Source organism: Stenomitos rutilans, from assembly GCF_059505485.1.
The window spans coordinates 1-56,222 of the sequence record NZ_JCACKR010000073.1 but is presented as its reverse complement, the minus strand read 5'-3'; the positions used below and the strand labels follow the sequence as shown (position 1 = coordinate 56,222).

The 56,222-nt window shown below is 51.6% G+C and carries 57 protein-coding genes and 1 riboswitch (1 of these 58 running past the window's edge); of the genes, 33 read left to right on the top strand and 24 right to left on the bottom strand.

Annotation, left to right across the window (positions count from 1 at the left end):
* Both AC5JLP_RS13525 and AC5JLP_RS13520 read left to right on the top strand, forming a co-directional pair.
* Positions 1-1,344 carry the 3' portion of a serine/threonine protein kinase gene (locus AC5JLP_RS13525; RefSeq protein WP_496068439.1) on the top strand. 360 nt of this gene lie to the left of the window's left edge, so only the last 1,344 of its 1,704 coding nucleotides appear in the window; its start codon lies beyond the left edge, outside the window; it ends in the stop codon at positions 1,342-1,344.
* 12 nt (positions 1,345-1,356) lie between these two features.
* On the top strand, positions 1,357-1,593 hold the full coding sequence (locus tag AC5JLP_RS13520) for a hypothetical protein (protein WP_496068438.1): 237 nt from the start codon (positions 1,357-1,359) through the stop codon (positions 1,591-1,593).
* A gap of 83 nt (positions 1,594-1,676) precedes the next feature.
* Here the strand turns inward: AC5JLP_RS13520 and AC5JLP_RS13515 are convergent, their stop codons facing one another.
* The 4 genes from AC5JLP_RS13515 to pdhA form a co-directional block, all read right to left on the bottom strand.
* Positions 1,677-2,219: a YybH family protein gene (locus AC5JLP_RS13515; RefSeq protein WP_496068437.1), complete on the bottom strand. Its 543-nt coding sequence runs from the start codon at positions 2,217-2,219 to the stop codon at positions 1,677-1,679.
* 66 nt (positions 2,220-2,285) lie between these two features.
* On the bottom strand, positions 2,286-3,263 hold the full coding sequence (gene mdh / locus AC5JLP_RS13510) for a malate dehydrogenase (RefSeq protein ID WP_496068436.1): 978 nt from the start codon (positions 3,261-3,263) through the stop codon (positions 2,286-2,288).
* A gap of 137 nt (positions 3,264-3,400) precedes the next feature.
* Positions 3,401-3,616 carry an NAD(P)H-quinone oxidoreductase subunit O gene (locus AC5JLP_RS13505; protein ID WP_496068435.1) on the bottom strand — a complete coding sequence of 72 codons (216 nt, stop codon included), beginning with the start codon at positions 3,614-3,616 and terminating at the stop codon, positions 3,401-3,403.
* A 256-nt stretch (positions 3,617-3,872) separates the two neighbouring features.
* Positions 3,873-4,907 (bottom strand): pyruvate dehydrogenase (acetyl-transferring) E1 component subunit alpha, encoded by a 1,035-nt coding sequence (gene pdhA / locus AC5JLP_RS13500; protein ID WP_496068434.1) that lies wholly within the window; start codon positions 4,905-4,907, stop codon positions 3,873-3,875.
* Between the two features lie 283 nt (positions 4,908-5,190).
* Between pdhA and AC5JLP_RS13495 the strand changes: the two genes are divergently transcribed.
* Both AC5JLP_RS13495 and AC5JLP_RS13490 read left to right on the top strand, forming a co-directional pair.
* Complete coding sequence (locus AC5JLP_RS13495; protein ID WP_496068433.1) at positions 5,191-7,524, top strand: IMS domain-containing protein; 2,334 nt, start codon at positions 5,191-5,193, stop codon at positions 7,522-7,524.
* A 194-nt stretch (positions 7,525-7,718) separates the two neighbouring features.
* A complete protein-coding gene (locus AC5JLP_RS13490; protein ID WP_496068432.1) occupies positions 7,719-8,750 on the top strand; it encodes an AEC family transporter in 1,032 nt (343 codons plus the stop codon).
* Between the two features lie 186 nt (positions 8,751-8,936).
* Here the strand turns inward: AC5JLP_RS13490 and glyA are convergent, their stop codons facing one another.
* On the bottom strand, positions 8,937-10,220 hold the full coding sequence (glyA, locus tag AC5JLP_RS13485) for a serine hydroxymethyltransferase (protein WP_496068431.1): 1,284 nt from the start codon (positions 10,218-10,220) through the stop codon (positions 8,937-8,939).
* Positions 10,221-10,516: 296 nt separating this feature from the next.
* Between glyA and AC5JLP_RS13480 the strand changes: the two genes are divergently transcribed.
* From AC5JLP_RS13480 to AC5JLP_RS13470, 3 genes are all read left to right on the top strand, one after another.
* Positions 10,517-10,714: a hypothetical protein gene (locus AC5JLP_RS13480; RefSeq protein WP_496068430.1), complete on the top strand. Its 198-nt coding sequence runs from the start codon at positions 10,517-10,519 to the stop codon at positions 10,712-10,714.
* A 162-nt stretch (positions 10,715-10,876) separates the two neighbouring features.
* Entirely contained in the window at positions 10,877-11,596 is a 720-nt protein-coding gene (gene pyrF / locus AC5JLP_RS13475; RefSeq protein WP_496068454.1) for an orotidine-5'-phosphate decarboxylase, read from the top strand.
* Between the two features lie 69 nt (positions 11,597-11,665).
* Positions 11,666-12,280: a hypothetical protein gene (locus AC5JLP_RS13470; protein ID WP_496068429.1), complete on the top strand. Its 615-nt coding sequence runs from the start codon at positions 11,666-11,668 to the stop codon at positions 12,278-12,280.
* A gap of 190 nt (positions 12,281-12,470) precedes the next feature.
* Here AC5JLP_RS13470 and AC5JLP_RS13465 read toward each other — a convergent pair whose 3' ends face one another.
* Entirely contained in the window at positions 12,471-13,460 is a 990-nt protein-coding gene (locus AC5JLP_RS13465; protein WP_496068428.1) for a DUF2259 domain-containing protein, read from the bottom strand.
* Positions 13,461-13,719: 259 nt separating this feature from the next.
* On the opposite strand from AC5JLP_RS13465, the gene AC5JLP_RS13460 reads away from it, so the two are divergent.
* Complete coding sequence (locus AC5JLP_RS13460) at positions 13,720-14,445, top strand: phosphoribosyltransferase (protein ID WP_496068427.1); 726 nt, start codon at positions 13,720-13,722, stop codon at positions 14,443-14,445.
* Between the two features lie 198 nt (positions 14,446-14,643).
* Positions 14,644-15,345, top strand: coding sequence for a uracil-DNA glycosylase (locus AC5JLP_RS13455; RefSeq protein WP_496068426.1), 702 nt, complete (start codon positions 14,644-14,646; stop codon positions 15,343-15,345).
* 20 nt (positions 15,346-15,365) lie between these two features.
* On the opposite strand, the gene AC5JLP_RS13450 is transcribed toward AC5JLP_RS13455, so the two are convergent.
* The 3 genes from AC5JLP_RS13450 to AC5JLP_RS13440 all read right to left on the bottom strand — a co-directional run bounded on the left by AC5JLP_RS13450 (position 15,366) and on the right by AC5JLP_RS13440 (position 19,030).
* Entirely contained in the window at positions 15,366-17,285 is a 1,920-nt protein-coding gene (locus AC5JLP_RS13450) for a GTPase family protein (RefSeq protein WP_496068425.1), read from the bottom strand.
* 573 nt (positions 17,286-17,858) lie between these two features.
* Positions 17,859-18,875 (bottom strand): alpha/beta hydrolase, encoded by a 1,017-nt coding sequence (locus AC5JLP_RS13445; protein WP_496068424.1) that lies wholly within the window; start codon positions 18,873-18,875, stop codon positions 17,859-17,861.
* The gene (locus AC5JLP_RS13440; RefSeq protein WP_496068423.1) at positions 18,851-19,030 is read right to left on the bottom strand and encodes a hypothetical protein; all 180 of its coding nucleotides are present in this window, start codon (positions 19,028-19,030) and stop codon (positions 18,851-18,853) included. Before AC5JLP_RS13440 ends, AC5JLP_RS13445 begins: the two co-directional genes overlap by 25 nt.
* 69 nt (positions 19,031-19,099) lie before the next feature.
* Positions 19,100-19,199, top strand: a riboswitch (Glutamine riboswitch).
* 30 nt (positions 19,200-19,229) lie between these two features.
* Here AC5JLP_RS13440 and gifA point away from each other — a divergent pair.
* Entirely contained in the window at positions 19,230-19,721 is a 492-nt protein-coding gene (gene gifA / locus AC5JLP_RS13435) for a glutamine synthetase inactivation factor IF7A (protein ID WP_496068422.1), read from the top strand.
* A gap of 186 nt (positions 19,722-19,907) precedes the next feature.
* Here gifA and AC5JLP_RS13430 read toward each other — a convergent pair whose 3' ends face one another.
* The gene (locus tag AC5JLP_RS13430) at positions 19,908-20,216 is read right to left on the bottom strand and encodes a hypothetical protein (protein WP_496068421.1); all 309 of its coding nucleotides are present in this window, start codon (positions 20,214-20,216) and stop codon (positions 19,908-19,910) included.
* 43 nt (positions 20,217-20,259) lie between these two features.
* Between AC5JLP_RS13430 and AC5JLP_RS13425 the strand changes: the two genes are divergently transcribed.
* The gene (locus AC5JLP_RS13425) at positions 20,260-20,781 is read left to right on the top strand and encodes a tetratricopeptide repeat protein (RefSeq protein ID WP_496068420.1); all 522 of its coding nucleotides are present in this window, start codon (positions 20,260-20,262) and stop codon (positions 20,779-20,781) included.
* Positions 20,782-20,796: 15 nt separating this feature from the next.
* Here the strand turns inward: AC5JLP_RS13425 and AC5JLP_RS13420 are convergent, their stop codons facing one another.
* Positions 20,797-21,567 (bottom strand): SGNH/GDSL hydrolase family protein, encoded by a 771-nt coding sequence (locus AC5JLP_RS13420; protein WP_496068419.1) that lies wholly within the window; start codon positions 21,565-21,567, stop codon positions 20,797-20,799.
* Between the two features lie 175 nt (positions 21,568-21,742).
* Positions 21,743-21,952 carry a hypothetical protein gene (locus AC5JLP_RS13415; RefSeq protein WP_496068418.1) on the bottom strand — a complete coding sequence of 70 codons (210 nt, stop codon included), beginning with the start codon at positions 21,950-21,952 and terminating at the stop codon, positions 21,743-21,745.
* 220 nt (positions 21,953-22,172) lie between these two features.
* Between AC5JLP_RS13415 and AC5JLP_RS13410 the strand changes: the two genes are divergently transcribed.
* On the top strand, positions 22,173-22,529 hold the full coding sequence (locus tag AC5JLP_RS13410) for a SnoaL-like domain-containing protein (RefSeq protein ID WP_496068417.1): 357 nt from the start codon (positions 22,173-22,175) through the stop codon (positions 22,527-22,529).
* An 84-nt stretch (positions 22,530-22,613) separates the two neighbouring features.
* On the opposite strand, the gene mutL is transcribed toward AC5JLP_RS13410, so the two are convergent.
* The 4 genes from mutL to AC5JLP_RS13390 all read right to left on the bottom strand — a co-directional run bounded on the left by mutL (position 22,614) and on the right by AC5JLP_RS13390 (position 27,775).
* Positions 22,614-24,479, bottom strand: coding sequence for a DNA mismatch repair endonuclease MutL (gene mutL / locus AC5JLP_RS13405; protein ID WP_496068416.1), 1,866 nt, complete (start codon positions 24,477-24,479; stop codon positions 22,614-22,616).
* A gap of 168 nt (positions 24,480-24,647) precedes the next feature.
* On the bottom strand, positions 24,648-25,673 hold the full coding sequence (locus tag AC5JLP_RS13400; RefSeq protein WP_496068415.1) for a WD40 repeat domain-containing protein: 1,026 nt from the start codon (positions 25,671-25,673) through the stop codon (positions 24,648-24,650).
* 53 nt (positions 25,674-25,726) lie between these two features.
* Positions 25,727-26,965: an MlaD family protein gene (locus AC5JLP_RS13395; protein WP_496068414.1), complete on the bottom strand. Its 1,239-nt coding sequence runs from the start codon at positions 26,963-26,965 to the stop codon at positions 25,727-25,729.
* A gap of 27 nt (positions 26,966-26,992) precedes the next feature.
* Entirely contained in the window at positions 26,993-27,775 is a 783-nt protein-coding gene (locus AC5JLP_RS13390) for an ABC transporter ATP-binding protein (RefSeq protein WP_496068413.1), read from the bottom strand.
* 604 nt (positions 27,776-28,379) lie between these two features.
* On the opposite strand from AC5JLP_RS13390, the gene AC5JLP_RS13385 reads away from it, so the two are divergent.
* The 3 genes from AC5JLP_RS13385 to AC5JLP_RS13375 all read left to right on the top strand — a co-directional run bounded on the left by AC5JLP_RS13385 (position 28,380) and on the right by AC5JLP_RS13375 (position 31,455).
* Positions 28,380-29,717, top strand: a complete 1,338-nt coding sequence (locus AC5JLP_RS13385) for an Nramp family divalent metal transporter (protein WP_496068412.1) — start codon at positions 28,380-28,382, stop codon at positions 29,715-29,717.
* A 151-nt stretch (positions 29,718-29,868) separates the two neighbouring features.
* The gene (locus AC5JLP_RS13380; protein WP_496068411.1) at positions 29,869-30,447 is read left to right on the top strand and encodes a Uma2 family endonuclease; all 579 of its coding nucleotides are present in this window, start codon (positions 29,869-29,871) and stop codon (positions 30,445-30,447) included.
* A 135-nt stretch (positions 30,448-30,582) separates the two neighbouring features.
* Positions 30,583-31,455, top strand: a complete 873-nt coding sequence (locus tag AC5JLP_RS13375; RefSeq protein WP_496068410.1) for a 6-carboxytetrahydropterin synthase — start codon at positions 30,583-30,585, stop codon at positions 31,453-31,455.
* 197 nt (positions 31,456-31,652) lie between these two features.
* On the opposite strand, the gene AC5JLP_RS13370 is transcribed toward AC5JLP_RS13375, so the two are convergent.
* Positions 31,653-32,858 carry an FtsW/RodA/SpoVE family cell cycle protein gene (locus AC5JLP_RS13370; RefSeq protein WP_496068409.1) on the bottom strand — a complete coding sequence of 402 codons (1,206 nt, stop codon included), beginning with the start codon at positions 32,856-32,858 and terminating at the stop codon, positions 31,653-31,655.
* A 242-nt stretch (positions 32,859-33,100) separates the two neighbouring features.
* On the opposite strand from AC5JLP_RS13370, the gene AC5JLP_RS13365 reads away from it, so the two are divergent.
* The 8 genes from AC5JLP_RS13365 to AC5JLP_RS13330 all read left to right on the top strand — a co-directional run bounded on the left by AC5JLP_RS13365 (position 33,101) and on the right by AC5JLP_RS13330 (position 40,618).
* Positions 33,101-33,427 carry a DUF6825 family protein gene (locus AC5JLP_RS13365; protein WP_496068408.1) on the top strand — a complete coding sequence of 109 codons (327 nt, stop codon included), beginning with the start codon at positions 33,101-33,103 and terminating at the stop codon, positions 33,425-33,427.
* 78 nt (positions 33,428-33,505) lie between these two features.
* Positions 33,506-35,563 carry an ABC1 kinase family protein gene (locus AC5JLP_RS13360; protein ID WP_496068407.1) on the top strand — a complete coding sequence of 686 codons (2,058 nt, stop codon included), beginning with the start codon at positions 33,506-33,508 and terminating at the stop codon, positions 35,561-35,563.
* Positions 35,564-35,616: 53 nt separating this feature from the next.
* The gene (locus tag AC5JLP_RS13355; protein ID WP_496068406.1) at positions 35,617-36,360 is read left to right on the top strand and encodes a PP2C family protein-serine/threonine phosphatase; all 744 of its coding nucleotides are present in this window, start codon (positions 35,617-35,619) and stop codon (positions 36,358-36,360) included.
* A gap of 337 nt (positions 36,361-36,697) precedes the next feature.
* Positions 36,698-38,245: an MFS transporter gene (locus tag AC5JLP_RS13350; protein WP_496068405.1), complete on the top strand. Its 1,548-nt coding sequence runs from the start codon at positions 36,698-36,700 to the stop codon at positions 38,243-38,245.
* Positions 38,232-39,218, top strand: coding sequence for a GTP 3',8-cyclase MoaA (gene moaA / locus AC5JLP_RS13345; RefSeq protein ID WP_496068404.1), 987 nt, complete (start codon positions 38,232-38,234; stop codon positions 39,216-39,218). Before AC5JLP_RS13350 ends, moaA begins: the two co-directional genes overlap by 14 nt.
* 62 nt (positions 39,219-39,280) lie before the next feature.
* Entirely contained in the window at positions 39,281-39,454 is a 174-nt protein-coding gene (locus tag AC5JLP_RS13340; protein ID WP_496068453.1) for a DUF6888 family protein, read from the top strand.
* Positions 39,451-39,666, top strand: a complete 216-nt coding sequence (locus tag AC5JLP_RS13335; RefSeq protein ID WP_496068403.1) for a DUF6887 family protein — start codon at positions 39,451-39,453, stop codon at positions 39,664-39,666. Before AC5JLP_RS13340 ends, AC5JLP_RS13335 begins: the two co-directional genes overlap by 4 nt.
* A 112-nt stretch (positions 39,667-39,778) precedes the next feature.
* Entirely contained in the window at positions 39,779-40,618 is an 840-nt protein-coding gene (locus AC5JLP_RS13330; protein ID WP_496068402.1) for an AlbA family DNA-binding domain-containing protein, read from the top strand.
* 188 nt (positions 40,619-40,806) lie between these two features.
* Here the strand turns inward: AC5JLP_RS13330 and AC5JLP_RS13325 are convergent, their stop codons facing one another.
* Entirely contained in the window at positions 40,807-41,064 is a 258-nt protein-coding gene (locus AC5JLP_RS13325) for a CRR7 family NDH-1 assembly protein (protein ID WP_496068401.1), read from the bottom strand.
* A gap of 172 nt (positions 41,065-41,236) precedes the next feature.
* Here AC5JLP_RS13325 and AC5JLP_RS13320 point away from each other — a divergent pair, with 172 nt between their 5' ends.
* Positions 41,237-42,238, top strand: coding sequence for a YegS/Rv2252/BmrU family lipid kinase (locus AC5JLP_RS13320; RefSeq protein WP_496068400.1), 1,002 nt, complete (start codon positions 41,237-41,239; stop codon positions 42,236-42,238).
* On the opposite strand, the gene AC5JLP_RS13315 is transcribed toward AC5JLP_RS13320, so the two are convergent.
* The gene (locus tag AC5JLP_RS13315) at positions 42,230-43,672 is read right to left on the bottom strand and encodes an MFS transporter (protein ID WP_496068399.1); all 1,443 of its coding nucleotides are present in this window, start codon (positions 43,670-43,672) and stop codon (positions 42,230-42,232) included. The two genes, AC5JLP_RS13320 and AC5JLP_RS13315, sit on opposite strands and share 9 nt — an antisense overlap.
* Before the next feature lie 78 nt (positions 43,673-43,750).
* On the opposite strand from AC5JLP_RS13315, the gene AC5JLP_RS13310 reads away from it, so the two are divergent.
* Together AC5JLP_RS13310 and AC5JLP_RS13305 are read left to right on the top strand one after the other, a co-directional pair.
* Positions 43,751-44,278 (top strand): phosphoribosyltransferase, encoded by a 528-nt coding sequence (locus AC5JLP_RS13310; RefSeq protein ID WP_496068398.1) that lies wholly within the window; start codon positions 43,751-43,753, stop codon positions 44,276-44,278.
* 637 nt (positions 44,279-44,915) lie between these two features.
* The gene (locus AC5JLP_RS13305; RefSeq protein ID WP_496068397.1) at positions 44,916-45,356 is read left to right on the top strand and encodes a cyclic di-GMP-binding domain-containing protein, MshE-related; all 441 of its coding nucleotides are present in this window, start codon (positions 44,916-44,918) and stop codon (positions 45,354-45,356) included.
* Here AC5JLP_RS13305 and AC5JLP_RS13300 read toward each other — a convergent pair.
* Positions 45,353-46,348 carry an AEC family transporter gene (locus tag AC5JLP_RS13300; protein ID WP_496068396.1) on the bottom strand — a complete coding sequence of 332 codons (996 nt, stop codon included), beginning with the start codon at positions 46,346-46,348 and terminating at the stop codon, positions 45,353-45,355. The two genes, AC5JLP_RS13305 and AC5JLP_RS13300, sit on opposite strands and share 4 nt — an antisense overlap.
* 100 nt (positions 46,349-46,448) lie before the next feature.
* On the opposite strand from AC5JLP_RS13300, the gene AC5JLP_RS13295 reads away from it, so the two are divergent.
* The 3 genes from AC5JLP_RS13295 (at position 46,449) to AC5JLP_RS13285 (ending at position 49,553) form a co-directional block, all read left to right on the top strand.
* A complete protein-coding gene (locus AC5JLP_RS13295; RefSeq protein WP_496068395.1) occupies positions 46,449-47,330 on the top strand; it encodes a M15 family metallopeptidase in 882 nt (293 codons plus the stop codon).
* A 137-nt stretch (positions 47,331-47,467) separates the two neighbouring features.
* The gene (locus tag AC5JLP_RS13290; protein WP_496068394.1) at positions 47,468-48,595 is read left to right on the top strand and encodes a dipeptidase; all 1,128 of its coding nucleotides are present in this window, start codon (positions 47,468-47,470) and stop codon (positions 48,593-48,595) included.
* A gap of 268 nt (positions 48,596-48,863) precedes the next feature.
* The gene (locus tag AC5JLP_RS13285; RefSeq protein ID WP_496068393.1) at positions 48,864-49,553 is read left to right on the top strand and encodes an ATP-dependent Zn protease; all 690 of its coding nucleotides are present in this window, start codon (positions 48,864-48,866) and stop codon (positions 49,551-49,553) included.
* Positions 49,554-49,721: 168 nt separating this feature from the next.
* Here the strand turns inward: AC5JLP_RS13285 and AC5JLP_RS13280 are convergent, their stop codons facing one another.
* A complete protein-coding gene (locus tag AC5JLP_RS13280; protein WP_496068392.1) occupies positions 49,722-50,618 on the bottom strand; it encodes an alpha/beta fold hydrolase in 897 nt (298 codons plus the stop codon).
* A gap of 71 nt (positions 50,619-50,689) precedes the next feature.
* On the opposite strand from AC5JLP_RS13280, the gene AC5JLP_RS13275 reads away from it, so the two are divergent.
* Positions 50,690-52,183, top strand: coding sequence for a CIA30 family protein (locus AC5JLP_RS13275; RefSeq protein WP_496068391.1), 1,494 nt, complete (start codon positions 50,690-50,692; stop codon positions 52,181-52,183).
* A gap of 156 nt (positions 52,184-52,339) precedes the next feature.
* On the opposite strand, the gene AC5JLP_RS13270 is transcribed toward AC5JLP_RS13275, so the two are convergent.
* Together AC5JLP_RS13270 and AC5JLP_RS13265 are read right to left on the bottom strand one after the other, a co-directional pair.
* Complete coding sequence (locus AC5JLP_RS13270) at positions 52,340-52,459, bottom strand: photosystem II protein Y (protein ID WP_496068390.1); 120 nt, start codon at positions 52,457-52,459, stop codon at positions 52,340-52,342.
* Positions 52,460-52,534: 75 nt separating this feature from the next.
* Positions 52,535-53,089 (bottom strand): gamma carbonic anhydrase family protein, encoded by a 555-nt coding sequence (locus tag AC5JLP_RS13265; protein WP_496068389.1) that lies wholly within the window; start codon positions 53,087-53,089, stop codon positions 52,535-52,537.
* Between the two features lie 110 nt (positions 53,090-53,199).
* Here AC5JLP_RS13265 and AC5JLP_RS13260 point away from each other — a divergent pair, with 110 nt between their 5' ends.
* Positions 53,200-53,709: a TIGR02652 family protein gene (locus tag AC5JLP_RS13260; RefSeq protein WP_496068388.1), complete on the top strand. Its 510-nt coding sequence runs from the start codon at positions 53,200-53,202 to the stop codon at positions 53,707-53,709.
* A gap of 37 nt (positions 53,710-53,746) precedes the next feature.
* Here AC5JLP_RS13260 and AC5JLP_RS13255 read toward each other — a convergent pair whose 3' ends face one another.
* Positions 53,747-54,556, bottom strand: coding sequence for a creatininase family protein (locus AC5JLP_RS13255; RefSeq protein ID WP_496068387.1), 810 nt, complete (start codon positions 54,554-54,556; stop codon positions 53,747-53,749).
* A 266-nt stretch (positions 54,557-54,822) separates the two neighbouring features.
* Here AC5JLP_RS13255 and AC5JLP_RS13250 point away from each other — a divergent pair, with 266 nt between their 5' ends.
* Together AC5JLP_RS13250 and AC5JLP_RS13245 are read left to right on the top strand one after the other, a co-directional pair.
* Positions 54,823-55,278 carry a ribonuclease III domain-containing protein gene (locus AC5JLP_RS13250; RefSeq protein WP_496068386.1) on the top strand — a complete coding sequence of 152 codons (456 nt, stop codon included), beginning with the start codon at positions 54,823-54,825 and terminating at the stop codon, positions 55,276-55,278.
* A gap of 284 nt (positions 55,279-55,562) precedes the next feature.
* The coding region (locus AC5JLP_RS13245; RefSeq protein WP_496068385.1) for an SH3 domain-containing protein at positions 55,563-56,222 on the top strand (660 nt) is incomplete at its 3' end.

Genomic DNA, 56,222 nt, shown 5'->3' with positions numbered 1-56,222 from the left:
GCCCGTCAAATCGGCAATGCACTCAAAGTGGTGCACCAAAACGGTCTGCTGCATCGGGATATTAAGCCGCAAAACATCATCTTGCGCCAGGGCACCCAGGAAGTTGTGCTGATTGATTTCGGCATTGCCCGCGAATTTACCCCTGGTTCTACGCAAACCCATACCAGCTTGATTTCGGCTGGCTATGCCCCGATCGAGCAATATCTTTCCGAAGAAAAGCGTACCCCTGCGACAGATGTCTATGGACTGGCGGCAACGCTGTATGCCCTTTTGACCGCACGTGTGCCGACTGCATCGATTTTGCGCGATCGTCAACCAATGCCCGATCCGCGTGAATTGCGTCCAGAACTCAGTGCGGCGACCAATCAAGCGATTATTCGCGGCATGGCTGTTGATGTCCATTATCGACCTGCCAGTATGGACGAATGGTTGGCTCTGCTGCCTGTCCCTTCTGCAACGGGTTCTGCACCCATCCCACCGCTTTTTCAGCCAACGATCGAACAGCCAACGGTTGAACCCTCTCGAACGGCGGCAACGCTGGCTGTAGGACGACGATCGGTTGGAGACCCCTCATCTGCAAAAGCGGCACGATCGCCCAGCGCCACGATCGCCAGTCGTGCTCGTCCTGACCTTGCGCCACCAACCCCCCGTAGAACGCGTCGAACGTTGCCCATTTTGTTGGGTTTGATGCTGTTGACGATGCTTGGTACCGCGTCGATCGCCATTTTCTACAAACCACAACCGACTAATCAAGCGGCTTTGGAGCCATCGACACCCTCACCATCGGTATCGCCATCCAGCATCAGTTCACCCAAACCACAGCCTCCCAAACCGTCACCGCAACCAAGTGAGACACCCAAGGTTGAGCGATCGCCATCCCCGTCTCCATCACCATCGGTAGAATCAGAAGCGAAGGAGGATCAGCCTACAACTGAAATCCCTGCCATTCCGGGCTTTCCGGTCGGCACCTCAGAACGCGAAATTGAAGCGGCGCTGGGTAAACCGACCCAAACCAATAAGGGCGCATGGGGTGATACCCGCACCGCTTTGTATGATGTCGTGCCGAATGCGGTGACACTGGCCTATCTGTACGATCGCGCCTCTGGCAACGTCCGCCAAACCGAAGCCTCGTTTGCGCAATCGGTAGATACCCTCCAAATGAAAGTCGCCCTCAATAATATGACGGGTGGGCAGGCAAATGATTTGCTCGATAAATTGGAAGCGGTGAAACAAGGAAAAATAAACGAATACTCCTTCTCAAAGGGTGGTTTGAAAGGTGTGATTCAGCGGAACAGCAGCGATCGCATTTACATCGGCGTGTGGGATGCAGGTCTGCATAATTAAAACGTGAAGATCATGAGCGAAATGCCTTTTGAAACACAAGAACCTGAAGATGGGCTTTTGTCCGAGTATCACTTTGATTACCAAAAAGCGAAGCCCAACCGTTTTGCAGCGCGCAGCGAAACTAAGCCATTGACAGTCGTGGTGTTAGATGATGTTGCTCAAATGTTTACAACACCAGAAGCGGTTAATAAAGTACTGAGAGCATTAATTGAATCAATGCCATATAAAGCGCATAACGATTCTACTTAAATCATTCTGACCAAAAAGAGTATTGCTATTAGTAGAGCGGACTGTAACGTCTGGCAAATAGGATGGTGAGGCTCCTTAATCTCTCACTTCACCTCGATCATGGCATTGCTTGTCGCCGCTGTTTCTAAAAGTTGTCCTTTAATGCGTGCAAATTTGACCGTTTCTTGAGACGTTGATACAAACGTTCCTGGTTGTCCTTTGAGCGTTGCTTCTTCTCTTAAGGTGTAGGTTGCGGTTGCCGTTTGACCATTTGGCGCAACCTGAATCTTGAGGTTTGTGTAGTTACCACTGCGACGTTCTGTTGTCGCAAAGCCTTGCTGAAGGTACTGCCGATACTGCTCACGTGACAAGCTAAGCTGCTGGGCACCTGCCCCTAATTGAACGGTGATCTTAATCGTGATGTTGGGAGCCATATACTTCAAGATGCCATCCACATCTTTTCGATTTGCAGCGGCTTCCATCGCGTTCAAAATTTTGCGAATGTCGCTTTCACGAATGCGAGAGCCTGAAAATTCCTTGATAAAAGCAGGCACCTGATGTGCGGTGGCAGGCGTAAACAAAGCATCAGGAACGATCGCTCCTGGCAGCATCAAAAGCACAAGACTGGCACGGTAGACTCGATTCATGGAAAGGCTTGATAGTTAGTGAATTTAGAAGCCAGAACAAAGCTGATAGCTGATGGCTGATAGCTGTTACTGATGATTGGATGCTAGCAGTGCCGTTACGCGATCGCTCGTTTGCCTCACCGCTTCTGCCGACTCGTGTAGGGCTGAAAGTTCCGCATCGGTTAAGTCGAGTTCTAGCACGCTCTCAATGCCTTTACAGCTTAGGCGGCAGGGTACACCAACAAACACATCGCGCAACCCATACTGACCTTCCAGATAGGTGGTGACAGGCAGAATGCGGCACTTGTTGAGCAAAATGGATTCCACCATGACGCAGGTGGATGATGCAGGCGCATAAAAGGCACTTGCTGTTTTCATTAAGTCCACAATTTCAGCTCCACCTTTGCGGGTGCGATCAATCAGCCGCTCCAACGTTTCCGCAGGCATCAGTTCGGTAATAGGGATGCCATTCACGGTAGTGTAGCGGGGCAAGGGCACCATCAAATCGCCATGACTGCCCAAAACCGTTGCGTGAATGTCACTGGTCGAAACTCCCAACTCCATCGCTACAAAGGTTTGAAACCGCGCCGAGTCCAGTACACCCGCCATCCCCATCACTTGATGAATGGGCAGGCCACTCGCTTTCCAGGTGATGTGGGTCATCTGGTCGAGGGGATTCGTGACCACGATAAAGATTGTATTGGGCGAATGAACGATCGCCTGCTTGGTGACTTCTAACACAATCTTGCCGTTCGTCAGCATCAGGTCATCGCGGCTCATGCCTGGTTTGCGCGGCAGCCCAGCCGTAATCACGACCACATCAGAGTTGGCTGTATCAGCATAATCGTTCGTGCCAAGAATTTGGCGATCGTGCCGCTCAATGCCCCGTGCCTGCATGAGATCCAGCGCCAGCCCCTGCGGACGACCTTCAATGACATCCAATAGCACCACATCCGCAATCTTTTTCTCAGCCAGCCGTTGTGCCAGAGCGCTACCCACGTTACCAGAGCCAACAACGGTAACGCGGGGAGGAGAGCAGGCGATCGCAGAAGGGGTTAAAACCATGAGAGGAGTGAGGGGTAAGGAGTGAGGTGAGTTAGAGGTCACGTGCTAGAAAGAAGCATTTCTGGCAGCGTTCCCTCATCGTAGGACGACTTACCCATTATGAAAGGCTTTGTTACTTACCCCTCACCCCTCTCCCCTCACTCAAATGACTCAAGCTGATCCTGCCGGAGCCAAATATTTGGCGTTGGGGTAATGCCAAACTTCACCAAAGCGTAATCACCGCTCAGGTCAACAACTTCCCCTTTTGTCTCAAAGATGTAAGCGGAAAAGCGAGGATCGCTAGCCTGCGCTTCTAGGCTATTCTCTAGCTTGTCTTTAACCGCTTTCACAAAGTCACCGCGTTTGATTGGCATACCCTTACCGTTCAATAATTCACGTCTTTCAGCATTGTACGGCGGAAGCAGAACGGGCGATCGCACTTCCAGTGAATCCTGCAGCTACTAGCAGCATCGCCAGTCAACAACGCCCTGATTACTGGAGTAAAGGCTTGGAAAGCAGGGGACAGAATTGGCTAATCTGCTTCAGCTCGCGCAAAACCTGCTGCTGAAAGCCCTCTGGTGCATCATCTGCTTGCATCTGAAATCACATAGAGATATGGGACTAAATCACCTATTCGTCTTCAGCAAACACGTACTTGTACAGGTCGTTGGGGTTGGGTTCAGGGCTTTCGAGCGCAAACTGCACCGCTTCTTCAACAAGGGTCTGAATTTTTTTCTCGATCGCCTTTAGCTCTTCCTGGCTTGCCAGATTGTGTTCCAGCAAGTGCGCGGCAAATTTCTTGATGGGGTCACGGGCAAACCAGGCTTCTTTTTCAGCCTTCGATCGCAATTCATCCGGATCGGCTAACGAGTGACCCCGGAAACGGTAGGTCAGGCATTCAATCAGCGTGGGACCTTCACCTGCACGGGCACGCGCCACAGCTTCTTGCGCCACAGCACGCACGGCTAGCACATCCATCCCATCTACTTCGTACCCTGGCATCCCAAAAACGCTAGCTTTCTTGTAGATTTCAGGCTGGGAGGTGGCCCGTTCATGCGCCATGCCGATCGCCCACTTATTATTCTCTACGACGTAAAGAATCGGCAGTTTCCACAGTGCTGCCATATTCAGGCATTCAAAAAACTGACCGTTATTTGTAGTGCCATCGCCAAAAAATGCGGCTGTTACTTGATCAGACGACGCATCACCCATCGCTTCCCGCCGATACTTAGATTGAAATGCTGCGCCCGTCGCTACAGGAATGCCTTCACCAATGAACGCGTAGCCTCCCAGCAGCCGATGTTCTGCCGAGAACAGATGCATAGAGCCGCCGCGACCTCTGCTACAGCCCGTTTCTTTACCAAACAGTTCTGCCATCACGTTACGAGCAGGCACCCCCGCGCTCAGGGCATGCACATGATCTCGATAGGTGCTGCACACGTAGTCTTCGCCCGGTCGCATGGCTTGAATTACGCCCGTTGAAACCGCTTCTTGCCCGTTGTAAAGGTGGACAAAGCCAAACATCTTGCCGCGATAGTACATTTCAGCGCATTTGTCTTCAAAAAAGCGCCCCAGCACCATGTCTTCGTAGAGCCGCAGCCCTTCTGCTTTGGTGACGGTTGCGGTTGCAGCTTGAAATGTTGGGAAGACTCTTTCTTGAACCATTGACTTAATCCTGGCTGGAGATTCTCTATATTCGCTCGAATCGGTTACGTTTTCTAGAACTGAGTTTGAAAAGCGGCTTTCTGGAACTAAACTCTCTAGAGCTTATAGACTGGAACTAAACTCTCTAGAGCTTATAGAATTAATGTTACTTCCAGGATTTTTTTGCTTATCCTGAGATAAACTGCCAGTCTGGCATCTACGAGTTATGATGATGGCACCTTTTGGATTGGCGTTACCCGCTACCATAGCTTAACCTTATTGCTTACTGCTAGGAAAGTACACCGTGCGTATTCCGCTCGACTACTACCGGATTTTGGGTTTGCCGATTCAGGCAACCGCTGAACAGTTGCGACAGGCACACCGCGATCGCACGTTGCAATTGCCTCGCCGGGAGTACTCTGATGCGGCGATCGCATCACGCAAAAAGCTGCTCGACGAAGCGTTTACAAGGCTTTCTGATGGAGAACAGCGCCAGCTTTACGATACGGGGTTTCTAGCCAGAGCGTATGAGCTAGAGCCTGAAAATGGAGCGGTGATCGACCCCGCTAGCGGGCCACTAGCCGCGATCGAGGGTGGGGGGGATGCTCATACACCCAGTATTGAGATTCAAGACGATCAGTTTGTGGGGGCGTTGCTCGTCCTGCAAGATTTGGGCGAGTACGAACTCGTGTTGCGTCTGGGACGCCCCTTCTTGACAGGTGGGAGTGCCAGTCTGAAGCAGGGGCAGTTTGGCGATCCCAGTATTGTTTTTTCAGATATTGTGTTGACGGTTGCTCTTGCCTGTATGGAGTTGGGGCGAGAGCAATGGCAGCAGCGGCAGTACGAAAATGCATCGGAAGCGCTGGAGACTGGTCAGCAGTTGCTGTTGCGAGAAGGGCTGTTTGCCGAAGTGCGTGGCGAAATTCAAGCCGACCTTTACAAACTGCGCCCATACCGAGTGCTAGAGCTGTTGGCCCTGCCCGAAGATCAGGTCACTCTACGCCATCAGGGATTGCAACTCTTGCAAGACATGCTGCAAGAGCGAGACGGCATTGATGGCGCTGGGGATGACCAGTCTGGGTTAAATATTGATGACTTTTTGCGCTTCATTCAGCAGCTACGTGGGTACCTGACGGTGGCAGAGCAGCAAGTGCTGTTTGAGCAGGAAGCACAGCGCCCGTCGCCTGTAGCAACATACTTGGCGGTTTATGCCTTGCTCGCGCGTGGGTTCGCCGAACGGCAACCTTCACTCATCCGGCGGGCAAAGCTGATGCTCACGCGCTTGAGTAGTCGCCAGGACGTGCATTTAGAGCAGTCTGTTTGTGCCCTGCTTTTGGGACAGACGGAGGATGCGAGTCGTGCGCTGGAACGCAGTCAGGATTATGGGCCGATCGCCTTTATCCGTGAACATTCTCAGGGAGCGCCCGATTTGCTGCCGGGGCTATGCCTCTATGGCGAACGTTGGCTACAAGATGAGGTGTTTCCTCACTTCCGCGATCTAATGCAGCAGCAAGCCTCGTTGAAGGACTATTTTGCAGATCCGCAAGTGCAGTCTTACCTGGAAGAACTGCCAGAGGAAGCGGGGACCCAGACGGCATGGACATCACCGTGGCAAGCATCGGCTGGAGCGACTGACTCGTCGATCGCTGCCAATCGTCAGATAGTCAATCGGTCAGCGCCTGAGCCCGTGGCCGCAGGGGTGAATGGGCGATCACGTGCAGGCGTTCAGGAAGTCGGTGGAGCATCTGAGGGCAGTCGCGTTTCGGCGGAGCGATCGCTGGAGCAAGACACAAGCCATGAATATTTGATTAACACAGCACGCGCTCACATTGCGGCTCGCATGGGGACGGCAACGATTCCAGACGATCGACCGCCTACGGAGAGTGTGATGCCGATCGCTGAGCGTGTGCCGCAAGCAGCAGGTGCTCGTACAGCCACGGCAAAGCGACCAATAGGCGATCGTCCTCGTGGTGCTAACCGTACTCCCAGCAATGGCGATGGCCGTGGTCATGCCGCTGCTCGCCGCCGGGGCGATCGTCCACCTGCTCCTAAAGCGTTGGCAGCTTTATTGCCTTGGCTTTTGCCACTGGGTGTTATTGCCGGGATTGTGACGCTGGGCTTTATCGCTGGGTCTCTGTGGCGACGAGTATCAACGCCTGTCGTACAAGAAGAACAACTCAATTTGCGGCTCGATCGTCCTCTGATTGCCCCGCCGACTCCTACTGTGGCACCTAGCATTGCAGCGGTGGCAACGGGTGCTCTTACAACAGCAACAGCAGAAACAGTCATTCAAACCTGGCTTTCTGCCAAAGCCGATGCAATGGGTCCCGATCATAAAGTGGAACCCCTGGCAAAAATTCTGGTTGGGCCTAAGCTGGCTGAATGGGAAGGGGCTGCTGCCGATGCCAAACGCAAAAACGAATACCTGAAGTACGAACATACGGTTAAGGTCAACTCTGTCGATCCCGGTGCGACGAATCCTGATCAAGCGATCGTTCTGGCAGATGTCACAGAAGCGACCGAAGCTTATGAAGCCGATCAGCGAACGAGTGCTGATACCAGCAACCTGCGTGTTGAGTACAGGTTGGTGCGAAAAGATGGCATCTGGCACATTCAGAACTGGAAGCTTTTGCCATAGAGCCTTGTACAATAGGACTTACGCATTTGCCCCCAAACTCCCAATGCTGGGGGCTTTAATTGGCTCGGTTCCCCCAGCATTGGGGGCCAGGGGGCGAAAGATGATCGCTTTTGCGTAAGTCCTATACAAGTTGTGCGGTGTTGAAAAGCTGTTAACAACATCTTTGGCAGTCGTTCCCAAAGCCATAGGTATTGATGATGGCTAGTACTCTGTTTGATGCTTACTTGCCGCTGGTCTTATGGACTGGTTTAGGGCTGATCGCCTTTCGTTTTATGCCACAAGCCTTTCCTCGCTTGCTGGGTCGATCGCTCTATTGGGTCGGCGTGCCCTGGCAGATTTTGGCATTAGCGCGGCAAACGGATTATGCCCAAAATATTGGATTGGCTCCAACGGTGACGATCGCGGCGCTGGGCTTGGGGTTAGTGCTCGGTTGGTGCAGTCTACAACTCTACCAGCGCTGGCTACGAGCCACAGCAACAGAGCCTTCAGTGCCGTTGACCGCTGAAGCAACATCCCTCAATAAAGCGGTCGCAGCAATCACGTCTATATCAAAAGAGCCATCTCAAGCTGAACTCAACCGTGCGCAACGGGGCAGTTTTATTCTGGCGGCAACCATCGGCAACACTGGGTTTGTAGGCTTAGGATTGGTACCCGCGCTGATTAGCCAACCGTACCTGGGCTGGGCTGTATTCTACAGCGTGACGCATAACATTATTGGCACCTATGGAATTGGAGTGTTTCTTGCTAGCTACTACGGGCGATCGCAGCAGCAAAACCACTGGTGGGTGCAACTGCGTGATGTGCTAACCGTACCATCGCTGTGGGCGTTTGTGATTGGGTCTCTCACCCGATCGATCGCGCTGCCTGACATTGCAGAACAAGGTCTCCATGCCTCTCGCTGGTTTGTAATTCCCGGAGCGTTTCTGCTGATGGGGATGCGCCTGAGTCAACTTCACGGCTGGAAAAGCATTCAACCAGCTCTACTGCCCACGTTGGTCAAAATGCTGGTGTTGCCCCTTGCCGTTGGTATTGGTACGACACTGCTCGGACTTTCTGGCGATGCACGTTTAGCACTCGTACTAATGTCTGGGATGCCTAGCGCCTTTGCAGGGTTAATTCTGGCTGAGGAATACGAGCTAGACCGAGAGTTGATTGCTAGCAGTATTGCGCTTACCACGATCGCTCTGCTGTTTACCATTCCACTCTGGCTGTGGATCTTCCGCTAAGGCACAGGGATGGAGATAACGGCAAAAATTTGCCGCAGAGGCGCAGAGAACGCGGAGAATGACCTCTGTTGCCTCTGCGTCTCGGCGATCGCATCAGTCTCATGGTGTTAATTTAATGCATGATCCTCAGTCACGAAACCAGGAGCCAGTCATTCATTGCTGCTGACTCCTGACTTCTGTATTCTCCTATACCAACGCTGGCACCGGGATGCTCAGATGGGGATAGAGCGGATAACGGCTGCATAAGTTGGCAACTCGCTGACGGCAATCCTGGGCAATGGTCGCGTCATCAGGGTTTAGAAGGCGATCGGCGATGATGTTACCAATCTCTGTAAATTCTGTCTGACCCATACCGCGAGTGGTCATCGCAGGCGACCCTAACCGCAAACCACTGGTGACGAAAGGCGATTCAGGATCAAAGGGCACCGTGTTTTTGTTCGCGGTGATGTTTACGCCGCTGACGAGTTGATCGGCCAGCTTACCCGTAATGTCGATCGAGCGAAGATCAACCAGCATCAGGTGATTATCTGTGCCGTCAGAGACAATTTTCAGCCCGCGGGCTTGCAATTGGTTGGCTAGCGCACGTGCATTTTCAATCACCTGACCGCTGTAGGTTTTGAACTCAGGCTTCAACGCTTCACCAAACGCAACAGCTTTCGCGGCGATGACATGCTCTAACGGCCCACCCTGACTGCCGGGGAATACCGCTTTATCAAGCTTCTTACCCAGTTCGGCATCACGAGTGAGAATTAAACCACCTCTGGGGCCACGCAGCGTTTTGTGGGTCGTTGTCGTGACGACATCACAGTAGGGAATGGGGCTGGGATGATGCCCTGTAGCAACGAGTCCGGCAATATGAGCTATATCGGCAAGCAGGTATGCCCCCACTTCATCGGCGATTGCCCGGAACTTGTCAAATTCGATCACGCGAGGGTAGGCAGAATAGCCACAGATCAAGAGTTTAGGACGATGTTGCAATGCTAATTCGCGAATCTGGTCGTAGTCTAGTTGCTCGGTTTCTGGACTCACGCCGTAGTGGTGTACCTTAAACCACTTGCCTGAAACGTTGACTGGCGAACCGTGAGTTAAATGCCCGCCGTGGGCCAAGTCCATGCCCATGATGGTGTCGCCCGGTTCCAACAAGCTTAAGAACACCGCAAAGTTTGCCTGTGCGCCAGAGTGGGGCTGCACATTGGCATGGGCGGCACCAAAAAGTTCCTTTGCCCGATCGATCGCCAACACTTCCGCCTGGTCAATAAATTCACACCCACCGTAGTAGCGCTTGCTAGGAAGTCCTTCGGCGTATTTGTTGGTGAGGACTGATCCCTGTGCTGCCAGCACTGCCGCAGAGGTAAAGTTTTCACTGGCAATTAGCTCCAGGTGATCTCGCTGACGCTGGAGTTCCCGCTGAATGATAGAGGCGATCGCAGGGTCGGTTTCGGCAAGAAAGTCTAAGTTGGTTCGAGTCACAGGAGGAAACCCCTCAAAAAGCGGAATAAGTGCGTTCAGTTCTGAAGCTAAACGTACTTTCCCACTTTAGCAGTCGCCAAGCCAGGGTAGAGGAAAATCCTGTCTGGTTACATCAGAGTCATCCTGTTTATGGCCGTTAAAACGACGCTTCATCAAAAAATGAGTCAAAGAATACGATGGCTTTAAAGGAAGCGTATTAAGCTGTGTAGCAATGCGCCCGAACTCATTGAGCAGTCTCTTACAATGAGGCTAGAGCCGCTGATTCAGGGATTTCGGTCGTTCATTGGAGGTGTTGCATGCTAGTCATCCTCATGGACAATCAACTCATTGCACCACAAGCTGTCTGTGCAACATGCCTAATGGCCGATCAAAGCGGTAGACCCCGCTGGCAGAGCGGTAAACTCCGCTGTGGTCGTGCCATTCACAAAGCAAGTGAGCAACAGCCTGAGCAATTTGAGTGTCAAATGGGCTTTCGGTTCGCGGACATTGAGTAAGAGCACAAGGATAAGGGACTAAGGCTGAAGGCTAAAGGCTAAAAAGCTGACTGCTGACCGCTCAATCAACTCAAACTCAAAACTTCCAGGCTGACCGCTGATAGCTAACCGCTAATTGCTCCACAGGCTGTAGACTGGACTCGTTGAGTTGATAACTTGCCTGTGCTTATTGCCGATCGTGTGATCGTACCGCTGGATGTGTCGAGTGAGCAGGACGCGATCGCCCTCCTCGATCGGTTGCCTCAGGTTACCTTTTGGAAGGTAGGACTAGAACTGTTTGTCAGTAGTGGGCCGACTATCCTATCAGCATTAAAGACGCGGCAAAAGCGAATTTTTTTAGACCTTAAGTTTCACGATATTCCTAATACAGTTGCAGGGGCGTGCGCCGCAGCGGCTCGTCACGGCGTTGATTTAGTTACCCTGCATGCGACGAATGGCAAAGAGAGTCTACAAGCCGCGCAAGAAGCTGCTATCACAGGAGCCGCGGAAGCAGGACAGCCCGTTCCTAAGTTACTAGCCATTACCTTGCTGACAAGCTTAACCGCGCGATCGCTCGCTTTTGAGCTAAAAGTGCCGCTTGAGCTGCCAGAATACGTGTTGCACATGGCACTTTTGGCAAAGGAAGCAGGCTTGGCAGGGGCAGTCTGTTCACCCCAAGAAGCCGCACAACTACGGCAGATTTGCGGAGATAACTTTTTGCTGGTGTGCCCTGGGGTGCGACCAACCTGGGCAGATGCCAAAGACCAACGACGGATCGTGACACCTGACGCTGCGCTAAAGGCCGGTGCAGACTATTTGGTGATTGGTCGTCCCATTACAGCCGCTGCCGACCCAGTTGCGGCATTTGAGCACATCTGTGAAGAACTGGCAACGGTTGGGTAGGAGGGTAGGGGAATGGGGTGTAGGGTATAGGGTGTGGGGTGACGAGATCGCTGAAAGTGGAGAGTAACGGTGATGCGGCTGAACGATCGCTGGCTACAGAGGCTGATTGGGTTGGGGCTGGTTTGGCTGTTAGTCGTGCCAGTAGATGCGGCTGAACGATCACCTGATCGCTCGTCTCCTCACCCCTCTCTCCTCACCCCTCATCCCTCACCCTATACCCGTCTAGCACGCAAATTTACATGCCCGACCGCACTGGAGCCGCTCACAACAGCTTTGCTGCGAGATCTACCAGGCTATATCAACCGCTCCAACGTGCGGTTAGGTGCTCAGCAAGGCACTGTACCAACCTATGCCATTCTGGCGAGTCAACCGGACTTTATGCCCTTGCCAACTGGTTCTAGCGAGTATCCCGACCCAAACGATGCAAATTTGCACCAGGTCTTTTTCACTGTTTTAGAGCGGCAATACCTCGGCAAGCGCGTTGTCGAGTTTCAGCAGTACCACTGGCTCTTTTTGGCGCAAACGGCAAATGGTTGGCGGCTTGCACTCTTGTTTTCTCGCATAGGCTCCTACCCCAGCGATCGCAAGCCTGTTACGCCTCCCCGTGACAGCAGCCAAGGTTCAACCGCTGAAGCGATTCGGACGTGGCTAAGCAGTTGTGAATCAGAAGCCGTTAAGCCTTGATGGATATTAGCGGTCAGTGATTAGGAGGCAGAAGGCTAGGGAAGTTATTGGTTGCAAAGCCCTAAAGCCTTGCAGACATACCAGAAAGGGCATATCAGAAAAGTTGTTGGTTTTTAGAAGAAAGCTGACCGCTGATAGAAGGCAGAAACAAACTCAAAACTCCCCGCTTCCTACTCTCTACTTTTCTGCCTTAAAGCGCAAATCCCTGTACAAGCGTTGTTCCCAATGTCCCTTCAAAGGTTGGTTTTGTCGCTGTGATGAGGACTGCGACTCGTTTGCCATCTGGGGATACTTTCACTTGGCGGATAGAATAATCCAACACGTTGTCTCGAAAGTTGGTGAGGGTGTCGAGCGATCGCTGCTGCCCGTCATAATTCACACCAAGCTGCATAGATGCTTTGTCCTGCGTGCTTTTCTGCTGGAGGTGAAGCTGCAAGTCGCGGTTGTTTAGACGCATGGTGACAGTTTCGCTGCCATCCACTGTGCGTGATCGAGACACGATCGGAATTTCAATGCCTGCTACTGGAGGCGTTAAGTTCAAGTCTTGGCGCACTTTCCACGTTTGCTTTAATAGTTCACTTTCCGCTTCAGACAGCTTCATGCCTGCCTCTTTTTCGCTGTAGTGCGTTTCAACACACGCATCTTCAACACAGCGATTGCCATCCAGCTTGACAAGCTGTAATACGGACTTTGGTATTCCTGCGCCTGTATCTTGAGAGCTTTCTAGATAGACGAAATAGTTCCCATCCGGTGAAAACCCGGTCATGCGCGGTGTTGCCCGAAAGGTGGGGGTACGCTCAAGGGGCAGTGGCTTGTTGGCAGGAGCGGAGGCGATCGTGCTACGCGATTCTTTCGGTAGAGCAGCGTTGGTGGGCGTAGAGGCGATCGGTGCTTTTGGCTGTTGTGCTGCAATCGAAGGGGAGGGCGATTTGCCGCCGAGAGGCGCGATCGCAGTGGCACCGGGCATGGGTGAGACTTCAGGCTGTACTGCGGTCGCTCCTGGAGCTTCAGATACTTGCGTCTGCGGTGTCTGCGAACAGGCAGCGAGTAGTCCCAACGCTAGAGCCGTGGGAACCCAACGAAGGACGGTTTGTGAATGTTGCCACATGGAAGTGTTAAAGAAACAGGAGACATAGGCAGTTGGCTCAATGTATCGCTTTCGGAGGAACCAGCCAAGCATGCCGTTTAGGATACTAAACAGATACGCTGTGTGATCGAGTCATTCCGGAAACAGCGCTAAAGCAAAGCGGAATACTGAACGGTTGCTGCAAGCTGACGCTTGAGTGTTTGTCAGATGTGGAATGGCTTTGCTCTCACACTTTCAAAAGGAGTGTCTTCTCGCCGTTCCACTGTGCTTCACAAAACGAGACGGCTACTTTAGGTTGATTGAGGAAAATAAGTCATGATGAACGGTATCCCTGCAAATTATTTGAGGGGGAATGATGCCATTTTTGCCCTTCCGAGAGCCTGGTTCGACCATCTGCTTTGCCGATCGCCACGAAGCTGGTGAAACGCTGGCGCAGGCTGTTTTACACGTAGTAGCACAATACCCTGCACTAGAGACAGCCCACTTTGTTGTATATGCCTTGCCCAAGGGTGGTTTGCCGATCGCAGAGCCGATCTCCAGAGCCTTAAACTGCCCTTTAGATGTGATTGTGGCGAAAAAGATTACCCGACCAGACAATGTCGAACTGGCGATCGGTGCTGTGACAGCCGACGGGCATGTGGTTTGGGATTCCTATCGCCGCGACTTTCACGCTACGGTTTCAGCGGCAACATTACCAGAAACCAACCTGCCGACTGGTTCCTACCTCTATGAAATAGCGCTAAGGGACGCACAGACCCAGGCTCAGACTCAGCTAGCCGCCCTTTCTTCCGACCATCCTCGCTTTAGTCCACGCGATGCCATTGCGCTGCTAGTCGATGACGGCATCGCTACTGGGATGACTATAAGCGCTGCTGTACAAGCTATGCGATCGCAGCAACCTGCTCAAGTGTGGGTTTGTGCCCCCGTTGCGCCTCGTGAATTAATGCCAATACTTCAAGCTGATGCCGATCAAGTGATCGTGCTAGCAACGCCTCACCCGTTTTATAGCGTCAGCCGCTTCTACAAAAGCTTTCCTCAAGTCACAATTGCAGAAGCTGTGGCATATCTGCATAACTAGGTTTGGCGCAATTTGCTTTTATCATTCCGGCAGCCTATAGCATTCAATCTTTTCGCTGTAATGGATGAACCGAGAGCGACTACTTTAGAATTTAAAGGCTCAGGCATCCGTGGAGCATATCCTTCTCCCTTCTAAAGCGGCCTAAGCAACCTATGTCATCGGCATCTACCAACCACTTTACGAATTTTTTGCAGATTCATGGCAACTGAAGATCAGATCAGCCTGTTTAACCTTCCAGCCTCTGACAAAGCTCTACCGCCAGAAGACTTTGACCCTGAGCAAATTCCCACCAGTGTTAAAGTTCCCATTCCTCCTGGCACCTATCAAACGATGGATCAGATGTTGGCGCATTGCAGCCGCTGTTTTCGTTGCGCACTGGGGCAAAGCCGCACCAATGCTGTCGTCTCACGAGGCAGTGTTCACGCGCCTATTATGATCGTAGGTGAAGGGCCAGGGCAAAATGAGGATGAACAGGGCAAACCTTTTGTCGGCAAATCTGGGCAACTGCTCGACAAAATTCTCGCATCGGTGAATCTTAACGCGGAACAGGATATTTTTATCTGCAACGTGGTGAAATGCCGTCCACCCGAAAACCGCACGCCTACTACGGAAGAGGCCGATGCTTGCAAAGGCTACTTGTTAGAGCAGATTCGCCTCGTAAATCCAAAAATTATTCTGCTGACGGGTGCAACTGCGTTGAAGGGCTTACTGGGCATCAAGCAGGGCATTACTAAAGTGCGAGGGCAGTGGATTGAGCAGGACGATCGCTTCTACATGCCCATCTTTCACCCGGCTTACTTGCTGCGAAATCAATCGCGCGAACGGGGGCAACCCAAATGGTTGATGTGGCAAGACATCCAGGCTGTAAGGGCGAAGCTTGATGAACTGCGCGCAGGTTAGCCCATCGTGGCTCTCAAGGATCACCGCTCTAAATACTGCTGAAGATACGACTCAAACCGCTCTTCGAGTTGCTCAGTCTTCAGCGACCTTGTCCAGTATTCTGTGACGGTGTGACCAAAGGCCCAAGCATTGCGATCGGGTGACGTAGAATTACTTAACAACAGCGGCCACAGTCCGAGTAGGTCGAAGTTTCGTGCGTTTGGCAGATCGGCGTTGAGTAGCGTGAACAAGTCGTAGGCCATCTGGAGTTTGCCCAGCACTACGGGCAGTTGCTCGACGGGAATCTGCTCTGCTAGAAGGTATGCTAGCGTAGGTGATCCAGTTGTCAGAGTCGAAACGAACCGCAGCACAGGGCTTTTGAGTAATGCTGTGAGTCCCTGCGTGGTCGTCATTTGAAACGTATAGTGCTCAATAATTTTAGCTGCCGCGATCGTCCGAGCGTCCAGGTTCCGCAAAAAACGGGCAAGTCGCAATTGCTTGGCGGGCGCGATCGCCTCCATCAGCCCCACCGAGAGCGTATCGAAGCCCCAGGCCGTGCGACCCGTGTCTAAATCGCCTGTCACGATCGGCACGACTAGCTTGCAGAAATCGCCCAGCAGTTTAGCGCGGTACTCCGTTGCGTCTCGAATCGCCTTTTCTTTTGGTCGATCGCCCCATTCCCAATCGTAAGGTGGTGCCCACTCGCGTAACGGACGCAGGCGATCAACCTGCGTTACAACGGCAATCGCTGGTAAATCAGCGACGCCTGCCTTGGCATCTTTGAGAAAGTCCACGTCCATTTGTAGGGCTGGATCAAGGGCAGGCGTGACCAGCAGCAGCAAATCTGCCTGGGTGATATAGTCCAGCACTTGCTCTCGTAGATCATCTCGTGTTGCCTGCTCATACCCTGGTGTATCCCAAAGCGTTAAGGCTTCGCCCTCGGCTGCTTGCCAATGGTAAGACTGCACGCGATCGGTACTGGGAAGCACATCCACCTCTGCACGGCGATCGACAAAGAGCGTGTTGATCAAACTGCTCTTTCCGGCTCCCGTTCGCCCAACCAGCAGAATATTGACGGGTTTTTGCTCCACTGCTTCAGTGGGTTCAGCTTGCGTCAGAATGTCGCGTAAGGTTTGGGTCTTCGCTTTGGGCAAGCTTGGAGCCGAGGATGGCAGTTCCAATGTCGCAGCAGGCATCCCCCCGTAAAGCGCGATCGCCTGTCTGCCCAGATTTGTTAACGCTGCTTCTCGTAAGAGCTGTCCTAGATTGACCAACAGTTCCTGCGTGGCTCGATTGCTCGATCGCTGCGTGGCTGTGCGGGCCAGTGCTGCTACCGGATTCAACAACCACTGTGCCCAGTTCCACACCTGCACCACCTTACGCGCCGATGGCTCTAGTTTTTGATAGAGTTCATACGCCTGATACGCCTGCCCGATCGTCACCTGATTCAAAGCGGGCGACAGCTTTTGCATCCACTGATCCATATCGTCCACGGTGCCCCGCATCAGCGCATAGGCTTGTGGAACATAGATTTGCAGCAGCGGGCGTTGCACCTGGGGGTAGTACGCATGCGCAACGGTTTCTACCACTTGCTTACATCGCCCCCAAAATTCAGTCCATCCTTCCCAAAGGGGTGGGTCATTCCGCGCCTCTTCCAAGATTGTGTGGATGGCTGTTTCCGCTTGTCGTGTAGTGCTGGTCGATGCCGTTACCACTTCGGTCGTGTCTGCTTCTAACTCCTCTGTCACTTCAGCAACGACCGCTCGAACTTGCGCTAATGCTGGCTGTGTCCACTTCACCAATAGCCAACGCCAAAGTACAAACATCACCACCACAACGCCCCAGATCCAGCTAATGCCCCACTGCTGAATCTGCAACCCTGCTGCGATGACCAGAAAGCTAATGATGCTGGCGATCGGAAAACCCAATGCCATCCACTGCCACAGTTTTAATCGCACCATTGCTACCGATTGAGCGCGTTCTCTTTAGTGTAGGCAATTGGGAGAGGTGTGAGGGGTGAGGGGTGAAAGTTTTGAGTTTTGAGTTCTGAGTTTTGAGTTAGGGTTCAGCCTTTAGCCCTCTCCGCTCTAACAACTAAAAACCAACCACTAACACCTGATCTCACCTCTGACTACTGTGCCATTGTGATTGAAGGGTTGTTTGTAGATTTGCGAAAGAAAGGGGCTGAGTGGGCACATAACCAGAAATAATCGCTAGGGCTGTAGTGATGACGATCGCGTTTACAACAGCAGCATTTTTGTTAAGCAAGGTAGACATGACGACTTCGGAGCGTGTAGTTCCTCAGTTATGTCATCGTTCGTCTAAAGCGACCGTGACAGTCAAACGCTGAAACCCTAATTCAAGTCATATCTAATCGTGATCGCGATCACACTCTGATTACAGCAGGATGGAAAGCCGTATTGCCAGGTGCAAAGCTTGGATACAGTCATTCACGCGGTGCAAGCGTACTGAGGTCAGCCCCTACCTCCTGCCCTCTACCTCCTGTCTTCTTCTGATTAACGTCCCTAAAATGGTCAAATTTCCCCAGTAAAAAGCTTTAGGGTTGTGATTACCGCTGCTCGATCGGGCGAAAGACGCTGACTCAAGTCGAGTTGGGTCACGATCGCCTCTAGTGTTTCTCCCTGTTGCCAGCGTTTACTGAGTGCGGTAATTTCATCCCACAGAAGGTCGCTCTCTGCATAGGTTTTGGCGATGGCGATTGGCAGTTCTGGATGAGGACACCCTTCTGCTTTCGTCATCATGTTGTGTGGAATCGCCAGCGTACGATCGAAGCAGTGGTACCAGCACTTGGGTTGGAGTGGTAGCGCAGAGTGAAATAACTGCTGATGTTCTTCGCTGTCAACGGCACGATCGTCCGCACTCGACACAATGAGCATTGGTGCAGCAGGCTGAACTTTTGCACGATCGAGAATCTCCTGGCCCATGTCCAAAAATACCCGCAGCGCTGGCATTTGAAAGCCACCGTACCCAAAGCCGACGTTTCCAGGTGCTACCTTCCACTCAAAATAAACGTTCATGCGTTCAACGACCCAGTCTACTAGAGTGTTTGTACCGCTTAAATAGGGCGCGAACAGTAGGCTACGATCGACCTGCTGAGCACATTCCAGTGCTAACCAGGCACTCAACGTGCCGCCACCCGACAAGCCTCCCACAACGACGCGATCGCCCAAGGCTTGAGCGTTTTCTAACCAATTGCGCCCAAACTCCTGGTAGATGTACGGGTTTTCTGGCAACGGTGGTGGGTGATCGTCATTCCAGTCGCCTGCCTGCCCGTGCCCTGGTAGCAGCGGAATCAGGACGTTGTAGCCTGCCTGAAAAAATGCCTCGCCAATGGGAACAAACTGCTCTGGTGCGGCTGTGAAGCCGTGGAAGAAGACAATGACCTTAGCTGTTGGATCAGATTGCAAGAAAAAGCGCGATCGACAGGTGTCGTCACGGAGCCCAAGCGCATCTTCTCGTGCCCTCGTCTTTTTGATTAAAGTTTTAGCCAAATCGGTATAAGCCATCATTTCACCAACACCTTCTTGCATTGACACGTTTGTGCGGTTTGGCGCTGCTTTACAGCCGTTGTAACGCCAATAAACAGGTTTTCCCAGAAGCCTTGCGGTAGATTCTCGATCATGCCTGACAATGCTGAGGCTTGACTACAAAGAACTTGAGAGCATCCTAATCGTCGATCGACCATAGAAAGATGAACTTATATAAACATTGACGATTCTGGTCTAAAACTGTATGATTAGATACAGAAAAGTAAATCGTTCATCTCGATTTCTGATCTAAGGCTCATGGCTCAAACGGGTCTTTCCACAACAGAAACCGGACGGAAGTAGGGAGTCATCCCGAAGGAACGCGCCTCTCGCAACACATCATCCAGGAGGCGAAATATGAAACTCTCTTATCGCAACGTTGATTACGACTTTAACCCTTCTTCTCTACAAGCGCGTGGAGCAAAGCATCGTTTGGCTGAAGCTTCTAGAGCCAGAGCTTTGGGTGCTATTCTCACCTATCGCGGTGCTACTTACACGGTTGATCCATCCGCTCAAGCGGCATCTGCTAGCCCTGGTGCTCCCGCTGGGACAGTGCTGACTTATCGTGGGTTCTCTTATACCGTGCAACGTGTCTCTGTACCCGTCGCAGCGGAACCAGCCGTTGTAAATCATGCCAAAGTTCCTGCTTTATCCATTCAAGAGCAAGCACGGGCACTTACAATGAATCATCATCGCGCCATGAAGAAACGGCAACAAGTGATGCTGGTACGATCGGCGGCTGAAGTTGGCATGTCTGCTACGGCGGCTAGCCATTGGGAGCGGATTCAAGAAACCTTTAACCCCGTGCTTCAGGCGACCTACGATCGCAGCCACGCCGCCCTCAGCTAATCCAGTCTTGCCAGGATTCATTTTGCGTTCTGGCTTGTCTCCCAAAGAGTGAAATAAGTGAGCCATCTCGTGAGAAGGGATGGCTTTTTTCTTTAAAGTGTTGGGGAGTGGGGAGGGGAGTTTTGAGTTTTGAGTTGGAAGAGCGGTCAGCTAACCCTGCGGGAAGCAAGCTACAGCGGTCAGCCGTCAGCGTAGAAGTTTTGAGTTGCGAATTGCCCCCTGCCTTCTCTGCTTCCCCTGCTTCTCTTGCCTTCTGCTCCCTTTTACCTTCTGCTCTCTGTCCTCCGCCTCCTGCTCAACCAAACCCAGGAGATAAATTTCTCGCTGTGCTGCATAATGGCGGAAAGACTGGTAGTATACAAGTTGTTGTTTCCAGCGTTGGAACGACACACGCACCGTTGAGTCGGCTTTAAGATTGGGTATGTTAGAAATAGGTGCGGTCAGATGTTTCAGCGGCGGCTCTACCAGCTTCGGCTTTATTGATATGGTCAGCATGGCATGAGTATGACAGGCGCAAACATTAACTTCCCCCATTACTATGAAACGGCGATCGCTTGCCAAGAACAGAGCGTCCGAAATTGAGACGTATATTGAGGTTCAGGCTCGTCAGGGTCTGATGCTGGCAGAAACGCATTGTTATAGCGAGGCGATCGCTTGCTATAACCGTGTACTCCAGATTCGAGATGATCATTTTGCGGCCTTGTATGGTCGAGGAGTTGCACTGGCAAACCTGGGTCAATACGGGGCAGCGCTGCTTTGCTTTGACCGGGCGATCGCGGCTGATGACACTCAACATGAGGCATGGACGTTTCGAGCCGTTGTTTTGATTCATTTAGAACGGTATCAAGATGCTCTGGCAAACTGTGAGCAGGCTCTAGTCTTGCATCCCCATGATTGGGAGGCGTTGACCTTTCGTGGTGTGGCGTTTTACTACCTGGGGCAGTACCAGCGTGCCTATGAGAGCTACGATCGCGCAACTGGGAGGACAGTCAAGCGATGGAGTTTGCGAACACTGTGGTTCAGACTGTTGGGTCAGTTGAGCCAGAAGCAATCCACCTAACCAGGCTGCTTACCTTCACGCTGATCGCAGCAGTTGGAGTAGGACATTGCGATAAATAATGCGCCCTTTTGCATTCAAGTGAACGCCGTCAGTGGTTAGATCTTCGCGGAGCGCCTGCCCTTGATATAGCGGTTGCAGCCTGCCGTTGAGAAAGCTGACCTGTTCGCTGCTGGCAACTTGTTGCAAAAGTCGATTGATCTCATTGACACGGGCGATCGGCCCTGCCATGTCGATGTTCTGACTAGCAGCAATGGTGGAGTAGAAGGCAGGCAACAGGACAATGCGGTTGGCTTGCAGTTGTCGGCTGAGCGCGATCGCCTGCCGCATATTGGTGACAAACTGATTGTTACTAATAATGTACTCAGCATCATTGGTGCCCATCGCAATGATGACCTGGTTGCAACGAACGCCAACCGACCATTCTCGCCGCAGTTGTTCGAGCAAGGAAACGCTGCTCATGCCGCTGAGGGCAAAGTTGAAGGTGCGATCGCCTAGCGTGTTCCCTAGCCCTGATGTGATGGAATCGCCAAACACGCAGTTGTTGTACTGCTGATTGCGAGTGATGTTAAGTCGGTACTGCACCTCGTCTTGCCACCAGGGAATAGCGGTGACAGTATCTGGTTTAGGTTGCCCACTTGCCAGCGCTACTAGAGAACTCATGTTGGCAGGTGCATGCAAAGCATCGCGCCAGCGCTCAAACAGGCCAGCTTGAAGGGCGATCGTCAGTAGCAGCGCCAGCAGCGCCATATTTAAGTAAAACGAACCTTTCATTAACCAACGCTTCATTGCAATGCCACCGAATGTTTAACGCCTGAGCGACTTGAGAACAGATGCCAACCTAATTTGAGGACGGGGCTAACGAACCAATTGTGCCGTTAAGTACTAGGAGCTTGGATGCATCAGCCCGATCAAGCGGACTACTCGCGGTGGCTGTCTTGGCGCATTCCGTCAGGCGATCGCTTCAACTGTAAGTCGGCGAAGCACCAGTACTGACTAACTCTACGCGATGCGACCCTTTTTGCAAACCATAAAACTTTACGTCTGTCGTGCGAGTCGCCAAGGAACCATAGTCTGTAAATCGATCGTATAGGCTGCCTGCGACCAACCCGGCACGAATACGGTTGCCTTGAAGTGAAATCAGTCCTGCTGCTAAGGCTGTAGCGCTAATCAAAAAAGATTTTTGCTAAAACAGTTTGCATTTGAACAGTTCACGTGTTATATCTTAAGTAGATTGTAAGAGTTAGTACAGTCGATGAGTAAACAGTGGGGAACCAGCAGGGTAGCTTCAGGCGCAAACGGCCTACAGGCTTGCTTGAGAGCGTTTTCTCTGTGCTTCCAGCGCTAGTTTACGTTCTAGATCATTGCAAACATCAATAAAAGGAGATTCTCAAATGGCGACCGATCTGAAAGCAACCTTTGAAGACATCAAAAATCAAGTCTTGCAAGGTAAAGCGATGGATGTTTTCGAGCAATATTACGCAAATGATGTGGTGATGCAAGAAAATGACAATCCGCCTACGGTTGGCAAAGACGCAAACCGTCAGCGAGAGTTAGAGTTTTTCTCAAAGCTGACCGAGTTTCGTGGAGCCGAGGTGAAAAGCGTTGCCTATGGCGATGATGTCATTATTTCTGAGTGGTTTTTAGACTACACCCATGCCGATTGGGGCAAGCGTACTTACGACCAGGTCTCGGTTCAAAAGTGGACGGATGGCAAGGTTGTCCATGAGCGCTTCTATTACGCCAGTTAAGACCCTGATTTGAGCTTGCTATTGAGGGACTATCGCTCATTCATGGTGGACGCGATCGTCCCTCCTACTCCCATACCCTACCCCTTAAATCCCATGACTCTTCCCAATCACCCAATGACGACGAAAGAAGCGGGATAGCGATGATTCTTCCAGCGTGAGGGAAATGGGGCGACCGTGAGGGCAGGTGCGCGGATGGCGGGTTTGCTGCCACTGATTGAGTAGGGTTTGCATCTCGTGGAGGGTGAGCGGTGTCCCGTTGCGGATGGCGCTCCGACAGGCTGTAGCCACCTGCGCCGTTTGTAAGTCTCCGCCCAAACTGAGTTCTAGCAGAGCTTCTGTGCAATCGTCTCGCTGTGCCAAGATAGCAGGAGCCGATCGCACCATCCACACGGCTTCGCCAAAAGGTTCAACGTCTAAGCCCAGTCGTTGCAGTTGTTTTACTTGAGCCACCGCCAGTTGATTCAAAATGATTGCTGGTTCGAGAGATACAAGCTGCCAGCGATCGCACAACTGCTCATAGAGCACGCGTTCATGGGCAATGTGCTGCTCCACCAACCAAACGCCAGTAGGATGCTCGGCGAGGATGTAAGTGTTGTGTACCTGGGCGAGGGCTTTGAGGGGAGTGGGGAGTGGGGAGTAGGGAGTGGGGCGAAGAGAGTTTTGAGTTTCAAGTGTTGAGTTTTGAGTTGCGTTTGCTTCCCCTGCCTCCCGTGCTTCCCTGCCTTCTGCCTCTCCTGCTCCCTCTGCCTTCCCTACTTCCTGAATTTTTCTCTCGCCATACCCACTTTCAGCTTCAGCCGCTTTTAACAGCGTGCCAACTCGCTGCGAATAGAGAGTATCGGCTAGGTTCATCGGGCTGAGGCGAAGCGCCTGGTCGATCGCGCTAGCAACCTGTTCTCGCCAGAAACTAAGGTGATGCAGATAAATTTCGGCCTTGGCAGGATGACGGTTCCAGTCGATGTGCTCTGGGGAAATCTGGAGATGCACGAGACAAACGGGGAAGCGATCGCGCGGCACGGTTTGCCGAAAGCTAGCCAGAATGGTCTGCTCTAACTCTGGCATTTGTACAAAGCGACCATTGATTGCCACGCGAATCCAATCTGGACGGTGGCGATGGCAGCGATCGGGCAAGCCAAGGAGGAGATAGAGAGAAGGATAAGGGCTAAAGGATAAAGGATAAAAGGGGGATTGACTTTCTTCATCCTTCATCCTTAATCCTTTAGCCTTTTCAAACTCGGTGATTTCTAGCGTTAACTCCTGCAAAGCGTCTGCCTGTACATCGCGCAGCATTTGGGGCAAGATTTGCCGTGCGGTTGTGCCAGCCCAAAGCTGAAACCAATCCCGATCACGGGGTGTTTCGCTGCGAGTATCGGTTTGCTGCACCTGCCAGGTGACATGTGGGTGACAGAGCGCCAGTTGATGAATGGTAGCTTGTACGGCTCGCATCTGCTGGGCTAAGGGTGGCAAGCCCTGACGACGGGCAACCCAGTGACCAAACAAGCGATCGACTGTGACAACTGTGCCAGGTGCGATCGCAACAGGCTCTAACCGCAGTGGCTCTCCTTGTACGTCGTACTGCACTTGCCAGCCTTCACTAGACCCTGCTGGACGGCTCAAAATTTCTAGATCGGCGAGTTGGGCAAGGCTGTGGAGAGCTTCGCCTCGAAAGCCCAGGCTGGTAATTTTCCAAAGATCATGGCTGTCTCGGATTTTGCTGGTACTGTGAGGGGCGGCGGCTTGCTTCAGGTCGGATAGCGTCATGCCGACACCGTTGTCCGCTACCCGTAGCCGCCATTGATCAGGCGAAAGTGCGATCGTAATGCGGGTTGCACCAGCATCAAGCGCGTTTTCTGCCAGTTCTCGCACCACTGCCGCCAGGGAATCAATCACTTCTCCCGCTGCAATGAGATGCACAACCTCTACTGGTAGAGTCTCAATCCCAGATGTCATACCTCTAGTGTAGGTGAGACCTTCAAACAGTGAGCAAGTTTGGTGCTGAAAGTCGATCGCTAACCGCTAGTTACAGCTATTTGCATCTGCATTCACCACACCCGATACCCTGCACCCTGCACCCATCTCGATATAGCTGTGGCTGACCCGATTGAGAACCGCTGTAAATCACTGAACAGGTTGCCAGAGCTTGATTTTGCCATCGTTGCCTGTGCTGGCGATCGCTCGACCGTCGGGTGTCATGACTACCGTAAAAATAGGGTCATCCGAGAGGGTTTTGATCAGCCTTCCGGTTGCTGTATCCCATAGCTTGATGGTTTTATCGCGGCTACCGCTGACGATCGTGCGTCCATCAGGGGCGATCGCAATGGCGGTGATCACATCGGAGTGTCCAATCAACGTTGCGTGCAGTTGGGTCGTTTCCATATCCCAAAGTTTGATGGTGTTATCGCCGCCGCTGATGAGCTGTTTGCCATCGGGGCTAAAGGCAAGGGTATAAACCGGGCGTTTGTATGCCACAAAGGTGTGAATGGGTTCTCCAGTGGCCGGGTTCCAGAGCCGAATGGTGCCGTCATAACTACCGCTGGCTAGCGTCTTACCATCCGGGCTAAAAACAGTTGCATTGACGGTATCGTTATGCCCGGTCAAGGTGTGAAGCAATTGCCCCGTTGCTACATTCCAGAGTTCCACAGTTTTTTTCCAACTGCTGGTAGCAAGGATTGTGCCATCGGGACTAAAGGCGATCGACTGCACGGGAAACGGGTACTTTGCCACCGATCGTATAAACTGCCCGGTGCTGGCCTGCCAGAGTCTGACCTTGCCGTCATCGCCACCCGTTGCCAGGACTTTCCCATCCTTGCTAAGGGCGATCGACTCTACCCTGGAACGAACACTGAAGTCCCGCAGCCTCTTGCCTGTGCTGAGTTCCCATAGATCGGCAAACCCCTCAATGCTGCCGCTGGCGATCGTCTTACCATCTGGGCTAATGGCAATCTGATGGATGGGTTCGTCCGCTTTGGTAATGGTGCGCACTAATTGAGCCGACTGCCAGGGACTAGACACACTAGCACTGGGTAACGGGCGATCGATGGACGGTGGAAAGTCTGAAGACGAAGATGAATCGCAGCCTGTAAGGAAACCTGTAAGGACAGCGATTGTGACTAATCCACCCGGAATGATGCGTCTTGCTGCCATCTCGATCGTCCCTCTGCTGCCTCTCCTATCTATTTTTGCACCTGGAAGGTGGGTTATTCTTGCACCTCAGAAGTGGCTGGCTTAGGTTCAGCCCGTTGAACCTCAACAGGTGCCGCTGGCGTGGGTGCTAAGGTTGGGCTAACGGCTGGCGGATTAGCAGAGACATCCATTGCCGCAATTGGGGCCAGCAAACGAGCGATTTCTGCCTCCTTTTGGAGTTGCTGGGTCGAAGAGACGAGCTTGCTTAAGCTATTAATCAGTTTGCGGAGATTAATCCGAAAGCTGGGATCACCCGTCAACTCGTCTAGATCGGAGGTGATTTTTTGCGTGTTTTGAAAGGTCGATCGAGCCGAATCCAGGGTTTGCTGAAGCAACAGGACATTGTTAGGGTTGCCAAAATCTTGCGAAAAGGTGCGCAAATTGGCCGAAGCCGCTGCTGCATTGGCCGAGAGCGTTTCCAAGTTGCGGAGCACTTCAGTTCGCTTGACTTGATTCAAAACGGGGGCGAGGCTGGCGATCGCACCCTTCAATTCACCGCTTGCCTCACTCACGTTGCTCAAAGTCGTGGTGAGTGAATTTCGATTGGTTGCCAGCAGCCGATTTGCTTCCTGGGCTGTTATCCCCAATTGACGGGCCGAAAGGCGAAATTCATCCAGCGTGGGTGCAACCGATTTGAGAGGTTTAGAAACCTCACGGCTCAGCTTCGCAATGCCTGCCGCCGCGTTGGACGCATTTTTTGCGACCGAGTTTACGTTGGCGGTAAATTCTGGATCACTGACTAGATTGGCAATGCGAAGCACCGCCCGGATCAGCTCGTTCACGTTGAGCCGCGCCTGACCCTGTAGCCGGGAGCCATTACAAATAATGATGCTGGGATTGCAGTTGCGATCGAGCGGTTGAGCAATCTCACCTGGCGGCAGATCCTGGAGCGGCGAAATGTCGATCGACGGTTCTCCAATTAAACCGGACTGATTAGCTTCAATGACCGCGCTACTGGGAATCAGCAGATCAGACGGGGAGATTTTCACCTTCAACACCACACCTCTGGGCTGTGGTTTCACTCCCACGACTTCGCCCACTCTAATACCACGGTAAGCAACGGGTGTGCCCTGCTTGATGCCGCCTGCATTATCAAATTCGACAAAGGCATTGTAGCTGCGCTTACCTGGACTGAAGCCACGCAACCAGACGACCAGCAAGACAAACAGCCCTACTGCTAACAAAACGAACAGCCCCAGAGAACTTTCTCGGAGCGATCGCGAAAGTCGTCTGCTGCCTGTGGAATTCTGCATACACTATCCTCACACTACTTCAAACCATCAACCCGTTGCGTGAATGGGGCCTTCTGTACTGCCACTCTCAAATTGTCGAATCATGGGATGGTCGGTTGTTTTAACCTCTTCGACGGTCCCTTGCCACTGAATTTTGCCCTCATACAGAAAGACCAGACGATCAACCGCACGCCGCACGGTGCTTTCCTGGTGAGTCACGATCGCATAGCTGCTACAGCCAACGTTCACGCACTGCAACTGCCGGATGACATCCTCCAATACAGTGGAAGCGATCGGGTCTAAGCCAGCGGTTGGCTCATCGTACAGCAGTACTTCCGGGCGATCGCGCGGATTATCCGGATTTGCAATGATGGCACGGGCAAAGCTGACTCGCTTCCGCATGCCACCCGAAAGTTGAGACGGGTAGCGATCGCCAATATCCGCCAACCCAACCATCTCCAGCTTATCTTTTACCAATTGTCGAATCCGCTGTCGTGGCAGCTTGGAGTGCCGCAAGAGGTAAAAGCCGACATTCTCCTCTACCGTCAGCGAGTCAAACAACGCCGATTGCTGAAACACCAGCCCAATGCCAATTGGATCAGGGGCATCGTCGACCGACCCGACTCGCCGTTGCCCCTGAACAAAAATCTCGCCTTCGTCTGGCACATCCAACCCTGCGATAATGCGCAGAATCGTCGATTTGCCCGTGCCCGACGGGCCAATAATGCCAAGTGCATCCCCTCGATAAAGCGTCAAGTCAACACGGTCTAAAATAACGCGGCTACCAAAGGCTTTGGAGACTCCCTTTAGTTCGATTAACGGCTCAGCCATCAGCGTATTAGTAAGGACAGATAGCGTTGGCAATTGCGGCGATCGCAACAATGCCATTACCTTTACACGGTCTGCTTGCGTTTAACAAGCCCCAACCCGGTGCAGTTGAGTAAAAAGATTGTGCGGCGGAAAAAGGCTGAAGAAGTTGTTAGTTGTTGGTTGTTGGTTTTTAGAAGGAAGTTGAACAGTGGACGGCTGACGCCTGATTGCTGATTGCTATTATCCGTAATCAAACCATAAAGATCCTCTCAAATGCTGGCGTGCCAGGAGAAGGCGGGTTAGAAACAGCATGGTGTTGTCTTCAAGCTTTATGAAGATGGCACTCTGAAATCTGATTGCCACGCATTAGGTTTCAGGGACTCCAAACGTACATGCTGCCGTGCCTTCTGCTTTTGAAGTCGCGGCAGCTTTTCTATGGCGTGCCACGGCGATTTGCTGCTTTTGAAAAGGAAAGAGACTCTGTGTCCAAGTCGAGCCAATTTACCTTGTTAGCAACAACACTATCTGAGTGCTTAACCGTTTGCTGCAATTCCTACCAAGGGTATGAAGACAGGGCAAATGAGAATGGTAAGCTTGATTATGAAAGGATTATGAAATTGAGCCAATGTCATTCTCTAACGATAATGTGACCTCTAGGGCCAGTGATGCTCCTAGCTTGCCAGAAGTGCATCGGAGTATTCCTATCCCCACAGTCAAAGGCTTTTGGCGCAAAATGATAGCCTATGCGGGACCAGGTTATTTAGTTTCGGTTGGGTACATGGACCCTGGCAATTGGGCAACTGATCTGGCGGGCGGTTCCCGGTTTGGCTATACCTTACTGAGTGTGATCTTGCTCTCCAACTTGATGGCTGTCTTGCTGCAATCGCTTTGTGTGCGTTTGGGCGTCGCCACAGGAAAAGATTTGGCGCAAATGTGTCGAGATTCCTTTAGTCCCAGAGTGAGCGTTGTGCTGTGGGTGCTGTGCGAAATTGCGATCGCCGCCTGTGACCTTGCTGAACTGTTGGGCAGCGCGATCGCCCTGCAATTGCTGTTTGGGCTACCGCTACTGTGGGGGGTGTGTATCACAGCACTGGATGTACTGGGCTTGCTCTTTTTGCAAAGCAAAGGCTTTCGCTATGTCGAAGCGCTTGTGATCATGCTAGTTGCCACGATCGGGACGTGCTTTGCCGCTGAGATTCTGTTTTCGCGTCCTGATGCAGGCAGTATTGTGCAGGGCTTTTTGCCCAATCACGAGATTTTACGCAATCCTGACATGCTCTACATTGCGATCGGTATCCTTGGGGCGACGGTCATGCCCCACAACCTCTATCTGCACTCTGCGATCGTCCAGACTCGCGCCTGGGAGCCAACGCCTCAAAAACGACGAGAGGCAATCTGGTTTGGCACGATCGACTCGACGGTGGCGCTAACGCTGGCACTATTCATCAACGCAGCCATTTTGATTGTGGCGGCGGCAACCTTTCATACCAATGGGTATCAGGAAGTCGCGGAAATTCAGGAGGCGTATAAGCTGCTATCCCCCTTGCTGGGTGTAAGCGCTGCCAGTGCCATTTTTGGGCTGGCGCTGTTGGCCTCTGGTCAAAGCTCCACGTTGACTGCAACGCTAGCAGGTCAAATTGTGATGGAAGGCTTTTTGCGGCTCCGCTTGCCGTCCTGGTTGCGTCGTCTGGCGACACGGTTGCTGGCGATCGTGCCTGCTCTGATTGCGATCGTCTTCTTTGGCGAACACAGCACAGGCAATCTGCTGGTGCTCAGTCAGGTGATTCTTAGCTTGCAGCTCTCGTTTGCTGTGGTACCACTGGTACTGTTTACGAGCGATCGTCGGCTCATGGGCGAATTCGTCAATCCTACCTGGCTCAAAGTGCTGGCCTGGGCCGTTGCCTTGATCATTGTCAGCCTGAACCTGTGGCTGTTGCTACAAACGTTTTTGGAGTGGTTTTAGGGATGAGGGATGAAGGCTAAAGGATGAGGGATGAAGGCTAAAAAGCTGATAGCTGACCGCTGATGGCTACTGCACTCAAAACTCATAACTTAAAACTCTTCCCTCAAATTGCTCCCCTACAATAGCAATAAGGCATTTAAGAGGCTGCGCTATGACTGAAGCGGCGATCGGAAAGCGGCTCACCTTCGAGGAATACTTAGACTACGACGATGGCACTGATACACTTTACGAATTGGTGGCAGGAAAATTAGTCGCAATGCCGCCAGAAAGCCGTTTAAACTCACAGATTTCATTTTTCCTGGCACTTGAACTGGCTAAAGTCATCCCTGCTGACTGCATCTGCCATAAGGACACGGAGCTTGAAGTGATGGGACCACGAGCACAAGTCCGTGTACCTGACCTGATGGTGCTATCTGAAGACTTGGCAGCGGTCTTGGGAAATCGACGCGGCACGATTACACGCGATATGCCGCCGCCTGTGCTGATTGTCGAGGTGGTCTCTCCTGGCAAAGCTAATGAGGAGCGAGACTACCGTTACAAGCGCTCTGAATATGCCGCTAGAGGTGTCTCTGAATATTGGATTGTGAACCCACCCCAAGCCAATGTCACCGTCCTGACTTTAGTAGCTGGACTTTATGAAGCCGCTGAGTACACAGGGGCAATGCTCATCCAGTCACAATTTGAAGCGCTGATGCTAACAGCCGATCGGGTTTTGAGCGCAGGCAAGTAGCACGATCGCAACTTGTATGGTCGCAACTTGTCTGACAGAGACCACAACGGAATGAAGCTTGTCAGCAGCAATGTGGTTTATCCTGAAGAGAGCTTCGTTAACGGAACTTAATATTTTCTTTTTGCTTCCCTACCTATGAAATGCACGATCGATCGCCGCGCCCAGTTTTCTGCCAGCCATCGGTACTGGTTGCCAGAATTGAGCGAGGCTGAGAATTTTAAGCAATTTGGTGCCTGCGCTCGATCGCCCGGTCATGGTCACAACTATGTCCTTTATGTGTCGATGGCAGGTGAGCTAGATGAATACGGCATGGTGTTGAACCTGTCTGACGTGAAGCAGGTTATTAAACGTGAAGTCACCAGCCAGCTCGATTTCTCCTTCCTTAACGATGCGTGGCCTGAATTTCGGGAAACGCTACCGACGACCGAAGCGATCGCGCGTACCATCTGGCAGCGACTTACACCTCACTTGCCGATCGTCCGCATTCAGCTTTTTGAACACCCTGAACTTTGGGCAGACTACTACGGAAACCATATGGAAGCCTATCTCACCATCAGCACTCACTTCAGTGCCGCGCATCGCCTTGCCCGTCCCGACCTGAGCTACGAAGAAAACTGCGAAATTTACGGCAAATGCGCTCGTCCCAATGGGCATGGGCACAACTATCATCTCGAAGTCACCGTCAAAGGTGAGATCGATCCCCGCACAGGCATGATTGCTGACCTTGTTGCTTTTCAAAAGGCAGTGGATGATTACGTCGTGGAACCCTTCGACCACACCTTTTTGAACAAAGACATTCCCTACTTTGCTGAAGTCGTGCCAACGGCTGAGAATATCGCCGTACAGATTCGATCGCTGCTGCAACAGCCCATCCGCAACATTGGCGCACAGCTTTACAAAGTCAAACTGATTGAAAGTCCCAACAATTCTTGCGAAGTTTATGGCATTGAAGCAGAAACAGCGGTGACTCAAATGTCGGCGCGTGAGCCAGTGGTGGCAGAGCGGTAAGGGAGGGAGGGGAGCAAGCAGAGAAGGCAAGGGGAGCGGGGGATGCAGAGGGAGCGGAGGAAGTTTTGAGTTTTAAGTTAATTGAGTGATCAGCGGTCGGCTTTTGTTTGCCACTCTGAGTTTTGAGTTCAGGATTCAGAAGCCAATCTTCTTACCTTTAGCCTCCACCGCTTCCCCTACCTTCGCTGCTTCCTGCCTCAAGTTGCTCGTCTCGGTGACTCCGATCGCCCTGCTCCCTTTCCCTGTAGTCGGCGATCGTCGAGGCGGACAACTTGGGCTTCGTTGCTTTCACGCGCTACTCGGATCAGCAGACCTGCTGACACAAGACTCGAAATCATCGAACTGCCGCCATAGCTAAATAGGGGCAGCGGCAAGCCTGTCGTGGGTAATGCTCCTGTAGCGACACCGATGTTTAGCAGCGATTGCCCCACTATCAACACCATCACGCCGATCGCAATTAAGCGATACACTGAATTTTGTGTCTTTATAGCTACCCGTAGCGCCAGTGTTGCATAGGCTAACAGCATCACCATCAGCACCAAACAACCCACAAAGCCAAACTCTTCTGCAAACACCGCGAAGATAAAGTCGGTGTACTGAATGGGGAGATAGAACAACTTTTGCTGCGATAGCCCAAAGCCCGCACCCCAATTGCCACCAGAGCCTACCGCTAAAAGGCTTTGCACCAACTGGTAGCCATCCCCTGTTGCGTCTGCCCACGGATTCAGGAACGATAGAATGCGGCGGCGCTGATAGCTTCTAAAGCTGACGCTGAGTACGGCCAGACAAATCCCTGCGAGTGCTGTACCGCCCATGTAGGAGTATGGTAAGCCCGCAGCCAGTGCCACAAACCAAAGCAGCATTCCACACAGCGCTGTCGTGCTCAGGTTTGGCTGTAGCAGAATCCCGATCAGCACTAACCCAAAAATCCCTAGCCAGAGCACCCGTGTGCCTCGTTTCAGTCGATCCCACTGTCCAAAGATGCGAGCGCTTTGCAGCACCAAAAAGGGCTTAATGAGTTCTGATGGCTGAATCTGAAACGAGCCGAGAAAAAGCCAGCGAGTTGCACCATTGACGGACGTGCCCACCCCAGGAAGCGCTGTGACTAAAATTAATCCCAGAATCACGACTAGAAACCAATCGGCAACACCAACGATGTAGCGCAGCGGTGAATGCACGACCAGGTTAAACCCTACCATCCCGACCAAAATCCAAAGGATTTGCACCTTGAAGTAATACAGCCCATCGCCCCGATCGGCATCCGCAACTGCATACGATGCAGAAAACAAAACCGTCAACCCAAGCAATAGCCATAGAAACGTCAGCCAGCGTAGCCAGCGTGCCTCAGATGACCAACCCTGGGCCGAGGTATCAAAAAAAGGAATAAACAGGCGCAGATTCACGTTTGTGCGAAGAAGGGGTTAAATAGACAAAGCCAGCACAAATTAAACCCCGGTCTAGGCTAACCAGTCTATGTCAACTTGCCAAAATGAAGAAGAAGTTTTGCAAAGAATGCAACAGTTCAAATATCAGCACCATCAACCACCTCTGAGCAGCAAATTAGACCTTAAGTCTCATCGCGCTCTCCCAGGCAAGCAGGCTATAATCTTGGGTAAACATGGCAGTTTTCTGGCAGAGAGTTTCTATGAGTGGTCCCTTTGATGCTTTCTTTATTGGCAGAGCACTGGCTGAAGCTGTTTACGAACAAACAGAGCGAGTTTTGACCGATACGCTGAGCGAATTGGGTAAATTTGATGCAGAGCAGCGCGAGCGGTTGCGTCAATTTACCGAAGAGGTCTTGGCACGTGCCCAACGAGACGCAGAGGCCGCTAGAAAAGCGCGTTCTACCACGGCGATCGTGCCCGTCGGGACTCAACCAACCGATTTACAGGCTACGATCGATGAACTTCGAGCAGAGGTCGCTCAACTTCGCGCTGAGCTAAAGCGCTACCGTAGCAGTAGCTTGGCTTAGACTGGCCGCCTTTATCCAGATTTCAACCTGATAAATCAGTTACACTCAGTTACATAAAACAAAACTTTAGGAATTCGAGTGTCTGTTTTTTCTCACGACTCCGACCCCTTACAGCAATCTGCGGAGCCTGTTGACGGTGCCTCAATGCACCAGAAGGATGCAGATGAGTTGGCGAATCACCGGGTGCCAGGTTACAAGATCGACCAACTAAACGGCACAAATGTAAACGGCGTAAATGGTAAAGCTATTGCGGTTAGGAGCAGTGGTCATACAGTTGCATCCCGATCGGATAATGCGTTTTTTCATACAAGCAATACGGGCTTACCAGATGCTGATGTTCCCGAAGCCGTCACTGCTGAAGAAGCTGTAGTGCACCAGTATGAGCAGGCCGTTCGTGCTAGACAAGCACCCGCAGACCTGTCGTCAGATCGGGGCTTTCGCCAGTCGAAGCCAAAGGCTTACAGCGACAAATCCTATCGGTGGAGCCGCGAAAATTATTCGCGCCTGGGTCGCACATACGATATTCAGTCGTTTGTGTGGCTATTGCTGTTTGCGCAATGGCTTTACAAGAGGCCCTGGAGTTACCCCGGTGGTATGACCGAGGAGAAGCAACGGCAACGGCGACGCAAGCAGGCGATTTGGATTCGAGATACGCTGCTCGATTTAGGGCCAACGTTTATCAAGGTCGGTCAACTGTTTTCTACCCGTGCTGACCTCTTTCCCACCGAATACGTGGAAGAGTTGTCCAAGCTGCAAGACCGAGTGCCTGCGTTTAGCTATGAGCAGGCGAAAGCGATTATTGAGCAAGATTTTGGGAAACCCATTCAGCAGCTTTTTCAGAGTTTTGATCCGATTCCGTTAGCCGCAGCGAGTTTGGGTCAGGTGCATCGAGCGCAACTTCATTCTGGCGAAGAAGTAGTGGTGAAGGTGCAGCGCCCTGGTTTGCTGAAGCTCTTTAAGATTGATCTTGCCATTTTGAAGGGCATTACCCGCTACTTTCAAAATCATCCTGAGTGGGGTAAAGGACGCGACTGGTTAGGCATTTACGATGAGTGCTGTAAAATTCTGTACGAGGAAGTCGATTACCTCAATGAAGGGCGTAATGCAGACACATTTCGGCGCAATTTTCGGTATGAAGATTGGGTTTGTGTGCCGCGTGTCTACTGGCGTTATGCATCACCGCGCGTATTGACCCTGGAGTACCTGCCGGGGATCAAAATTAGCCACTACGAAGCACTAGAAGCCGCAGGTCTCGATCGCAAATCACTGGCGCAAATGGGCGCGAAAGCCTATCTCCATCAATTGCTGAATGATGGCTTTTTTCATGCCGATCCTCACCCTGGCAACATTGCAGTGAGTCCTGACGGATCGCTCATTTTCTACGACTTCGGCATGATGGGTCAGGTCTCGATTCTCACCCGCGAGAAGCTGCTGGAGGTCTTCTTTGGGGTGGCGCAGAAAGATGGCGATCGGGTCGTGGCTTCCCTGGTGTCATTGGGTGCGCTGGCGGAAGCGGAGGATATGGGGCCTGTGCGGCGATCAGTGCAGTTCATGCTGGACAACTTCATGGATAAGCCGTTTGAAAATCAATCGGTGAGCGCAATCAGCGATGATTTGTATGAAATTGCTTACGGGCAACCGTTTCGGTTTCCAGCGACGTTTACCTTTGTGATGCGCGCCTTTTCAACGCTGGAAGGCGTGGGTAAAGGGCTTGATCCAGACTTTAACTTTATGGAGGTTGCAAGACCTTTTGCAACGCAAATTATGGCTAACGGCAATCCATCATCCGATGCAAACAGTATTTTGAGTGAGTTTGGACGGCAGGCCGCTCAGGTCAGCAGTACCGCTTTGGGGCTACCACGCCGCATTGAAGACACCCTGGATAAGCTGGAACGGGGCGATGTCCGGGTGCGTATACGATCGATTGAGACCGATCGCATTCTCCGACGACTCAGTGGCGTTAACATGGGAACAAATTACACGCTGCTGGTGTGTGCGTTTACCCTTTCGGCGACCATTTTGCTGGCGACAGGATACGCTTGGTGGGCATTGTTACCTGCTGCCGCTGCCGTTGTTGCCGCGATTGCTTTCATTCGACTCATGATGCGCCTTGATCGATCGGAACGGATGCCATAATGGTGCTTCTATCCCTAGCTTGCAATGGTCGTTGACGAAAGCAAAGTCCATTTATGAAACGCTTTTTCACGGGTCTTACGGATGTGGGGCTTTTGCGTTCTGTAAATCAGGATGCTTACTATATTGATGCGAATGGGCGCTTCTTTATCGTTGCAGATGGCATGGGTGGGCATGCAGGTGGACAGGAAGCAAGTCGTCTAGCGACTCAGGCGATTCAAACTCATTTGACTGACCATTGGGAGACGGCTGAGAGTTCACGATCGCTGCTGGAAGGTGCATTTTTTAAGGCCAATCAAGCTATTCTGGCCGATCAGCGCAGCCATCCAGAACGCTCTGATATGGGCACAACAGCAGTGGTTGTGGTTTTTCGAGATGAACAGGTCTGGTGTGCCCACACGGGCGACTCACGGCTTTACCGCTTACGTGGCGCAAAGTTAGACCAGATTACCGAAGATCATACCTGGGTGGCGCGAGCCATGAAGGTGGGTGAACTGACCCCTGACCAAGCGCGTGTTCACCCGTGGCGGCATGTGCTGGCGCAGTGCCTGGGGCGAGAAGATCTGCATCAAATTGAGGTGCAATCGCTGGCGGTACAAGGGGGCGATCGCCTCCTGTTGTGCAGCGATGGCCTGACTGAAGAAGTCTCTGACCAACTCATTGCCTCACATCTGAAGTCGATTCGCGCTTGCGAACGAGCCGCGATCGCGCTGATTGATGCAGCTAAAAACCACGGGGGGCGAGACAATATTACCGTCGTGATTGTGGCGATCGGTGGACTACATGCACGCGAAAGCTAAGTGCTGCGGCTCTGGCTGGCAACGAGATTGACTACGTTAATCAAAAGCCTTTGAGAGCGGGAGCAAGTAACGGCAATGACAACTGGTTAAATCAAATCGGGTGACAACCAATCATGCTTTAGCTTAGGTGTCGCTTGAAGAATGTATGTCCGTCGGGTGGTGCGGTTTGGTAACAGAATCTTTACTGTGCAAGAAATTACTTGAATGCAGCGATCGCAGGTTGTAACTGTGTCGCTGGCTTGGTTCCCTCTGTATGTTGCAATCAGTGAGGCTAACTTCGATCGTATCTGAATCCACTATAGAGCCGCAAACGACTGCATTCGCTTCTGCTACATCGGTGGCTGAAGCATTATCGCCGCCTGCCGAGAAGCAATTAATTCGCACGAGTTTGAGAGCATCGACCTATGACGGCATGTTTGCGACGATCTTCTCGTCGATCACAGGTGGCGTGCTACTCAGCAATTTTTTGGTAGAACTGCATGCTAGTCCAACCGAAATTGGCCTCTTGTCGTCGATCCCTATGCTGGCAAATTTGCTGCAACCATTGGGGGCATGGCTCAGCGAACGCACCACCAGTCGTCACAACTACTGCCTCTGGGTCTATGCGCCGTCACGGTTGCTCTGGTTGGTGCTGGTGGCTGGCATTGCGATCGCCACTTGGAGAGGCATGGAGGCCCAGTGGCTCATTTGGTGGACGCTGGCAATCCTCTGTCTCACACATGTGATCGGCGCGTTGGGTAGCGCCTCATGGCTCAGTTGGTTGGCCGCGCTGGTGCCCCGACGGTTACGAGGGCGCTACTTTGGCATTCGCAATAGTGCTGCCAGTCTCACAAACTTGCTCTGCGTACCGTTGTTAGGAGGTGTTGTCTCAGCTTTCCCAGGGCATTCGATGCAGAGCTTTGGTGTGCTGCTGTTGGTGGGTGTGGTTGTAGGCATGATCAGCCTGGGCTTTCAGTTTTTGATGGTAGACGTGAATCCGCAGCGGCAGCGAGAAGAGGCAGGGGAAGCAGGGGAAGCCGAGGGAGATGGAAATTTAACTCATAACTCAAGACTCTCTAGCGTAGCGGCGCAAAGCGCTACTCAAAACTCTTCCCCACTCCCCACTCCCCACTCCCCACTCCCCACCTTTCTGAAAGACAAAAACTTCCTTTGCTTTCTGCTCTACTTCAGCACCTGGGCGTTTGCGGTAAATTTGAGCGCGCCGTTTTTCAACCTGTATATGCTGGCGAATCTGGCGATCGATGTGAGTTGGGTCACGCTTTACACGAGCTTGCAGGCAGGCGCGACGCTGATCATGCTCGTCCTTTGGGGTAAGCTTGCCGATCGAGTTGGTAATCGTCCCATTTTGCTCACGGTTGGATTAGTGGTTGCAATCACGCCGCTCTTCTGGTTGGGAACAGGCGAAAATTCCCTTTCTGTCTGGCTTTGGCTCCCTTTGCTGCATGTACTGGCAGGTGCGACGTGGGCGGCGATCGACCTGTGCAACAACAATCTCCAACTGGGGGTCGCTCCGGTGCAGCAACAGGCCTCGTACTTTGCGATCGCGGCTGCGATTGCGGGCATTAGTGGTGCACTGGGGACATCGGTTGGCGGTTTCCTCGCAGAATTTGCAGACTATGGTGGCATTCCAGGGCTTTTTGCACTGTCGGCGATCGTGCGCTTGATCGCACTCTTGCCGCTAGTGCTGGTACATGAACAACGTGGACAATCGCTCCACCAAATGATGCAAGCGTTGTTTCCACTGAAATTAGCATCATCAGAGTCAGAGCTAGCATTAGAATTAGAGGCCACTGAACCTCAGTCTGTGTCTTCAGACGCTCAATTGGACGATCGACACATTGCACAGCCAGAAGATCCGTCACAATGGAAGAATGAACCAGGTTGACTATCTTCGTATTAGCCTTGTCGATCGCTGCAACTTCCGCTGTCAGTACTGTATGCCTGAGGGAGCAGATCTGACTTATGCTTTGCAGCAGAATTTGTTGACGCAGGATGAACTGCTGCTTTTACTGCATGATGTGTTCATTCCCGTTGGCTTTACTCGCTTTCGGTTAACGGGCGGTGAACCGTTGATTCGGCCAGGTGTCGTAGAGATTGTGCGGGCGATCGCTCAGTTTCCAGAAACGCAAGATCTGTCCATGACGACCAATGCCTTCTTGCTGGCAGAGATGGCGCAAGACTTGTATGACGCAGGCTTGCGGCGCATTAACATTAGCCTGGACTCCATGCAACCGGACGTGTTCGATGCCATCATTGGTCAACACGGACGTTCCCGCTGGCAGCAAGTGTGGAACGGAATTCAGGAAGCGTATCGAGTTGGCTTCAATCCGCTCAAGCTCAATGTAGTGGTGATTCCAGGTGTCAATGATCAGGAAGTGCTGGATCTGGCAGCGTTGAGTCTTGATCGCGATTGGCACGTCCGCTTTATTGAATTTATGCCGATCGGCAACGATTACCTGTTTGGCGATCGGGGTTGGGTCAGTTCCGAAGACCTGCGGCAACGCATTCGCGATCGCTGGGGACTGACAGATGGGCAGGTGCGCGGCAATGGCCCCGCTGACGTGTTCAAAATTCCTGGAGCGAAAGGAACGCTTGGTTTTATCAGCCAGATGTCTGAGTGCTTTTGCGATCGCTGCAACCGCATGCGCTTGTCTGCCGATGGTTGGCTGCGTCCCTGCCTGCTCAACGAAACAGGACAGCTTGATTTGAGAACGGCATTGCGATCGGGCGTACCGCTCCATGAGCTTCGTCAACAAGTGCGCGAGTTGCTCGAACTCAAACCCGAAATCAACTATAAAGAACGCGACTCTGGTACTACTGGCACCTACAGCCGCACCATGTCCCAAATCGGTGGATGAGTGATTGAGTTGTTGCTTAAAGGGGCAAATTAAAACCTGTAGAGTTTTCAGGAGTATCAACCATTCCTACAGCAGCACAAACTCTAGAATGCTTTAGCGTCTGCTACAGTTTAACCAGGATGTACTTGCCCATCTATATCGTCCGCATCGACGAGCGAACAGGGAATATCTTCATCTTGGCAGGTGAAGAGACCATTGTTTTAATTGGCCGCAACGGTAAAAGGACATTCCCATGAGTCAGCCTGATTTTCAAGCAATGAATCGGACGCAACTGCTGTCCTATGTCTTTGAGCATCGAGACGATCAAGACGCATTTTATGCCTTGATGGACAAGCTGACGGCAACCCCCCCTTTGGCAACCATGCCTCCCGCAAATGGACGAGATGAAACCGAAGAACTGCGGCAAATTCTGGAAGACATTCGCAAAAAGCGCCAGCAGGAAGAGTGAGGGCGATCGTTGAGAATGAGTGTAGCAGACAAAATTTTATTGTTACGTTTAAGACCTCTGCGGTAGCTCAACTCAAGAGTAAAATTCCTTCTAAGTAGTATTGAGTTAATCTATGGAAATCAGGACTGTAAATGACAGACCATGGAGAGAACATTTAGATTCTTTCTTAAAAGAGCCTACTCGTGAAGGCTTTCTGCACCTTTTACAGCGAGAAGCTGTAGAAGATAACGATTTGGAGTTTAAAAGAAGTTTACTTCCGTCCGATTTAATGGCAAAACACATTCTTGCAATGGCAAACAAAAATGGTGGTGCAGTTGTGTTCGGAGTAGATGAGCATAAACCAAACCAATTTTCCCCTTGTGGCTTACCTGAGGGTTCTGACGGGTTTGATGTTACAAATATTGAAAAAAAGCTGGCTAGCTATATTCCAAAAAAACTAGAAATCGGCATTATTCCAGCTTATGTTAAAGGTGAAGAGCATTCAGATTTTGAGAATAAGTTTTTTCTTATTATAATCGTTAGCTACAACCCAAGACATATACCCTTTGTCTCCTTGAAATCAGGGGAAAATCTTAAAAGAGATACAATTTATGTGCGAAGAAATAGAGCTTCGGAGCCAGCCAATCATGATGAGATTCAAGAGATCATTAACAAAAGAATTGATACAGAGTATTCGACAACCAATGAACGGAAGCTCATTGAGCATCTAGAAGAATTAAAGGAATTGTACAGCCATATACCGAGAACAGTTAGAGAAGTTGTTTCTTTTATTCCTCCTTTAACACCACTGGACTTGGGGTTTCCTATTGAGGACATGAAAAGGATGTTTGGAAAAACTGAATATAAAACCTCCTCTAATCCAGAGTATCCTCAAGAAAGCTATGAGAGCTTTATTAGAAAATTGATTGAAATTAAAAAAGACGAAATAGTTAACTTGATGAAAAGAACGTAAGATTTATTAAAGCTTCAACTGTAAAGAATTAGGCGGTAGAGTAGCTTTTGTTCTTAAGACTTGAAAGATATTGAAAGCCCATTGATGATTTTTTGACAACTTTAGGCTGATGACCTTTCTGTAGAGTTGCAATCGCACCTTCAATGACGCAACTACTTACCTTTTATCAATGCTGGAATTCTACACGGCTACTTCTCCAAACGGACGGCGTACCATTGCAGAAATTCACCAGGGCCGACATCCAGTTCGCAGGAGGTTTCAAGCAAGTATTGAGCCTGGTCATGCAGTGAGGTGAACCGTTGGAGGTCTCTAGGAAGATCATCTTGCCGTTGGGATAATACGTCCTTGAGTTTGTCAAGCAGTTGGGCAGTGCTAAGAAACACCTCCGATCGCCCAGATTCCAGCAGAACGAACGTGTCACTTTCATACATCCGTGGGTCAGGCATTGCTGGCTATTCTCCGGAAAGAATTAAATGATTGTCTTGCCGAGGCATACTTCTATTGTGTAGCCCACAAGCAGTCCAGAACATCGATATAATTGTTTGCACTATGGACACCCTGTAACGTGGACTTTTGAGCTAGCTACAGGTCTGAATTTACCCTACCATTTGATTGTCTATGAAGCGTTCTGCCTGTTTGATTTTCAATCCAGTTGCGGGTCAGGGTGATCCAGAGCAAGATCTGGCAACGATTAAAGCTTTATTAGAGCCTGAAATCGATCTGGATATCCAGATGACGACGGAGGAGTTGGGAGCCGATGCGTTGGCACTGGCGGCTGTTGAACGTGGTGTGGATGCCATTATTGCCTCCGGTGGTGATGGCACGCTCTCAGCGACCGCGGCGGCGTTGGTTGGTACATCGATTCCCCTCGGCATTATTTCGCGGGGAACGGCGAATGCTTTTGCCAACGCGCTGGGTATTCCCGATACGATCGAGGCCGCCTGTCGCACGATTCTCGGTGGCGCAACCAAAACGGTAGATGCGGCTTACTGCAATGGCTATCCAATGGTCTTGCTCGCAGGTATTGGGTTTGAGGCAGAGGCTGTTGAGTTAGCTGATCGCGAAGCCAAAAATCGCTTTGGTATGTTTGCCTACGTCCTGGCGGGGTTTCAAGCATTGCGGCAAATGAAAACCTTTGATGCCGAAATCGAAACTGAGGACAAAATTGTTAAAGTCTCGGCAGCCGCCATCACCGTAGCCAACGCCGCTCCTGCAACCTCTGTACTGGCACAGGGGCCATCGGGTGTCGTCGTCGATGATGGGCTGCTAGACATTACGCTGGTGTCTCCAGCAAATAAAGCAGGGGCGATCGCGGCGACTTACCATCTCTTGCAAACTGCTCTCAGTGGGGATGCCGTCGAGCGTGATGACATTGGCTACCTCCGCGCCAGACGAGTCAAAATTACGACAGAACCAGAACAAAAAGTGGTGTTGGATGGCGAACTCATCGGCACAACGCCGATCGATGTGGAATGCGTGCCTAGTGGACTCACGCTCTTTATGCCACTGACGGAAGAAGATGTGCCCGTCGAAAAGCTAGACGGCCTGCCAAATTTGGTCGTTGAAATGAAAGATACGGCGGATGGCGAAGATGGCTTTAGCGATCGTGAATCAGAGTAGATCACCATCGTCTTGTGCTTGATTGCGCTTGCGTTCTTGCAGCCTCAGCAAAATCTCAGCGTGGACTTCGCGCGTAATGGGGTAGAAGTAAGCAAGCACAAGACCAACGATTAAGGCAACAAGGGGAGCAGGCCCAATGGCTAAGCGAATTGCCAGCAAAACGCTATCTGGCTGGGTCGGTAATGGTACTGCATCGGTCGGTTTGATATACCCTGCCCAACCTAAACTCTGGAGCACGATCGCGATCGCAACCCCTAAACACACCTTCTGTAAAAACGTTAAGAAACTGTAGAACACACCTTCTCGTCGCTGCCCAGTTTGCAGTTCGTCTAGTTCAATCACATCTGGCAGCATAGACCAGGGAATCAGGTAGGCCACGGAGACACCGAAACCCGCCATCACAGCTAGCACATACATCAGCGCCATCTGTCCAGGCTGAAGAAAAAATAATCCGGCTTGAGCAATCATCCAAACACCCATACCCATGCCATAGACACCCCGCTTGCCATACCGTTTACTCAGTAAACTCCAAACAGGCAACATTGCCATCGCTGTGAGCTGTACGGCTAGCACCACTGACGGTACCGCCCAAGGACTGTTCATTCGCATCCAGCTACCAACGAAGTAGGGAATGATCGCAGCCGTTAGTTGAAAGCTGAGCCAGGAACACAGATAAATGCCAACAACGAATAAAAACGGGCGATTACTGAAGGCGATACGTAGCTGTTGAAAATAGGGAATGGTGACAGGTTGTTCAGCTTCTGGGTTTTGAAGCCCTACTGCTTGCATGTGGGCCTTTGTGCCCCAGACGCACCAAAAAAGAGGCAGCACCGAGAGCACAGCACAGACAACACCGATCGCCAGATACTTCTGCCCAGCGTTGTTAGGAATCAAAGAGCCAATAATGCCAACCAGAATCAGCGCCAAAATACTGCCACCGATCGAAAACGCAAAGCGAAAGCTATTTAAGCTGGTGCGCTCGTCGTAATCCTGAGTGAGTTCTGGTGTTAACGCTGTGTATGGTAGATTGACAACCGTATAGAGCCAGTTAAACCCGATCGAAATAATGGTGTAATAGATGAACAGGCCCCACTGATTGCTGGTTGGTACGAGCCACTGGAGGAAAAAGAAGATCCCAAAGGGAACGGCTCCTAAAACAATCCAGGGATACCGTCGGCCCCAGCGAGATTTTGTTTTGTCACTCATCACACCGACGATTGGGTCGTTGATGGCATCCCAAACTTTGCCAATCAGCTGCGTTTGCCCAGCCAGTCCAGGATCAAGTCGGGCAACATCCGTAAGGAATGGCGATAGATAGAAGATTAGAATATTTGCCGTAATTGCAGGACCTAAATCACCCGCGCCGTAGGCTAACTTGGTGCTGAGGCTGAGTTTTGCCGATTCAGACGGAGTGGGCGCAGTAGGATTATGCATGGCGAGATACAAGAAATTTCGCTAACAGTTGTATTATCTTTCTCAGTTTTGGGCGCACAAATTCCTCATCATGCCGTCATGTCAGATCTATACGTCTCCTGGTCAGAATATCATCAAAAAATCGAACAGCTTGCCGCCAAGGTGCATCAGTCCGAGTGGGAATTTAACCAGATTATCTGCTTAGCGAAAGGTGGCTTGAGGGTTGGTGACATTCTGGCACGCATTTTTGATTTGCCACTGGCAATTTTGGCAACCTCGTCCTACGGGGGTGCTGGTGGTCAGGTGCGCGGTTCGATCACCATTTCGCGGGATCTCTCTATGACAACCGCCAATCTGGGCAGTCACGTTCTGCTGGTGGACGACCTGGTGGATTCGGGCGTAACGCTAAAGAAAACGCTGGTGTGGCTCGATCGCCGCTATGGTTTCTACGTTGAAGAAGTGCGAACAGCGGTGCTCTGGTACAAAGACTGCTCTGTGGTTGCTCCAGATTATTACGTAGACTACTTGCCAGATAATCCGTGGATTCATCAACCGTTTGAGCACTATGAGCGAATGAAGCCAGCCGATCTGATAACAGCCCAACCGTCTACCAGCGTTACTTCTTAAAGCGGCTCCCGCTCAAGTAAGCCATAGTCTAATTGAAACGGGTGCAAGATATCAGGTGTGGTAAATCCAAACGAAGATGGCTTTATAGGACTTACGCAAAGGCGGCCAACCAGGCATCGATCAGCGTTGCTAAAGTTCTCAGCAACCGGACGCAATGAAACTGCACAGGTGAGATAGGCTAACCGCTGACCGTTGACCGTTGACCGCTTTAAGACAACATCCGTTTCATGGGATTTTACTTCGCTGCCCTTTAAGCTTGCCTTGTTAGCGCTGACATCTTGCGGTTAATCCCTATCTAGCGCTAGAGCAAAGATTAAGAAGTTATTAAGGTGTTGTAGAGTTGCGTGCTGCTTTAGCCATCACGTCGATCGCTGTAAATCAGCTATAAAGGGCTTTGGTTCGCTCTGGCAGCGTTGTACCTTAACGCACTTTCCGTACCGATACCCAGGGAGTCGAGCTAGGAACACTCCCCATATGAAGTTTCAGTAATTCTATTGATATACTGAAAAAGTCTGAGTGCAGAGCTACGTCTGTAAGTAGTTTGTGAAGAAGTGGTTTGTGAAGTAATTGAGCGACTTGCAGGGATCGTTTCAACCTATTGAGGGCCTTTCACCTTTCAGTTTTTTCGAGGTTTGCAATGCGAGATATGAGCGATCGCCGACCGATGTCCACAGCCGCTGATGCTGCACATCCCAAGAAGCGTTTAGGCGGTTATTTGGTTGAGGCCGGATTATTGACAACGGCCCAAATTGATGTTGCGTTGAATGACCAAAAGCTCACAGGTATGCGCTTTGGTGAGATTTTAGCAGCACGTGGGTGGGTCAAGCAGCAGACGATCGAGTATTTGATGCACAAGGTGGTTATGCCTGAACAACAGGCCGCAAAGCAATCGAACGGGCGATCGATCGCCGCCCATCCGCGTTCTAATGGCAACGGCTCAACTCCTTCTCGCGATTCTCTGAGCGCCAAAGCCGCTGAGCCTGAAGCCAGTAAACAGCTAGTGCGCCGAGAAGCGCCCATTGCCAAGCCACTTCCTTCGACTAGCAAACCTGACGATGGTATTAGTTGGGTTGGTTAGGTAACCCCCAGCACATGGCTTAACCAGAGCCAAACAGGCAACAGCAAGACAAGTGCCAAACAGCCCAGAACGAGCGTTGTCACCGTTAATTCCTGATCAAGATTATAGGCTTCTGCAATCACAAGCGTGGCAAACGCAGGTGGCATCGCCATTTGCAGCAGTAAGGCTTTAAAGATGGGGCCTGTAACACCTGCCGCCCACAGTCCTAACCCTATCAGCAGTGGGACAAATAGCATTTTAATGCCAATGCTAGCAATAGCAGGCTTAAGGCGTTTGAGGGACGTTAGCTGGCTGAGGCGCATTCCAATCAAAATCAGAAATAGGGCCACGACACACCAGGCAAAGTTGTGTAGCCCTGTCTCTAGCAGTAGTGGCAGTGGTCGATCGCAGTACATTAGACCTACGGCAAAGCTCCAAAGCGCCGGATTTTGCAGCATCACCCGAACGGTCTGCCATCGCACAGTCTGCCAGCGGGTTGCCTGACTTACTTCACGGCTTCTGTGGGTTGCTCCGCTGAAATGAGCCGCGATCGCCACACCCAGGCCATACGCTCCTGGTGTTGACCCCAACAAATCATAAAACAGCGTCCAGGCAAAGTCCTGAGGCTCTATTAGCGTCAGCGCAACGGGGTAGCCAATATAGCCAGTGTTGCCCAACATTGATGCCAGCAGAAAGCCTCCTTTCGCTGGCTGATTCAAGGAAAGCGGCTGCGCAGCAAAAGGGAATGGGACGGACGATCGCCGACTCAGCCACCACGCAATGCTCATACCTAGCAGCATCGCTGCCCAGGCGACTACGGGAGCTAACCACAAGGATGCAGAAAGATGAGCATGACGGAGAAAGGCCACGATGCTGATGGGCACGCCAATCCAGAACAAAAACTTACCCAGGTAAGCTGGCATCGCCTTGGGCAGCAAACGACCCAGCACCCATCCACAACCCGTCCAGCCTAATAAGGGCACATAAATCGTCAGCAGACTGGCAAGGGTCATGTTGGCAGTAACGTTTTGGTGCAGTGGCTTAATTTTTGGCTCAACCGTTCAAAACGGCTGTAAAACAATAAAACTGTTCCCTGATCGTTTGAACTTACCCATGAAGACATTCCCAGGAGATCTGACACAGTCTACAATTCCTAGTAGTAGCCGTCGCTTGAGTGCAGGAGCCGAACGCTTGGATAACGCTGGTACACCCGAAAAACCTTCAGACGCACCAAACGTTTCTCCCCCAACCGTAGACGATATTCCCGTCGCGTTGCGCGAAACCCCTGATCTTGCACCCAAGCCTCGCACAAACGTGGCACTGCTGGCAGGAAGCTTAACCGTGCTGGGGCTGATCGCGCTGGCGACTGGTGGCTATGTCGCGCTGCAGATGCAGCGATCGCAAACCGCGACCTTGGCAACCGAAAGCCCGACTCCCACCACACAAACTCCCACCACTGCACCCTCGACTTCTCCCAGTGCCGATACTCTCCTCGGTCACTTCGCCTACACCGAGGCACCTCAGTCAGAATTGGCTCCGATCGTTCCTGATGGCAGCATTAAAATGCGGAAAGCGGCTGCCAAGGCCTTTCGAGAGATGACGGCGGTGGCTCAGCGTGAAGGGGTCAGTCTAGTGCCCATCTCAGGCTTTCGCTCTCTTGCTGATCAGCAATACCTATACTTTGATGTGAAGGCCGATCGCAACCAGGATGCGGCTGAACGCGCCAAGGTCAGTGCCCCTCCTGGCTACAGCGAACACCACACAGGCTATGCCGTCGATATCGGCGATGGCAACACCCCCGCCCTCAACCTGAACCCCGATTTTGATAAAACTGCTGCCTATCGCTGGCTCAAAGCAAACGCCAACCGCTACAGCTTTGAACTTTCTTTTCCTAAGAACAACCGTCAGGGCGTGAGCTACGAACCCTGGCACTGGCGCTACGTAGGCGATATCCAAAGCCTGAAGACGTTTTACAAAGCGCGAGGACAGAAGTAGTTGTTGGTTGTTAGTTATTAGTTGTTAGTGGTTGGCTGTTATCCTTCCAAAGTTACTGGTAAGCCCCCGTGAACCGGAAAAGGCGCGTCAGAAACATTATCTTCTTCGGAGTCATCAGCACATTGGCGATAGCGGTTGTGTTGGCTATTGTTGTTTTCTCCTTCGGTCCTTCTTTTGTCGCAAAGCGCTTCAACCTGATTGATAGTAGCGGGAAGCAGCCCATTTCAGAAGCCGCTCAAACCTTACATAAAACTTTAGCGATCGTTGATTTACACGCAGATTCGCTTTTGTGGGGAGGCGCTTTAACTAAGTTGACCCACTATGGTCATGTTGACATTCCACGGCTTATCCAAGGTCATATAGCCTTACAGTTTTTTACAGTTGTAACCAAAGTTCCGGCTCCATTACTGTTAGAAAATAACGACGATCGTAGTGATGACATTACGAAACTTGCCATTCTTCAACGTTGGAGCATTCCAGCCTTGTTTAGCCTTGCAGAACGCGCTTTGTATCAAGCTAAACGACTGAACGCACTTGAATCGAAGACACACGGAAAGTTCAAACTCATCACATCAAAGCAAGATCTAAGCGATTATTTTGTTACAAGACAGCAAAACCCACAAATTACAGCAGGTTTACTGGGATTAGAAGGCGCACACGCCCTAGAAGGAGAGCTGGAGAATGTCGATCGTTTTTACCAGGCAGGCTTTCGATTAATTGGCTTAGCTCATTTCTTTGATAATGATGTGAGTGGCTCTGCCCACGGACTCAAGAAGGGCGGATTAACCCCACTTGGGCGAGAAGTCCTACGACAGATGGAAAGCCATCATATGATAATCGATCTGGCTCATGCGTCTGCTCAAACGATCGATGAAGTGCTGGATTTTACCAACAATCCCATCTTGGTTTCTCATACAGGTGTACGAGGAACCTGTAATAATGCTAGGAAGCTAAGCGATCGCCAAATACGGCAAATCGCTCAACATCATGGGCTTATTGGCGTTGGGTTTTGGAAAACAGCAACCTGTGGCAACGATGCAATTGCGATCGCTCGTTCCATCCGTTATGTAACAGCTTTAGTTGGTGTTGATTATGTTGCTCTTGGTTCAGATTTTGATGGCGCTGTCCGGCTTCCGTTTGACGCTGCTGCTATGGTTCAAGTAACCAACGCCTTATTAGTAGAGAACTTCTCTAAGCAAGACATTGCAAAGATTATGGGCTTGAATGTTCTAAATTTCTTACACGTGCTTCTCCCAGAAAGATAGTAAGATCGCCACCATTTTGACTCGCTGGACTCCTTCATAGTTCATTGCCACATTCCTGACTAAACGCTGCATCATGCGCTCTACGACCTCATGCTTCAATGGAAGAGTGCGATCGTAGCAATTCAACAACTCAAGCAGAAAGCAGTAACGCGGCACAATCATAGTAACTTTGAGATTTGACTGGACTAATCATTGAGCAGAGTCAGCGATCGCACACGCCCATTTACTGCTAGGTTAGAGTTGGCAACAAATATTAATAATCGGTTATATGAGTCAACTGTCGCTTAATTTGGTGGCAATCGGCATTTTTACCATCACCATGATGAGCCTCTTGGGGTCGATCATCAATGTCTCGCCACTGGTCCCTGCGATTGCCACGGCTGGCGTTTTAGGGCTGGCAACGCTGGATACCTTAAGCTGGCGTGGGCAAGGCTCGACACTCATGCTCGACTGGATCGCCCGGTTTTCGGCAGCCCACCGCGATCGCATCATTCGTCACGAAGCAGGGCATTTTCTCGTGGCCCATCAGCTCGGCATTCCCGCTACGGGCTATACGCTCAACGCCTGGGATGCACTCAAGCAAGGCTATCCCGGTCAGGGCGGAGTTCGCTTTGACTCGCAGGAACTGGAAGCCGCGATCGAGCAGGGGCAACTATCTGGTCAGCTATTAGACCGCTACTGCACCATTTGGATGGCAGGCATTGCTGCCGAAATGTTGGTCTATGGCAACGTCGAAGGTGGCGCAGACGATCGCCAAAAGTTACGAGGCTTACTCGTCCAATTAGGGCTGCCACCTGCGGAACGAGATCAAAAAGAGCGCTGGTCACTGCTCCGTGCCAAAACTCTTTTGCAAGACAACGTTTCTGCCTACGAAGCGCTGATGCTTGCGATGACAGAAGATGCCTCGGTTGAGGAGTGTAGTCAGGCGATCGACCAACATTTGCCACAGGCGGCGTGAGAAGAGTCAGAGGTTAGGGGTCAGGGCTGAGGTCGGTATCCTTCATCTCTCATCCCCCATCCTTTGCTCCCTGCTGGTTGTCACAGGCAGCCACTATGACCAGTTGGTATCCTTCCTTCCTCATCTCCTGCTTCCTCTGCCTCCCCCGCTCCCTCTGCCTCCCACTCCCTATCCCTCCAAACCTGGCAAAAACTTTCGCAGTAGCCCAATGACGATCGCGGGTTGCTCCAGTTGCGCCAGTACGCCTGCATCTGGGATCTGCATAAAGGCTTTCACAGCAGAAGGGTTTAGGGTTGCGAGTCGTTTACCCGTTTCAGCGCCAATGAACTGTGCCTGTTTGCCCCACAGCATGACCGTTGGCACATGAAGTTGGGGCAGGTAACGAGCAAGGTCGAAGTAGAGATCACCTCGCAGAAAGGCTAGTGCAGCGTATTGTGCATTTGGCTGACGGGCAGATTCCAGGTAAGCCTCAACCATTTCTGGTGAGACGCGATCGGGTTGGGCAAATAGAAACCGCTCTAGGAAATTGCGTACAGAAACGTCAGTCGTAGCACCAACCGTATAAATCAGTTGGTCAAGCAAGGGGGCGTTGATGACCTGTAGCGGCAATCTTCGTCCGGCATCCTGCCCAAAATCGGCAAAGCCAGAGGGAGAAATGAGAACTAAGGCTTTTACCAAAGCAGGCTGCTGAATGGCAAGACGAACGGCGATCGCGCCTGTTAACGATGACGCGACGATCGTCACCGGATAGGGACAGGTTTTCTGGATGAACTCTGTCAACGTCATCAGATAGTCCGCCACTTGATAATTCCGTACTGGATGGGCGGACTGACCCCACCCAATTAAATCGGGCACCAGCACGCGATGCGAGTCCAAAAATGTTGGATAGACTTTCGACCATTCGTAGCCAGAAGCACCGCCCCCAAAACTGTGTAAAAACAAGAGGGCTGGTGCATTGGATGCCGCAATCGTCCAAGGCTGACCTACAGGTGTGTAATACACCATTGCTCTCAGTGAGGTTTCTACAACCCGTTGTCCAATACCTGGGGGATGAAATTGCAGCATGGCAAACTCGCTAGGATGTAAGCAACGGCGTTAGCAACGCGTTTTCTCAAGGCATAATCTCACGGAATTTGATGAAAGCAACAAAATCCTCCTGGGACGCTGGCAGACTTCTGCAAACCCTCACGTACTTTGAGGTCATTCCAGTGCTGAACTGGTTTCAGCGTCTGCTTCAAGGTTCTAAAACGACACAACCAATGATGACGACCCCTTTAGCCGCTAAAACGATCCTTGTTGTTGGTGCAACGGGAGGTGTGGGTAGGCGCGTGGTGCAGCAATTGCGCGATCGGGGTTATCCTGTCCGTGCCTTAGTCCGAGATTTAGCACGCGGCAAAGCGATGGTGGGGGAAGGCGTAGACATCATTGATGCCGACATCACCCTTCCCGAAAGTCTCACGCCTGCGGTGGTAAAAGATATTCGTGCGGTGATTTGCTGTGTCGGGCCGCATGTGCAGCCCAAAGAGGGGGATACGCCCGATCGCTCAAAATACTACCAGGGCATCAAATTCTATCTGCCCGAAGTCGTGGGTGATATCCCCGAAAGCATTGACTACCAGGGCATCAAGAACCTGCTTCATGCCGTTACCGCCCCACTCCAAGCCGCTCAAACAACCGAAAAAGTTCTCTTCGACTTCACCCCTCCCACACCCTACACCCCACTCCCCACTTTCTGGGGCGCACTGGATGATGTCGTCATGGGCGGAGTCAGTGCCAGCACAATCCAGCAGACAGACCATGCCGCACTCTTTACAGGTAACGTCTCCACATCCAACTCCGGTGGCTTTGCCTCGGTTCGTACCCGCAATCTGGAACCCGCGCTCAATCTGTCAGGCTATGAAGGCATCAAACTGCGCGTGAAAGGGGATGGTCAACGCTACAAATTTCTCATGCGGGATGATGATAAGTGGGATAGTATCGCCTACTCCCATTCCTTTGACACAACAGCAGGCGAATGGATCGATGTGCACATTCCCTTCCGCACGTTGATTCCCGTGTTTCGAGCCAAGTCGTTAGCGAATGCAGCACCGCTCAACGCCAGCCACGTTTGTTCCTTACAGCTCATGCTGAGTAAGTTTGAATACGATGGTGGCTTGAATCCGCATTTTATAGCCGGAGCCTTTGATCTGGAGCTTCAGTCCATTAGTGCTTATGGGGGAGCAACCCTACCGCAGTTTGTGCTGGTGAGTTCCGCTGGCACCACCCGATACGATCGCCCCGGCATCAACCTCAACGAAGAACCACCCGCTGTAAGAATGAACGATCAGCTCGGTGGCATTCTCACCTGGAAACGACGGGGTGAAGAAGCCGTTCGCGAAAGCGGCATTCCATATACGATCGTTCGCCCCTGTGCCTTAACCGAAGCACCTAGAGGCAAGCAGCTAATCCTTGAACAGGGCGATCATCTGCGCGGTGCCATCAGCCGTGACGATGTCGCGACGCTTTGCATCCACGCGATCGAACAACCATCCGCCTGCAACGTCACCTTTGAAGTTAAAGCCGAAGACATTGATCGCCCCGTCAGTTGGACAACCCTTTTCTCAAACCTGAAGCCAGACGGAGAGGGATGAAGGATGAAGGCTAAAGGATGAAGTAAAGAACCGACCTCAGAACGTTCTATCTCTCCGCGTCTCCGCGTCTCGGCGGTTACTTCCCGATTCCCTTTCCTAAAAACAAACGCGATCGCCCCCTGAGAGGACGATCGCGCTGATCAAACTAGAACGAAGCTATTTAGAGTTGAACGTCTGGAACTGTTTGAGAGCAGCCTGACTAATGTTGAACACAGCCCAACCGCCAGCCGCCGCCAAAGGAAGTAAAACAATCAGAATGCGTAGATCAAAGTCCATGTCCAGAGCCTCTCAATTTAAAGATTTTTGAATGATTCTCATATTCTTACTTTTAACTCAAACGGTCAAGTTTTCCTAGCCCTTAGTTGTAAATCCACTCTCAAAGCCTAAGTCAGTGCCTTTGCCTGCATGAACAAGCGCTAACTGCTTGTACCGTTTGGCATGGTCAATGAGATCTTCTGCCTCTACATCTGATAACTGCCGCAAGACTTTGCCAGGAATGCCCACCACGAGCGATCGCTCCGGTACATCTTTTGTCACCACCGCTCCTGCACCCACAATGCTGCCTGCGCCAACCCGTACCCCATCCAGTACAACGGCTCCAATACCAATCAAACAGCCGCGCTCAATGTGGGCACTGTGGACGACCGCACGATGCCCGATCGTCACATGATCTTCCAGCACCGTCGGCTTGCCTGGATCGCCATGCAAGATAGCACCATCCTGGATGTTCGTATTCTCGCCAATCACAATTTGCTCCACATCGCCCCGGACGACCGCTCCATACCAGATACTGGCTCCAGCGGCGATCGTCACGTGCCCGATGACAGTAGCGTTTGCCGCCACAAAAGCAGCCTGAGCGCGATCAGGAGTCGCCCAAAAAGAGGGATGAGGAAGTTCATGCGTCACGGTAAATCACAAAGTAAATAACGTGGAATTGCTTATAGGGGAGGGCAAGACCTAACGAGTATAATAAAGCCACTGGCAGTGACGCACATGAACAGGCAACCCCGCTCTTGATGACTAACCTTGGCTTGCAATACCCCATCTTCGGGCCGGAGATTCAGTGCCCCCACTGCCGCCAAACCATCCCGGCATTGACGCTCACAGATACGTACTTGTGCCAGCGACACGGTGCTTTTGAATCAGACCCTAAAACAGGCGAATTGGTACATCTTCAGTCGGGACGACACTGGCGGCGATGGGAAAACGAATGGTATCGGCAGCATACCCACCCGGATGGCATTCGGTTTGAAATTCACGAAGCCCTCGATCGCCTCTACACGCAAGGCTATCGAGCAACGCGGGTCATCATCGCCCAGCGCTACAAGGATCTCGTCAGCACCTACCTGGAGCGCAGTACCCCCTGGCGTGGTCAGTCCGATACCCAGCGTCCTCGTCTCTATGGGTTGCCTGTCGAATTTAGCCCCGATCCCAAAGATGATCCCTGCTGGGACGTGATCAATTTTGATTTGGATAAGGAACCAGGCGCACCCGTTCAATACCCTTACTTTCGATTGTTTGAATAAAACCCATTCTTTGCAGGGGCATAGCATTGCCATGCCCCTACTTCCAGGCTTGTGGTTGTTGAAAGCGGTAAATATCCTGAATCGCCTGTACCCAGCCATCGGCAAGGGATGCCAGGATGCAATCGCCCTTCTCTTTCGTCGCTGTCGTCGGATCGCCTAAAACGCCACTTTTGCTGAGATCCCGCGTCATCCAGGCAAACGGTAGCTTTCCTTCCATACTCAGCAAACTGTCATCTAGTAAGCCTTGGGGATACTCGGCGATCGCCCGCTCCATTTTCACCTGCTCTGGCAAAAGCGACAGCAGCAGACTCGTTTCCGCATCGCCTGCATGAATCCCTAGCTCCCGTTCTTTCATCGTGAGCAACTCATCTGCCACATGCGGCACCCGCCAAATAAACAGCGGCAAAACCACAAAATCGTCGTAACGTTGGCGTAAATCCCTTGCCACAATTTCAATGACCTGCGGTTGCCCGCCGTGAGCATTCACAAACGCCAACTTGCGAAAGCCTGCCCGATAGATGCTGTCACCAACCTCCATCAACGTTGCCACCAGCGTCTGCACACTCAACGTAATCGTCCCTGGAAAATGCCAATGTTCATTCGATTTGCCGTAGTACAGTGATGGCAACGCATAAGAGGGCACACTAGTAGGCAACTTCTCTAGCGCTTTGCCAATCACCGCTTGCCCGATCGCCACATCCACTGCTAACGGCAAATGTGGCCCATGCTGCTCGATCGCCGCCACAGGCTGAATGATCACCACATTACTCTTATTCGGCATTGCCTCAATCTCTGTCCAGGTTAGGTACGCAAAGAAGCGATCGGGTGGAATAAAGCCGTGAAGCATAACGGGAAAGGATAAAAGATAAATTATCAAGGATAAAAGATGAAGCTGTCGAGAAACGCGGTTTGAGCTTTGAGTAAATTCTGGTCACTGGCTAAATTATCTAGCCTTCAGCTACCAGCTATCAGCTTTTTAGCCTTTAGCCTTTCATCCCTCCACCTTCTGCCTCCTGCCTTCTGCCATCAACTTTTATCCTTTAGCCTTTAGCCTTCATCCCTCATCCCTCCACCTTCTGCCTTCTGCCCTCTGCCCTCTGCCTTATAACCATCATGTCTACCGCCCTCGAAGAACAACTTGGTTACTTCTTCTTTGATAAACGCATTCTGACACGAGCATTGACTCGCAAAGCGTATGCGTTAGAGCAACGTCAGAAAAATCAGGCGTGCGAAGACCAGGAAATTTACCGCACGCTGGGCGATGCCGTCCTCAAAACCGTATTAACAGAATTGTTGATTCGGGCAGGTTCTGCCACGCGGCAAGATATCACGGTGAAAAAGATTGAGCTAGAGCGCGAAGAAAATTTGGCAAAACTCAGTGAGCAACTGGGAATAGGCTACGTGCTCAAGTTGGGCGTGGGCGAAAAGCAGCAACGGGCGTATGAACAACCTTACGTGCTGGCGGAAAGCCTGGAAGCGGTGATTGGTGCGATCTACTTTGATGGTGGTTTCAGCGCGGCAAGAGAAACCATTCGACGGTTATTTAAGGATGTGTTTGCGATCGAGTAATACTCCTCCTACGCTTCGCTTGATTCAGCCGAAACCGTTAACATTCTGGTTTCGATCGCCTCCCACGTCTCCCGCGACACCCTCACCGCTGCTTCTTTGCATCGCACCACAAAATCGCTGTTAAGCTTGCTATTTGCTCAGCAGGTATTCCGTTGCCTGAATCAGTAAAAGCCGGGTGGGCATATTGCTCACTCTTGATGAGGCAGGACAACCCGTAGAGATCTTCTTTGTGGTTTACTCGTTTGATTAAGGTTGCTGAGACGTAGATTGAAGGAAAGTAACTGATGCCACGTGGGTTTCAACTGCTGTTATTAAGTGCGATCGCCCTCTCTTTCACCCTGCCGGCCCAGGCAGCCGAGACGAATCCAAAGGGGTTGAACCAGAACCCCGAACCTGGTTGGAGTGTGTGGCGGCCCAAGAATGAAATTGCTGCCGCAGGCTTTAGTAGCGGGTTTTCTAACAGTGAAGCGGGTGGGTTTCTGGATTTTGAGCAGGCGTGTTCTGAAGCGATCGGTACACCAAAGGACGAAACGCCGTACTGGTTTCGGCTCAGCAACTCGATCGACCAAATTGGTACAGGCAAAGTTGAGTTTGGCTGCTGGAAAAAGGGCGCATTGATCAACACGATCGTCAACACAGCCATCAGCACCAAGCTGGAAAACGTCACCTGCCTTCGAGTCCGAGTACCCACAGGAGAAGATCTCCGCATTCGTGCCGAACCGAGTTTGAAGGCGAAGATTATTGGTGCAGTTAAGAATGGGGCAACCGTCAGACCCGACAGTTTTCCAGCCACGATCGTTCAGGCAAACCAGCGCAACTGGGTTGCCATTCTAGCGCCCCGGCAAGGTTGGGTTTCTAACGATCGGTCAGAAGCATCTGGCAATCTGACATTGTGTAACCCACATTCCGCACTTCCAACTGGCACAAAAGGATTAAACCCCCTC

Bases quoted from the DNA above. Each gene is read 5' to 3' on its own strand.
- AC5JLP_RS13505 (WP_496068435.1), bottom strand. From the start codon at position 3,616: ATGCCAATCAAACGCGGTGACTTTGTGAAAGCGGTTAAAGACAAGCTA.
- AC5JLP_RS13305 (WP_496068397.1), top strand. From the start codon at position 44,916: ATGCGAGATATGAGCGATCGCCGACCGATGTCCACAGCCGCTGATGCT.
- AC5JLP_RS13515 (WP_496068437.1), bottom strand. From the start codon at position 2,219: ATGAATCGAGTCTACCGTGCCAGTCTTGTGCTTTTGATGCTGCCAGGA.
- AC5JLP_RS13270 (WP_496068390.1), bottom strand. From the start codon at position 52,459: ATGGACTTTGATCTACGCATTCTGATTGTTTTACTTCCTTTGGCGGCG.
- AC5JLP_RS13460 (WP_496068427.1), top strand. From the start codon at position 13,720: ATGATGCCATTTTTGCCCTTCCGAGAGCCTGGTTCGACCATCTGCTTT.
- AC5JLP_RS13315 (WP_496068399.1), bottom strand. From the start codon at position 43,672: ATGCATAATCCTACTGCGCCCACTCCGTCTGAATCGGCAAAACTCAGC.
- AC5JLP_RS13385 (WP_496068412.1), top strand. From the start codon at position 28,380: ATGTCATTCTCTAACGATAATGTGACCTCTAGGGCCAGTGATGCTCCT.
- AC5JLP_RS13445 (WP_496068424.1), bottom strand. From the start codon at position 18,875: ATGCAAGAAGGTGTTGGTGAAATGATGGCTTATACCGATTTGGCTAAA.
- AC5JLP_RS13400 (WP_496068415.1), bottom strand. From the start codon at position 25,673: ATGGCAGCAAGACGCATCATTCCGGGTGGATTAGTCACAATCGCTGTC.
- AC5JLP_RS13280 (WP_496068392.1), bottom strand. From the start codon at position 50,618: ATGCTGCAATTTCATCCCCCAGGTATTGGACAACGGGTTGTAGAAACC.
- AC5JLP_RS13430 (WP_496068421.1), bottom strand. From the start codon at position 20,216: ATGCTGACCATATCAATAAAGCCGAAGCTGGTAGAGCCGCCGCTGAAA.
- AC5JLP_RS13295 (WP_496068395.1), top strand. From the start codon at position 46,449: ATGAAGACATTCCCAGGAGATCTGACACAGTCTACAATTCCTAGTAGT.
- gifA (WP_496068422.1), top strand. From the start codon at position 19,230: ATGAAACTCTCTTATCGCAACGTTGATTACGACTTTAACCCTTCTTCT.
- AC5JLP_RS13355 (WP_496068406.1), top strand. From the start codon at position 35,617: ATGAAACGCTTTTTCACGGGTCTTACGGATGTGGGGCTTTTGCGTTCT.
- AC5JLP_RS13250 (WP_496068386.1), top strand. From the start codon at position 54,823: ATGTCTACCGCCCTCGAAGAACAACTTGGTTACTTCTTCTTTGATAAA.
- AC5JLP_RS13480 (WP_496068430.1), top strand. From the start codon at position 10,517: ATGCTAGTCATCCTCATGGACAATCAACTCATTGCACCACAAGCTGTC.
- mdh (WP_496068436.1), bottom strand. From the start codon at position 3,263: ATGGTTTTAACCCCTTCTGCGATCGCCTGCTCTCCTCCCCGCGTTACC.
- AC5JLP_RS13520 (WP_496068438.1), top strand. From the start codon at position 1,357: ATGAGCGAAATGCCTTTTGAAACACAAGAACCTGAAGATGGGCTTTTG.
- pdhA (WP_496068434.1), bottom strand. From the start codon at position 4,907: ATGGTTCAAGAAAGAGTCTTCCCAACATTTCAAGCTGCAACCGCAACC.
- AC5JLP_RS13300 (WP_496068396.1), bottom strand. From the start codon at position 46,348: ATGACCCTTGCCAGTCTGCTGACGATTTATGTGCCCTTATTAGGCTGG.
- mutL (WP_496068416.1), bottom strand. From the start codon at position 24,479: ATGACATCTGGGATTGAGACTCTACCAGTAGAGGTTGTGCATCTCATT.
- AC5JLP_RS13410 (WP_496068417.1), top strand. From the start codon at position 22,173: ATGGCGACCGATCTGAAAGCAACCTTTGAAGACATCAAAAATCAAGTC.
- AC5JLP_RS13380 (WP_496068411.1), top strand. From the start codon at position 29,869: ATGACTGAAGCGGCGATCGGAAAGCGGCTCACCTTCGAGGAATACTTA.
- AC5JLP_RS13335 (WP_496068403.1), top strand. From the start codon at position 39,451: ATGAGTCAGCCTGATTTTCAAGCAATGAATCGGACGCAACTGCTGTCC.
- AC5JLP_RS13395 (WP_496068414.1), bottom strand. From the start codon at position 26,965: ATGCAGAATTCCACAGGCAGCAGACGACTTTCGCGATCGCTCCGAGAA.
- AC5JLP_RS13490 (WP_496068432.1), top strand. From the start codon at position 7,719: ATGATGGCTAGTACTCTGTTTGATGCTTACTTGCCGCTGGTCTTATGG.
- AC5JLP_RS13275 (WP_496068391.1), top strand. From the start codon at position 50,690: ATGAAAGCAACAAAATCCTCCTGGGACGCTGGCAGACTTCTGCAAACC.
- AC5JLP_RS13310 (WP_496068398.1), top strand. From the start codon at position 43,751: ATGTCAGATCTATACGTCTCCTGGTCAGAATATCATCAAAAAATCGAA.
- AC5JLP_RS13390 (WP_496068413.1), bottom strand. From the start codon at position 27,775: ATGGCTGAGCCGTTAATCGAACTAAAGGGAGTCTCCAAAGCCTTTGGT.
- AC5JLP_RS13450 (WP_496068425.1), bottom strand. From the start codon at position 17,285: ATGGTGCGATTAAAACTGTGGCAGTGGATGGCATTGGGTTTTCCGATC.
- AC5JLP_RS13375 (WP_496068410.1), top strand. From the start codon at position 30,583: ATGAAATGCACGATCGATCGCCGCGCCCAGTTTTCTGCCAGCCATCGG.
- AC5JLP_RS13465 (WP_496068428.1), bottom strand. From the start codon at position 13,460: ATGCTTGGCTGGTTCCTCCGAAAGCGATACATTGAGCCAACTGCCTAT.
- AC5JLP_RS13440 (WP_496068423.1), bottom strand. From the start codon at position 19,030: ATGGTCGATCGACGATTAGGATGCTCTCAAGTTCTTTGTAGTCAAGCC.
- AC5JLP_RS13320 (WP_496068400.1), top strand. From the start codon at position 41,237: ATGAAGCGTTCTGCCTGTTTGATTTTCAATCCAGTTGCGGGTCAGGGT.
- AC5JLP_RS13285 (WP_496068393.1), top strand. From the start codon at position 48,864: ATGAGTCAACTGTCGCTTAATTTGGTGGCAATCGGCATTTTTACCATC.
- AC5JLP_RS13260 (WP_496068388.1), top strand. From the start codon at position 53,200: ATGACTAACCTTGGCTTGCAATACCCCATCTTCGGGCCGGAGATTCAG.
- moaA (WP_496068404.1), top strand. From the start codon at position 38,232: ATGAACCAGGTTGACTATCTTCGTATTAGCCTTGTCGATCGCTGCAAC.
- AC5JLP_RS13330 (WP_496068402.1), top strand. From the start codon at position 39,779: ATGGAAATCAGGACTGTAAATGACAGACCATGGAGAGAACATTTAGAT.
- AC5JLP_RS13455 (WP_496068426.1), top strand. From the start codon at position 14,644: ATGGCAACTGAAGATCAGATCAGCCTGTTTAACCTTCCAGCCTCTGAC.
- AC5JLP_RS13425 (WP_496068420.1), top strand. From the start codon at position 20,260: ATGAAACGGCGATCGCTTGCCAAGAACAGAGCGTCCGAAATTGAGACG.
- AC5JLP_RS13365 (WP_496068408.1), top strand. From the start codon at position 33,101: ATGAGTGGTCCCTTTGATGCTTTCTTTATTGGCAGAGCACTGGCTGAA.
- AC5JLP_RS13420 (WP_496068419.1), bottom strand. From the start codon at position 21,567: ATGAAGCGTTGGTTAATGAAAGGTTCGTTTTACTTAAATATGGCGCTG.
- AC5JLP_RS13325 (WP_496068401.1), bottom strand. From the start codon at position 41,064: ATGCCTGACCCACGGATGTATGAAAGTGACACGTTCGTTCTGCTGGAA.
- AC5JLP_RS13255 (WP_496068387.1), bottom strand. From the start codon at position 54,556: ATGCTTCACGGCTTTATTCCACCCGATCGCTTCTTTGCGTACCTAACC.